51 protein-coding genes and 2 pseudogenes (2 of these 53 cut by a window edge) are annotated in these 56794 nt (G+C 64.2%); 18 read left to right on the plus strand and 35 right to left on the minus strand.

What is annotated here, in order from left to right:
- From FJV80_RS12670 to FJV80_RS12715, 10 genes are all read right to left on the minus strand, one after another.
- Nucleotides 1-1143, minus strand: the 5' portion of a protein-coding gene (locus FJV80_RS12670; protein ID WP_142876530.1) for an extracellular solute-binding protein. Its footprint begins 132 nt before the window's first position; only the first 1143 of its 1275 coding nucleotides appear in the window; it begins with the start codon at nucleotides 1141-1143; the stop codon falls past the left edge of the window.
- 114 nt (nucleotides 1144-1257) lie between these two features.
- Nucleotides 1258-2763, minus strand: a complete 1506-nt coding sequence (locus FJV80_RS12675; protein WP_142876531.1) for an alpha-N-arabinofuranosidase — start codon at nucleotides 2761-2763, stop codon at nucleotides 1258-1260.
- A 104-nt stretch (nucleotides 2764-2867) separates the two neighbouring features.
- Entirely contained in the window at nucleotides 2868-3794 is a 927-nt protein-coding gene (locus FJV80_RS12680; RefSeq protein WP_142876532.1) for a transcriptional regulator, read from the minus strand.
- Between the two features lie 147 nt (nucleotides 3795-3941).
- Entirely contained in the window at nucleotides 3942-4295 is a 354-nt protein-coding gene (locus FJV80_RS12685; protein ID WP_095793276.1) for a cupin domain-containing protein, read from the minus strand.
- 140 nt (nucleotides 4296-4435) lie between these two features.
- Nucleotides 4436-5329, minus strand: coding sequence for a sugar phosphate isomerase/epimerase (locus tag FJV80_RS12690; RefSeq protein WP_095793275.1), 894 nt, complete (start codon nucleotides 5327-5329; stop codon nucleotides 4436-4438).
- A 70-nt stretch (nucleotides 5330-5399) separates the two neighbouring features.
- Entirely contained in the window at nucleotides 5400-6338 is a 939-nt protein-coding gene (locus FJV80_RS12695; protein ID WP_095793192.1) for an ABC transporter substrate-binding protein, read from the minus strand.
- Between the two features lie 80 nt (nucleotides 6339-6418).
- A complete protein-coding gene (locus FJV80_RS12700; RefSeq protein ID WP_095787919.1) occupies nucleotides 6419-7411 on the minus strand; it encodes a ribose ABC transporter permease in 993 nt (330 codons plus the stop codon).
- Nucleotides 7408-8952, minus strand: coding sequence for a sugar ABC transporter ATP-binding protein (locus FJV80_RS12705; protein WP_095793191.1), 1545 nt, complete (start codon nucleotides 8950-8952; stop codon nucleotides 7408-7410). Before FJV80_RS12705 ends, FJV80_RS12700 begins: the two co-directional genes overlap by 4 nt.
- Nucleotides 8949-10328, minus strand: a complete 1380-nt coding sequence (locus tag FJV80_RS12710; RefSeq protein WP_142876533.1) for a carbohydrate kinase — start codon at nucleotides 10326-10328, stop codon at nucleotides 8949-8951. The genes FJV80_RS12705 and FJV80_RS12710 overlap by 4 nt, the downstream gene beginning before the upstream one ends.
- A complete protein-coding gene (locus FJV80_RS12715; protein ID WP_142876534.1) occupies nucleotides 10325-11107 on the minus strand; it encodes a DeoR/GlpR family DNA-binding transcription regulator in 783 nt (260 codons plus the stop codon). The genes FJV80_RS12710 and FJV80_RS12715 overlap by 4 nt, the downstream gene beginning before the upstream one ends.
- A gap of 182 nt (nucleotides 11108-11289) precedes the next feature.
- Between FJV80_RS12715 and FJV80_RS12720 the strand changes: the two genes are divergently transcribed.
- The 3 genes from FJV80_RS12720 to FJV80_RS12730 are packed head-to-tail and all read left to right on the plus strand — an operon-like array spanning nucleotide 11290 to nucleotide 14471.
- Nucleotides 11290-12333: a class II aldolase/adducin family protein gene (locus tag FJV80_RS12720; protein WP_142876535.1), complete on the plus strand. Its 1044-nt coding sequence runs from the start codon at nucleotides 11290-11292 to the stop codon at nucleotides 12331-12333.
- Nucleotides 12334-12348: 15 nt separating this feature from the next.
- A complete protein-coding gene (locus tag FJV80_RS12725) occupies nucleotides 12349-13623 on the plus strand; it encodes an FGGY-family carbohydrate kinase (protein ID WP_142876536.1) in 1275 nt (424 codons plus the stop codon).
- On the plus strand, nucleotides 13620-14471 hold the full coding sequence (locus tag FJV80_RS12730; protein ID WP_142876537.1) for a TIGR01459 family HAD-type hydrolase: 852 nt from the start codon (nucleotides 13620-13622) through the stop codon (nucleotides 14469-14471). The genes FJV80_RS12725 and FJV80_RS12730 overlap by 4 nt, the downstream gene beginning before the upstream one ends.
- On the opposite strand, the gene FJV80_RS12735 is transcribed toward FJV80_RS12730, so the two are convergent.
- Nucleotides 14458-15483, minus strand: coding sequence for a sugar-binding transcriptional regulator (locus FJV80_RS12735; protein ID WP_142876538.1), 1026 nt, complete (start codon nucleotides 15481-15483; stop codon nucleotides 14458-14460). The genes FJV80_RS12730 and FJV80_RS12735 overlap by 14 nt on opposite strands.
- A gap of 155 nt (nucleotides 15484-15638) precedes the next feature.
- Between FJV80_RS12735 and FJV80_RS12740 the strand changes: the two genes are divergently transcribed.
- Complete coding sequence (locus tag FJV80_RS12740) at nucleotides 15639-16433, plus strand: hypothetical protein (RefSeq protein WP_142876539.1); 795 nt, start codon at nucleotides 15639-15641, stop codon at nucleotides 16431-16433.
- A 145-nt stretch (nucleotides 16434-16578) separates the two neighbouring features.
- Here the strand turns inward: FJV80_RS12740 and ptsP are convergent, their stop codons facing one another.
- Genes ptsP through FJV80_RS12765 form a run of 5 tightly spaced genes read right to left on the minus strand, consistent with a single transcriptional unit; the run spans nucleotide 16579 to nucleotide 21296 of the window.
- Complete coding sequence (ptsP, locus tag FJV80_RS12745) at nucleotides 16579-18561, minus strand: phosphoenolpyruvate--protein phosphotransferase (protein WP_142876540.1); 1983 nt, start codon at nucleotides 18559-18561, stop codon at nucleotides 16579-16581.
- Between the two features lie 56 nt (nucleotides 18562-18617).
- On the minus strand, nucleotides 18618-18998 hold the full coding sequence (locus FJV80_RS12750; protein ID WP_095787928.1) for a PTS glucitol/sorbitol transporter subunit IIA: 381 nt from the start codon (nucleotides 18996-18998) through the stop codon (nucleotides 18618-18620).
- Nucleotides 18999-19024: 26 nt separating this feature from the next.
- Nucleotides 19025-20029, minus strand: a complete 1005-nt coding sequence (locus FJV80_RS12755; protein ID WP_010911816.1) for a PTS glucitol/sorbitol transporter subunit IIB — start codon at nucleotides 20027-20029, stop codon at nucleotides 19025-19027.
- Between the two features lie 16 nt (nucleotides 20030-20045).
- Complete coding sequence (locus tag FJV80_RS12760; protein WP_095772208.1) at nucleotides 20046-20807, minus strand: PTS glucitol/sorbitol transporter subunit IIC; 762 nt, start codon at nucleotides 20805-20807, stop codon at nucleotides 20046-20048.
- 51 nt (nucleotides 20808-20858) lie between these two features.
- The gene (locus FJV80_RS12765) at nucleotides 20859-21296 is read right to left on the minus strand and encodes a transcriptional regulator GutM (protein ID WP_095787930.1); all 438 of its coding nucleotides are present in this window, start codon (nucleotides 21294-21296) and stop codon (nucleotides 20859-20861) included.
- 191 nt (nucleotides 21297-21487) lie between these two features.
- On the opposite strand from FJV80_RS12765, the gene FJV80_RS12770 reads away from it, so the two are divergent.
- Both FJV80_RS12770 and FJV80_RS12775 read left to right on the plus strand, forming a co-directional pair.
- The gene (locus FJV80_RS12770) at nucleotides 21488-22129 is read left to right on the plus strand and encodes a hypothetical protein (protein WP_142876541.1); all 642 of its coding nucleotides are present in this window, start codon (nucleotides 21488-21490) and stop codon (nucleotides 22127-22129) included.
- A 105-nt stretch (nucleotides 22130-22234) separates the two neighbouring features.
- Complete coding sequence (locus tag FJV80_RS12775; protein WP_142876542.1) at nucleotides 22235-22909, plus strand: HAD family phosphatase; 675 nt, start codon at nucleotides 22235-22237, stop codon at nucleotides 22907-22909.
- A 1-nt stretch (nucleotide 22910) separates the two neighbouring features.
- Here FJV80_RS12775 and FJV80_RS12780 read toward each other — a convergent pair whose 3' ends face one another.
- The 13 genes and pseudogenes from FJV80_RS12780 to FJV80_RS12840 form a co-directional block, all read right to left on the minus strand.
- Nucleotides 22911-23963: a DUF930 domain-containing protein gene (locus tag FJV80_RS12780; protein WP_142876577.1), complete on the minus strand. Its 1053-nt coding sequence runs from the start codon at nucleotides 23961-23963 to the stop codon at nucleotides 22911-22913.
- Between the two features lie 282 nt (nucleotides 23964-24245).
- Nucleotides 24246-25460 (minus strand): DUF930 domain-containing protein, encoded by a 1215-nt coding sequence (locus FJV80_RS12790; protein WP_142876543.1) that lies wholly within the window; start codon nucleotides 25458-25460, stop codon nucleotides 24246-24248.
- 469 nt (nucleotides 25461-25929) lie between these two features.
- Nucleotides 25930-26149, minus strand: a pseudogene (locus tag FJV80_RS34515) (MBL fold metallo-hydrolase); the annotation flags it as partial.
- Nucleotides 26149-27225 (minus strand): ABC transporter ATP-binding protein, encoded by a 1077-nt coding sequence (locus tag FJV80_RS12800; RefSeq protein ID WP_095787934.1) that lies wholly within the window; start codon nucleotides 27223-27225, stop codon nucleotides 26149-26151. The pseudogene FJV80_RS34515 and the gene FJV80_RS12800, both read right to left, overlap by 1 nt.
- Nucleotides 27213-28916 carry an iron ABC transporter permease gene (locus tag FJV80_RS12805; protein ID WP_142876544.1) on the minus strand — a complete coding sequence of 568 codons (1704 nt, stop codon included), beginning with the start codon at nucleotides 28914-28916 and terminating at the stop codon, nucleotides 27213-27215. The genes FJV80_RS12800 and FJV80_RS12805 overlap by 13 nt, the downstream gene beginning before the upstream one ends.
- Nucleotides 28917-28975: 59 nt before the next feature.
- On the minus strand, nucleotides 28976-29962 hold the full coding sequence (locus tag FJV80_RS12810; protein ID WP_095772201.1) for an ABC transporter substrate-binding protein: 987 nt from the start codon (nucleotides 29960-29962) through the stop codon (nucleotides 28976-28978).
- 210 nt (nucleotides 29963-30172) lie between these two features.
- On the minus strand, nucleotides 30173-31543 hold the full coding sequence (locus FJV80_RS12815; RefSeq protein ID WP_142876545.1) for a pyruvate dehydrogenase complex dihydrolipoamide acetyltransferase: 1371 nt from the start codon (nucleotides 31541-31543) through the stop codon (nucleotides 30173-30175).
- A 3-nt stretch (nucleotides 31544-31546) separates the two neighbouring features.
- A complete protein-coding gene (locus FJV80_RS12820) occupies nucleotides 31547-32545 on the minus strand; it encodes an alpha-ketoacid dehydrogenase subunit beta (protein ID WP_019861532.1) in 999 nt (332 codons plus the stop codon).
- Complete coding sequence (locus FJV80_RS12825; protein WP_095793177.1) at nucleotides 32545-33573, minus strand: thiamine pyrophosphate-dependent dehydrogenase E1 component subunit alpha; 1029 nt, start codon at nucleotides 33571-33573, stop codon at nucleotides 32545-32547. Before FJV80_RS12825 ends, FJV80_RS12820 begins: the two co-directional genes overlap by 1 nt.
- A 2-nt stretch (nucleotides 33574-33575) precedes the next feature.
- Nucleotides 33576-34904 (minus strand): NAD(P)H-dependent oxidoreductase, encoded by a 1329-nt coding sequence (locus tag FJV80_RS12830; RefSeq protein WP_142876546.1) that lies wholly within the window; start codon nucleotides 34902-34904, stop codon nucleotides 33576-33578.
- Between the two features lie 219 nt (nucleotides 34905-35123).
- Nucleotides 35124-35423, minus strand: coding sequence for a hypothetical protein (locus tag FJV80_RS35000; RefSeq protein WP_246688956.1), 300 nt, complete (start codon nucleotides 35421-35423; stop codon nucleotides 35124-35126).
- 230 nt (nucleotides 35424-35653) lie between these two features.
- A pseudogene (locus FJV80_RS35695) lies at nucleotides 35654-35980 on the minus strand (metallophosphoesterase); the annotation flags it as partial.
- Complete coding sequence (locus tag FJV80_RS12840; RefSeq protein ID WP_142876547.1) at nucleotides 35919-36707, minus strand: 3-hydroxybutyrate dehydrogenase; 789 nt, start codon at nucleotides 36705-36707, stop codon at nucleotides 35919-35921. The pseudogene FJV80_RS35695 and the gene FJV80_RS12840, both read right to left, overlap by 62 nt.
- 246 nt (nucleotides 36708-36953) lie before the next feature.
- Between FJV80_RS12840 and FJV80_RS12845 the strand changes: the two genes are divergently transcribed.
- The 3 genes from FJV80_RS12845 (at nucleotide 36954) to FJV80_RS12855 (ending at nucleotide 40155) form a co-directional block, all read left to right on the plus strand.
- Complete coding sequence (locus FJV80_RS12845; RefSeq protein WP_142876548.1) at nucleotides 36954-37742, plus strand: acetoacetate decarboxylase; 789 nt, start codon at nucleotides 36954-36956, stop codon at nucleotides 37740-37742.
- The gene (locus tag FJV80_RS12850; protein ID WP_095772194.1) at nucleotides 37735-38895 is read left to right on the plus strand and encodes a patatin-like phospholipase family protein; all 1161 of its coding nucleotides are present in this window, start codon (nucleotides 37735-37737) and stop codon (nucleotides 38893-38895) included. The genes FJV80_RS12845 and FJV80_RS12850 overlap by 8 nt, the downstream gene beginning before the upstream one ends.
- A gap of 414 nt (nucleotides 38896-39309) precedes the next feature.
- Entirely contained in the window at nucleotides 39310-40155 is an 846-nt protein-coding gene (locus tag FJV80_RS12855; RefSeq protein ID WP_095793175.1) for an MFS transporter, read from the plus strand.
- Nucleotides 40156-40318: 163 nt separating this feature from the next.
- Here FJV80_RS12855 and FJV80_RS12860 read toward each other — a convergent pair whose 3' ends face one another.
- Together FJV80_RS12860 and FJV80_RS12865 are read right to left on the minus strand one after the other, a co-directional pair.
- Entirely contained in the window at nucleotides 40319-41929 is a 1611-nt protein-coding gene (locus tag FJV80_RS12860; RefSeq protein WP_095772192.1) for an inorganic phosphate transporter, read from the minus strand.
- 102 nt (nucleotides 41930-42031) lie between these two features.
- The gene (locus FJV80_RS12865) at nucleotides 42032-43246 is read right to left on the minus strand and encodes an ROK family transcriptional regulator (RefSeq protein ID WP_142876549.1); all 1215 of its coding nucleotides are present in this window, start codon (nucleotides 43244-43246) and stop codon (nucleotides 42032-42034) included.
- A gap of 220 nt (nucleotides 43247-43466) precedes the next feature.
- On the opposite strand from FJV80_RS12865, the gene FJV80_RS12870 reads away from it, so the two are divergent.
- The 6 genes from FJV80_RS12870 (at nucleotide 43467) to ugpC (ending at nucleotide 49637) form a co-directional block, all read left to right on the plus strand.
- On the plus strand, nucleotides 43467-44705 hold the full coding sequence (locus tag FJV80_RS12870; protein WP_095793273.1) for an extracellular solute-binding protein: 1239 nt from the start codon (nucleotides 43467-43469) through the stop codon (nucleotides 44703-44705).
- Nucleotides 44706-44890: 185 nt separating this feature from the next.
- A complete protein-coding gene (locus tag FJV80_RS12875; RefSeq protein WP_142876550.1) occupies nucleotides 44891-45775 on the plus strand; it encodes a sugar ABC transporter permease in 885 nt (294 codons plus the stop codon).
- Nucleotides 45775-46620 carry a carbohydrate ABC transporter permease gene (locus FJV80_RS12880; RefSeq protein WP_095787946.1) on the plus strand — a complete coding sequence of 282 codons (846 nt, stop codon included), beginning with the start codon at nucleotides 45775-45777 and terminating at the stop codon, nucleotides 46618-46620. The genes FJV80_RS12875 and FJV80_RS12880 overlap by 1 nt, the downstream gene beginning before the upstream one ends.
- Nucleotides 46617-47639 carry an SIS domain-containing protein gene (locus FJV80_RS12885; protein ID WP_142876551.1) on the plus strand — a complete coding sequence of 341 codons (1023 nt, stop codon included), beginning with the start codon at nucleotides 46617-46619 and terminating at the stop codon, nucleotides 47637-47639. Before FJV80_RS12880 ends, FJV80_RS12885 begins: the two co-directional genes overlap by 4 nt.
- Nucleotides 47639-48577 carry a PfkB family carbohydrate kinase gene (locus FJV80_RS12890; protein WP_095772187.1) on the plus strand — a complete coding sequence of 313 codons (939 nt, stop codon included), beginning with the start codon at nucleotides 47639-47641 and terminating at the stop codon, nucleotides 48575-48577. Before FJV80_RS12885 ends, FJV80_RS12890 begins: the two co-directional genes overlap by 1 nt.
- Nucleotides 48564-49637, plus strand: a complete 1074-nt coding sequence (gene ugpC / locus FJV80_RS12895) for a sn-glycerol-3-phosphate ABC transporter ATP-binding protein UgpC (protein WP_095787949.1) — start codon at nucleotides 48564-48566, stop codon at nucleotides 49635-49637. The genes FJV80_RS12890 and ugpC overlap by 14 nt, the downstream gene beginning before the upstream one ends.
- A 39-nt stretch (nucleotides 49638-49676) precedes the next feature.
- Here the strand turns inward: ugpC and FJV80_RS12900 are convergent, their stop codons facing one another.
- Nucleotides 49677-50246 (minus strand): TetR/AcrR family transcriptional regulator, encoded by a 570-nt coding sequence (locus tag FJV80_RS12900; protein ID WP_142876552.1) that lies wholly within the window; start codon nucleotides 50244-50246, stop codon nucleotides 49677-49679.
- Nucleotides 50247-50391: 145 nt separating this feature from the next.
- On the opposite strand from FJV80_RS12900, the gene FJV80_RS12905 reads away from it, so the two are divergent.
- Nucleotides 50392-51717: an efflux RND transporter periplasmic adaptor subunit gene (locus FJV80_RS12905; RefSeq protein ID WP_142876553.1), complete on the plus strand. Its 1326-nt coding sequence runs from the start codon at nucleotides 50392-50394 to the stop codon at nucleotides 51715-51717.
- Entirely contained in the window at nucleotides 51714-54797 is a 3084-nt protein-coding gene (locus FJV80_RS12910) for an efflux RND transporter permease subunit (RefSeq protein WP_142876554.1), read from the plus strand. The genes FJV80_RS12905 and FJV80_RS12910 overlap by 4 nt, the downstream gene beginning before the upstream one ends.
- A gap of 129 nt (nucleotides 54798-54926) precedes the next feature.
- On the opposite strand, the gene FJV80_RS12915 is transcribed toward FJV80_RS12910, so the two are convergent.
- Nucleotides 54927-55382: a L,D-transpeptidase gene (locus FJV80_RS12915; protein WP_069090292.1), complete on the minus strand. Its 456-nt coding sequence runs from the start codon at nucleotides 55380-55382 to the stop codon at nucleotides 54927-54929.
- Between the two features lie 220 nt (nucleotides 55383-55602).
- A complete protein-coding gene (locus FJV80_RS34520) occupies nucleotides 55603-55911 on the minus strand; it encodes a hypothetical protein (protein WP_179296394.1) in 309 nt (102 codons plus the stop codon).
- 200 nt (nucleotides 55912-56111) lie between these two features.
- Here FJV80_RS34520 and FJV80_RS12925 point away from each other — a divergent pair, with 200 nt between their 5' ends.
- Nucleotides 56112-56279, plus strand: a complete 168-nt coding sequence (locus FJV80_RS12925; RefSeq protein ID WP_019861555.1) for a hypothetical protein — start codon at nucleotides 56112-56114, stop codon at nucleotides 56277-56279.
- 67 nt (nucleotides 56280-56346) lie between these two features.
- Here FJV80_RS12925 and FJV80_RS12930 read toward each other — a convergent pair whose 3' ends face one another.
- Nucleotides 56347-56794, minus strand: partial view of a response regulator transcription factor gene (locus tag FJV80_RS12930; RefSeq protein WP_095772355.1) — the 3' portion only. Its footprint extends 254 nt past the window's final position; only the last 448 of its 702 coding nucleotides appear in the window; its start codon lies beyond the right edge, outside the window; it ends in the stop codon at nucleotides 56347-56349.

A 56794-nucleotide genomic window follows, 5' to 3' on the forward strand; every position in this document is an offset into this window, starting at 1 on the left:
CGGATCGAAGATCATGTTGGCCGTCAGCGTCGAGTAGGTCGCATTGGGCTGCATTGCCTTGTATTCGGCCGTCTCGGTGACTGGCTTGTACGCCGGGATGTGGCCTGCCGTCGCCCAGAACAGCGAGTGCTTGTCCATCCATGAGATCACCTCGAGAACGGCGGCACGCTTTTGCGGGCTGATCTCCTTGCCCTTGTTCTTCGGGATTGCGAACGAATGGCTGTCCGCATACGTGCATGGCTTGTCGAAGATCACCGGGATCTCGACGGCGCCCCAGTCGAACAGCTTGCCTTGCTTGGCGAGGTCGGTCATCGTGGGAACTTCCCAGACGCCGTTGATCATCATTGCGGCCTTGCCCGAGGTGAACAGGGCGACGGTTGCGGGATAGTCCGTGTAGGTCGACTGCAGCCCGGCCTTCGTCCACCCTTGCAGGACTGTCAACGCGTTCGCCAGCTTCTTGCCGTTGTCGCCGGCGAGGAACTCGTTGCCCGTCAGAAGCTCGCCGCCTTGCTGGCACACCAGCGAGTAAATGGTGCGGTACATGAAGTTGCCGTCGGCGGTGACGCTGCCCAGCGGGAACTCGACGCCGGCATCCTTCAGCTTCTGCAGTGTCGCGGTGAATTCCTCCTTGTTTTTCATGCCCATGGGACGGCCGTCGTCGCCGAGCACGCCTGCCTTCTTCAGAAGGGCGCGATTGTAATACAGGACGATCGGATGGGTATCGAGCGGCACTGCGTATTGCTTGCCGTCGACCGTCACGGCGCCCATCGTCGTCTGGGCGAAGTCCGAGGCCGAGAGGCCCATCTTGCTCATGTCGTCGGCGGTGATTTCTTGTAGAATGTCCTGGCTCACCGCTAGGGGGATGCGGCTGGCGTGGTAGGTCATGACGTCTGGCGCCTCACCGACCGCCGCCGAGGTCTGCACCTTCGCGTAGAAGGGCGTGCCCCACTCCAGCGTCGTGGCGTCGATCTTGATCTTGCCGGCGTGAGCGGTGTTGAAGTCGGCGATCATCTGCTTCATGCGCACACCGTCGCCGCCGCCGAGGAAATCCCACCACATGACGGTTTCTTCGGCCTGGGCCGCGACGGCCCAAATTCCTCCGGCCGCAACCACCGCTATGGCCATCATCCTGCGAAAGTTCATCTCAGCTTCCTCCCGAGTACGGCGGTTAGATCCGCCTTGAACGTTTCAATGCTACACCAAACCAATCCGCCTGCAACGGATTTTACGGTATGTATCTGATAGTCGGATATTGACTCAGAGCGTCACGCGCACCATCGAGTAGGAGTGCGGCGGCAAGTTCAGCGTCATTCCCTTGCTGCTGAGCGTTGCCCCGTTGCCTTTGACCGGTGATACGTTGTCCGGCGCCTCCTTCGTGTTGCAGGCCTCGAGATCGTCGTGACGGATGATCGTGTGCTCGATGGACTTGGCGGCGAACCGCTCGAGGGCGACGTCGGCCTCTATCGTCTCGGACCCATGCCGGTTGATTGCGAAGAAGGTCAGCGAGCCGGCGTTCGAATCGTGCACGCCTGCTATGTCGAGCCATGGCACCTTGTCGGCCGCGGCCGCGTCATAGGTAGGGACCTCGACCGCGAGTTGCAGCGCGGTGCCGCGGCCGTGCCTGGAGGCCAGCATGAAAGGCCAGTAGATCGTCTGCCTCCAGGCGCTGCCGCCGGGATCGGTCATGATCGGCGCGATAACGTTGACCAGCTGTGCAATGCAGGCGATGCGAACAACATCCGACCGGCGGATGAAGGTGTTGAGGATGCAACCGACCTGCAGCACGTCCTCGAAATTGTAGATGTCCTCCAGAAGCCTGGGTGCTTCCGGCCAGTCCCAACTGCGCATGCGCGCGGCGTCCTGCTTGCGCTGATGGTACCAGACGTTCCACTCGTCGAAGGAGATCTTCACGTCCCGCTTCGAGCGGGTCTTGGCCTTCACATAGTCGATGATGCCCGCGACCGTGCCAATGTAGCGGTCGAGCTTGGCCGGAAGAGCGAGATACTCGGCCGTATTCTTCTCGTAGTTCTCGAAATACATGTGGAGAGAGATGTAGTCGACCTGTTCGTAGGTCGCCTCCAGCACGGTCGCTTCCCACTGCGGATAGGTCGGCATATTGGAATGCGACGAGCCGCAGACGACCAGTTCCACCGTCGGGTCGAGGCCGCGCAGCGCCTTGGCGGTCTCGTTGGCGAGATGGCCGTATTCGCTCGCCGATTTGTGGCCGACCTGCCAGGGGCCATCCATTTCATTGCCGAGACACCAGAGGCGGCAGTTCCAGGGTTGCGCGCGTCCGTTCTTGGCCCTGAGGTCGGACCAGTAGCTGCCGCCCGGGTGGTTGACGTATTCAACGAAGGCCCGCGCCTCGTCGAGGCCGCGGGATCCGAGATTGACGGCAAGCATCATCTCGGTGCCGGCTTTTTCGGCCCAGTCGGCGAATTCGTGGATGCCGACCAGGTTCGGCTCCGTGGTGCGCCACGCAAGATCGAGCCGCCGCGGGCGGTTCTCCTTTGGGCCTATGCCGTCTTCCCAATTATAGGCGGACACGAAGTTGCCCCCTGGGTAGCGGCAAATCGGAGTGTCGAGCGCACGCACCAGCTCGATCACGTCCTTGCGCATCCCCTCCGCGTCCGCTTGCGGGTGTCCGGGCTCGTAGATGCCCGTGTAGACCGCCCGGCCAAGATGCTCGAGAAACGAGCCGTAAAGGCGTTTGTCGATATCCGCGACGGCATAGGCCGCGTTCGCCGTGACTCTGGCCTTCATGATCCCTCCCACTGCGGATTATCAATCCGACTTTCTGATCTATATCCGGGTCGCAGATCAGTTAAGGGTCGAGTTCATCCGCCCGTCAAGGGCCAAATATGCTCTCAGGCCTTCAGCAGGCGCAGGACGATGTCGTTGCTGTAATTGCCGAAGCCGCTGCCGAAGATGTTTATGCCGCCGGGGTGACGCGCATCATCCTTCACGCCGATTCGTATCCGGATCGAGCGGTGCCGCTCGAGCTCCAGGTCAGCCAGCGAGCATTTGGAAACCTTGGTGTTGTTGCGATAGGTGCCGTTGTTCGTGACGCGCCAGTGTGCGAGGTCGCCATACTGTGATCCGGCCAGCTTCCACCAGCCGGGCGTATGCTTGCCGCGCTTGTCGCCATAGTCGGCCGGCGCCGTCCAAGTATCTATCTCGTGTCCGTTGATCGCGACCGTGATGTCCGACGGCCAATCCTTCGATGTGCCCGGCACCTCGGACGAAAGCTCCATCGAGAGCTCCAGCCCGCCAACTTTGGCATTGGCAAGCGTCGCATTGTTGGGAAACTGGTATTCGACGAAGCCGCGCGTGAACCACAGCAGCCCGGCCCGCATACGGTCGGGATCAAGGAAGGTGTCGGGCACATCGAGAAGTCCGATGACGCCGTCCTTTGAACACAGGCCGCAGGGAGCGGAAACTTCGCATCTTGTATAGAGCCCAAGCGGCATCGCCACTTCTATGACGCCGAGATCCTGCGCCGGGGTGCGGTCCTTGAAGACGACAACCAGCTCGGAGAAGGTCGAATAGCAGACCTTCTGGCTTCCCTTGCGCGCCTTCTGTGATTTCGTCTCGATCAAACCGACATCGACAAGAACCTGGATGTTTGCCGAAATCGTCGATTGCGGAAGACCCAGTTCTTCGGCCACCTGATTGACGTTTTTCGGCCCCTTGCGGTGCAGCAGTTCGAGAATCCGGACCCGAACCTCGCTCGCCAGGCTCTTCAACAGGTCGAGCCGCTCAAGCGGATCGACAACCATGATTTCATTCGACATATGGCCCCGCACTGGTCACACGGGTTATGTATCAGCAGATCAGATACAAATAAAGCCACGGCGTTGTAAATCGAACCGCATGGTCCCCGCCACTTGCAGGTCGGCCCATTGCCGACCTGCCAGCTTGGCACAACCGAGGCGGCCGGCTCAGGCCACCCGGACGACGAAATGCTTGGTCACCGGCTCGATGATCTTCCAGGTTCCCTTGAAATCGGCTTCCACCACGAAAGCGTCGCCGGGGCCGACTTCGACCGGTGTGCCGCCGTCGGGGGTGATGATGATGCGGCCGGCGATCATGTGCACGAACTCATAGTCGGTGTAGGTCGCGTGATAGGTGCCGGGCGACGCCCGCCAGGTTCCCGACATCACCTTGCCGTCCTCCGTCGTGTGCTGGACAGCGGTTTGCATGGTCGGGTGGCCTTCGACCACGACCCAGCCAGGCAGGTCGCCGGCTTCTGCGTGTTCGACGGGGCCGAATTTGAGGATCGTCTTGTTCGTCATGCCGGGTTCCTTCTGCTTCATGTGTCGCGGAGGTCGGATAGCCGATGCATGGGACCGGGGCAATGCATGCACCCCGGGAACGAAAAGCGTTTACGCATCCAGGCATCACGCCTGCGGGGGGCCTGCCGCCCGCGGCCGCCCTACGCCTTGTGACGGGCCGAGACCAGTTCCGCCTTGCGCCGCGCCGTCTCCAGCCCGAGGCCGATGAAAGCGCGCGCGTGCTTGGCGAGCGCCATATTGTCGGTCCACAGATTGCGCCAGATGGCGGTCTTCTTCGACAGGTTCTCGTCGACGATCTCCGACGAGAAGGATTCGAAGCTGAGATCGTCCGCATAGCCGATGGCGGTCAGCGCATCGAATATCGCTGCAAAATCGATATTGCCGGTGCCGAGGAAGCCGCGATGGCTCTCGCCGATATGGACATAGCCGATCTTGCCCGCGGCGTTGCGGATGGCCAGCCCGACATCGGCTTCCTCGATGTTCATGTGGAACGTGTCGAGATGCAGGAAGATGTTGTCCGAGCCGGTATCCTCGATGAAGGCGAGACCTTGCGCGGCGGTGTTGAGCAGGTTGCTTTCGAAGCGGTTGACGATTTCGAGATTGAGCGTGACGCCGGCCGCCTTCGCCGTCTCGGCGACCTTGGCCAGCGTTGCGGCGCTGCGGGTCCACTGGTCGCGCGTCGGCGCTTCGACCTGCAGGCCATGGCTTGCCGACAGGATGCCGGCGACCTTGCGGCCGCCTAGATCGCGCGTCAGCGCGATGGTCTCGTTGAGGATCTCGACGCCCCGCGCGGCGACCGCCTTGTCGGCGCTCGATATGTCACCGCCACCAGGCAATCCGATGCTGATCGCCACGCCGAGGCCGAGATCGGCGATGCGTTTGGCAAGCCCACCAATGTCGACATTGGCCGGGTCGAGATAGGAGAACTCGATCAGATCGAAGCCGGCCTCCCTGGTGTTGGCCAGCGTGCGTTCAAGCTCGCTCTGTGCCGAGCTTGCCGACCAGACGAAAGAATGGATTCCGATGCGCGCCATGATCGTCTCCGGTTCGCGGTGATGAAGAAAGGCGGGGCCGGACAAGTCCGGCCCGCGCCTGTTGGAGTGATCAGCGGGCCGCGGTCCAGCCCTTGTAGTCCTTCAGGTTCTCGGCTGTGATCAGCTTCGGATCGAGAAGCACTGTGGCCTCAGCCGGCTTCTTGCCGGCAAGCAGCTCGGCCGCCATCGTCAGCGACTGGCCGGCCATCACATAGGGATCCTGCGAGGCCGAGGCCTTGATCATCGAGGAGCCGGACGAGAGCTCCTTTTCGATATCGGGCGCGCCGTCGACCGCGGTGAAGATGAATTCCGAGCGGTTGAGCTGCTTGGCGGCAAGCTGGGCGCCGATCGCCGTCGGATCGTTGATGGCGAACACCGCGTCGATCTTGTCGAAGCGGGTGAGCAGCGACTGGAACACTTTCAGGCCGCCGTCGCGCGAACCTTCGGCGTTCTGGTCGTCGGACAGGATCTTGATGTCGGCATGCTGCGAGAGCACGTTCTTGCAGCCCTTTACCCGCTCCAGGATCGACGACGATGCCGGACCGTTGAGGATGACGTAGTCGCCCTTGCCGCCGGTATGATCGACCAGGTACTGGCAGGCTTCCTCGCCGGCCTTGACGTTGTTGGTCATCACGGTGACGTCGGCGCCCGGCGCCGAAACGTCGAAGGCGGCGACGATGATGCCGGCGGCCTGTGCCTTCTTCACCGCCGGCGCGATCGCCTTGGCGTCCACCGCGTTGAGCATGATCACGTCGACGCCCGCGGCAATGAAGGAATCGACCTGCGAGACCTGCTTGTTGAGATCATAGTCGGCCGATACCGACGTCACCTCGACCTTCGGGTTGATCTTCTTGGCCGCGTCCTCGATGCCCTTGATGGTGGCGACGAAGAAGGGGTTGCCGAGCAGGCCGACCGAGATGCCGACCTTGTTGAGGTCCTTGGCCGATGCCGGCGCGATGGCGGCGGCCGCGAACGCGGCGCCGCAGAGCAGTTTGGCGATGGTCTTCATTACGCTTACTTCCTCCTGATGCACCGAGCCTCTCACGGTGCGTTACACAAGCCGGTCTTTGATGCCGGCGACCAGGTCACTCACGTTCTCGCCCCTGCCTGGAGCCGGTAGCGGTCGAGGGCGACCGCCACGATGATGACCAATCCCTTGATGATGTACTGCCAGATGTCCGAGACACCGGCCAAGATGAGCCCGTTGGAGAGCACCGCGATGATCAGGCCGCCGATCAGCGTGCCCCAGATCGAGCCGACGCCGCCGACGAAGCTGGTGCCGCCAAGGATGACGGCGGCGATGGCGTCGAGCTCGTAGGACTGGCCGAGCTGCAGGCCGTTGGCGGCGTAAAGCCTTGCCGCCGACATGGCGCCACCGAGCCCGGCGAGCAGGCCGGACACGCCATAGACGAAGAGCAGCACCAGCGGCACCTTGATGCCGGTCAGCCGCGCCGCCTCGGCATTGCCGCCGACGGCATAGATCCAGGTGCCGAGCACGGTGCGCTTGAGCACCAGCCAGGACAGCACGACGACCGACAGCGCGATGACGACCAGCCAGGGAATGCCGAACAGCGAGCCATTGCCGATGAAGTCGAAAGGCAGGTCCGAGTTGAACACCGTCGTGTCCTGCCCGAGCAGGCGGGCGATGCCGCGCACGGCCGTCAGCGAACCCAGCGTGACGATGAACGGCGGCAGCCTGATATAGGCGACGAGCAGCCCGTTCACGAGCCCGAAGCCGAGGCCGACGAGGATGGCCGCCGGCACGCCGAGCAGACCCCAGTCAGGCACCAACGACACCAGCACCGCCACCATCGCCGACGCGGCGAGGATGGAGCCGACCGACAGGTCGATGCCGCCGGTCAGGATGACGAAGGTCATGCCGGCGGCAAGCACGATGTTGATCGACGATTGCTGCGTGACGATGAGCAGATTGGTCTCGGTGAGGAAGCGGGGATTGATGAACTGGAAGCCGGCCGCCAGCAGCACCAGCACCGGCAGCATGCCGAGCGCCGCGAAGGTTGTGCGCAGCCGCCGGCTCCTGACCGCCGCCTGATCCACGCTCGTCGTCGTTCTGTCGGTCATTCCTGGGCCGCTCCCGTCGCAAGTTCCATGATCGCCTCCTGGCGCAGCGGCTCGCCTCCGGATGCCGTCACCTCGCCTGCTATGGAGCCGTCGCGCATCACCAGCACGCGGTCGGCGACGCCGATCACCTCGGGCAATTCGCTGGAGATCATCAGGATGGCGATGCCCCGGTTGGCGAGGTTGTCGATCAGCCGGTAGATTTCCGACTTGGCGCCGACATCGACGCCGCGCGTCGGCTCATCGAGGATGACGACCTTCGGCTCGGTCTCAAGCAGCCGGGCGAGCAGCACTTTCTGCTGGTTGCCGCCCGACAGCGAGCCGGCATTGGCCTGCGCCGAGCGGGTGCGGATCGACAGGTCCGCGATGGCTTTAGCCGCGCGCCTGTCGGCGGCGCCGAAGTCGCGCAATCCGCCGGTCCGCGCGTCCCTGGCCAGCACACCCATGCTGATGTTGTCGGAAATCGACATGTCGAGGAACAAGCCGAGTTCCTTGCGGTCCTCGGTCAGGTAGGCGATGCCGGCGTCGAGCGCTTCGCGCGGCGAGCCGATTGAGATCGGTTTGCCGTCGAGTTCCAGCGTGCCGGCGCTGCGCCTGTCGGCGCCGAAGATCAGCCGGGCGAGCTCGGTGCGGCCGGAGCCGACAAGACCTGCCAGAGCCAGCACCTCGCCCTTGTGCAGGTCGAACGAGCAGTTCTTCAGCAGACGTCCGTCGGACATGCCGCGCACCGAGAGTGCGATGGCGCGCTTCGCGTCCGGCGGACGATGATCCTTCTTGTAAAAGGCGGAGAGATCGCGGCCGACCATCATCGACACCAGCCGCGAGGCGTTGAGGTCGGCGCGCTCCAGTGTGCCGACATAGCCGCTGTCGCGCAGCACGCTGACACGGTCGGCGAGCTGGTAGACCTCTTCCATGCGATGGCTGATGTAGATGATGGCGATGCCATGCGCCTTCAGCGTCGCGATCACCTCAAACAGGCTGTCGGTCTCGCGCGACGTCAGCGACGTCGTCGGCTCGTCCATGACGATGATGCGCGCATTGGTCGACAGCGCGCGGGCGATCTCGACCAGCTGGCGCTCGCCGAGCGACAGGCTGGAGACCAGCGCACGCGCCGAGAAGGAGACGCCGAGCCGCGCGATGATTTCGTTCGCCCGCCGGTTGCACTGGTCGCGGTCGACAATGCCGAAGCGCCGCGGCTCGTTGCCGAGGAAGATGTTCTGCGCCACCGTCAGATTGGGCGCCAGAGACAGCTCCTGATAGATCACCGCGATGCCAGCGGCGCGAGCCTTGATCGGATCGCCGGTCGCGGCGGGCACGCCATCGATCAGGATCTCGCCGCCGGCATCCGGCCGATAGGCGCCCGACAGCACCTTCATCAGCGTCGACTTGCCGGCGCCGTTCTCACCCATCAGAGCATGCAGCTCGCCGGCTTGGACGGTGAGCGAAACATCCTGCAAGGCGCGGATCGCGCCGAAGGTCTTGGAGATGTGCCGCATCTCCAGCACCGGATGGCCGCTTGCCCGCTTTTGTGCCGCCGCGCTCATCGTGCACCACCCGCCGCCTTGATGGCGTCGCCCTGCCCGCCAACGCGATCGCGCCAGGCGTCGCGATAGCCGGCAAGGTCGGCGAAGCGTGCCGCATGCACCGGCTCCGGCGCCTCGGCGGCGAAGTCGCGTCCGACGCCCTCGAAGGCAAGTGCTGCCGCGCCCGTGGCGCTGCCCTCCAGCGTGGCGCCCTGCAGAAAGGCCTGGCCGGGACGCAGCTCAGCCAACACTCCGGCAAGCAGGCCGCCAGCGTTCAGCCCGCCATCGACGATGACGGTGTCTTGAGAATGGATGAGGTCAAGGCAGAGATCGACCATCAGCGCCACATAGAGCAGCGCCGCCGCGGCGCGTTCTGCGGCATCGGGCGTGCGCCCGACCAGGCGGCCGGGATGGTCCGGCATCGGCCCCCCCGGCGCGAAGCTCGGCAGCGCCATGATGCCGGCATCGATCGCTTGCTGGATCGAGCCATGCGGGATCGCGCCTTGCCAGTCGCCGCTGATGGCGGCGAATTCGCGCCCGCCCATGAAGCGGATGGTCGGCACCGGGCCGCCGTCGACATCGACATTGACCAGCATGTCGCGGTCACGGTCGAGAACGTCCAGCGGGCAGTCGGGATTGAGCACGACGACCCAGGTGCCGGTCGACACCACGGTCAGCGGGCCAAGCTCCTGGCGGCGATAGGCATGGAGCGCCGCATTGGAGTCGTGGACGCCATTGTGGATGGCGATTGGCCGTGCCGCTCCGCCAAGACGCCGCTCGCCGATGACCGCGCCGGCGCGCGCGAAGGCCGGCATCTGGCGGCGCCAGCCCTCGGCATCGACCAATGAGGAAAAGTCTTGGCTGCGCGGCGCCCACAAATGCGAATGACAACCGAGATAGGACACCTCCGAGACCGGCCTGCCACCGAGGCGCCAGCTCCAGTACTGGGGGTAGCCGAGGATCGATTTCGCCGCCGCGAACGCATCGGCATCGACGTCCTGCAGCCACAGCATGTGACGGCCATAGTTGAAGCCGAGCGGCAAGCGGGGCGAAAACGTCTCGGCAAAATCCGGAATGCGGCGATCGATCCGGGCAGCGATTTCGGCCGGCGGCTCCTGTTCGTAGTCGAGGATCGGATGCGTCAGCGCCGCGTCGTCCACGAGGGCGAAGGTGCAGCCATGGCCCGACACCATCACCCCTTCCACGCCATGGTTTTCGACCGCGTTCGTGACGGCAGCGAGCGCCCAGTCATGCAGGGCGGCCTCGTCGAGCACGCTGAAGCCGTCCTGGCGCATCCATTTCGGCTGGGTCCGGCGCTCGTCGAGGATGCGTCCATCCTGGCCGAAGACGAACAGCTTCGAATTGGTCTTGCCAAAATCGAGCACCGCCACTTTCACGGGACGGCTCCCGTGGTGGACGCGATCCGCAGCATGACGCCGGCATCCTCCAGCATGCGCGCATCGGCATCCGAAAGACCGTCATCGGTGATCAGCGTGCCGATGCGCGACAGCGGCAGAGCGACATTGCGCGCGTGGATCGACAGTTTTCGGCTGTCGGCCAGCACCACGATCTGGTCGGCGCACAGGCTGAGATCGACAATGGAGCGCACCAGCAGCGGATGCGATTCCAGCACGCCTTCCTGGTTGAGGCCTTGCGCGCCGAGAAAGAATTTCGACGCGTAGAAGGGCGTCGCCTGGACCGACGAATGGATGATGCCGGGTTCGCGATGCAGCTCGCCGCCGGCAACGGTCAGGCTGCAATGGCCATGGTCGCTCAGATAGGCCGCGAGCGGCATCGAATTGGTGTAGAGGCGGATGTTGCGCTCGGCGAGCTTGACGCCGAGATGGAAGCAGGTCGAGCCGCCATGGACGATGACCGCGTCGCCGTCGCGCACCATGGTCGCCGCGATGGCCGCGATCTGGCGCTTGGCCTCGACTGCGAGGTCACGGTTCTCGTCATAGGGCCGGGCATAGGCAACACCCGCATGCGATGCGCCGTCGAGCGCGGAAATGCCGCCATAGACCTTGCGCGCCTCGCCGGCCTCGTCGATCCGGTCGATGTCGCGCCTGACCGTCGCCGCCGAAACGCCAAGCCGCTCCTGCAGCTCGCGCACCGAGGCGAATGGGCGGTCCCGCAGCAGTTCGACGATCTGACGCTGGCGGCCGGAGTCGCTCAACTCTTTTCCTCCCAATGCCATTTTCCACGGCAATTGGTGCAACTTACTCAACATTAGTCAGATTGCAAGCTGGTTTTGATGATAGTAGATCACTGTTGACGTAAGTCGCTCGCATCTGCGATATCAGCGCCAACACCCGGTCCCGGCGGCGGATCCCGGGCAAGCGTTGAAGGAAAGGCGCCATGGCAACCCAAGCTGACGCGCAGGAACTGGCGGCCTTGCGGACGCTTTCAGCCCGTATCGGGCTCAACCCGCATATGACCCAGGCGGCGGGCGGCAACACGTCGCTCAAGGCCGGCGACACGCTGTGGATCAAGGCCTCCGGCACCTGGCTGAAGGATGCGCTCAGCGACGACATCATGGTTCCGGTGGCGATGGCGCCGCTGCTCAAGGCGGTCGAAGAGCGCGATCCCGCCGCCGACAAGCCGCAGGCCTTCGCCATCGACGAACTCAATCCGCGCGGCCTGCGCCCCTCGATCGAAACCACGGTGCATGCCTTGATGCCGCAACGCGTGGTTCTGCATGTCCACTGCGTCGACACGATTTCGCTTGCCGTGCAGGCCGACGGCGAGGCCGAGGTCGCCAGGCGGCTCGGCGGCGTCGAATGTGCCTATGTGCCCTATTGCCGGCCGGGTCTGCCGCTCGCCCGCGGCATTGCCGAGAAACTGCGGCCTGGTGTCGATGTGCTGATCCTTGGCAATCATGGGTTGGTCGTCGCCGCGCAAACCGTGACCGAGGCGGAGCGGCTGCTCCATCGCGTCCGCTCGCTGTTGGCACGGCCGGCGCGCGCGACCGCCGCGCCCGACATCGCGGCCCTGACAGCGCTTGCCGCCGACAGCGTCTATCGATTGCCGGTGGATCTGGAAGCCCACGCAGTTGCGCTCGATGCGCAAAGCCGCCGCATGGCGGAGGCCGGCAGCCTCTATCCCGACCATGTCATCTTCCTCGGCCAAGGTTCGGTGGTGGCCAAGCCAGGCGAGAACGCGGCTAGCGTCGCCGCGCGACTCGGCACGGCCCCTGTGGCGATCCTGTTTCCCGGCGCCGGCGTGCTGATGCGCGGCGACGCCAGTGCTGGCGCCGACGCCATGCAGCGCTGCCTCGCCGACGTGACGGCTCGCGTCGATGTCGCGGCGCGGTTGAATTATCTCACCGCTGCCGAGAACGACGAACTGGTCAATTGGGACGCCGAGCAGTATCGCCAGAAGCTCAATGCCACAGGCGGCTAGCAAAGGACTGAAGACATGATGCCTCTTGTCATCGGCATCGACATCGGCACATCGGGCGCGCGCGCCGTCGCCATGCGTCCGGATTTTTCCATTGCCGGCCAGTCGGCGGTCCGGCTCGACAAATTCGGCCAAAATCCCCGCTCCCCCGCGGCATGGTGGCAAGCGGTCCGGGCGGCTCTGACAGACCTGCTTTCGGGCATCGACCGCACTGCTGTCCGCGCCATCGCCGTCGACGGCACGTCGGGCACGCTGCTGCCCGTCGACGCCGCCGGGCAACCGCTGGCCGAGCCGCTGATGTACAACGACAAGGTCGACGACGCCGGCATCCTGGCAGCCATCGCCCGCGAGGCGCCTGAGGCGAGCGCCGCGCACGGCGCGACTTCAGGCCTGGCCAAGGCGTTACGGTTCCAGCATCTGCCCGGCATCGCGGCCGTGCTGCACCAGGCCGACTGGATCGCCGCAAACTTCTCCGGCCGCTACGACGTCAGTGACGAGAACAATGCGCTGAAGACGGGCTTTGATGTCGAGGCGCGCCGCTGGCCGGACTGGATCGCGTCCACCGGCATGCGCATGGACTTGCTGCCTCATGTGGTCGAGCCGGGCGATGTCACCGGCACGTTCACCGTGGCCGCGGCGGAACTGTTCGGCCTGCCGCGCGATGTGGTCGTGGTCGCCGGCACGACGGATGGCTGTGCCTCGTTCCTGGCGACGGGCGCCACGACGGCCGGCGACGGCGTCACGGCGCTGGGATCCTCGCTCACCATCAAGATCCTGTCCGGCCGGCCGATCTCGGCACCGCGCTTCGGCATCTACAGCCATCGCCTTGGCGACACCTGGCTGGCCGGCGGCGCGTCGAATTCCGGCGGCAAGGTGCTGGCCCAGCATTTTCCGCTGGCGCGGATCATCGAACTCAGCGCGGCAATCGATCCTACGACGCAAACCGGTCTCGACTACTATCCGCTTAGTACGACGGGTGAACGATTTCCGATCGCCGATCCCACTTTGCCGCCGCGTCTTTCGCCGCGACCGGAAAGCGACACCGACTATCTCAAGGCGATGTTCGAGGGCATGGCGGCGATCGAGGCGCTCGGCTACCGCAGGCTGGCCGAGCTCGGCGCGCCGGCGCTGACCTCGGTCAGGAGCGTCGGCGGCGGCGCCGCAAATCCGGCCTGGACCGCGATTCGGCGACGCAAGCTCGGCGTCGATTTCCTGCCCGCACTTTCCGACGAGGCGGCCGCCGGCACGGCGCGGCTGGCGCTAAAGGCTGCAAGCAAGGCAGGACTGGCATGAGCGCGAAAGCAATCGAACGCCTCGACGGTATCGGGCCGCTGGCCGAGCGCTACCAGGTGTTCCTGCTCGACCAGTTCGGCGTGCTGCATGACGGCCAGGCTCCTTATCCAGGCGCGGTAGAGGCATTGTCGGCGCTGAAGCGCGGCGGCAAGACGGTGGTGCTGATCTCCAATTCCGGCAAACGCGCCAAGCCCAATGAGGACCGCTTGCTGAAACTCGGCTTCGCCGCCGGCAGTTGGGACCATTTTGTCTCCTCCGGCGAGGTGGCGTGGCGATCCTTCAACGAGATGGCGGCATCGGGAGAGCTGCGTCGGGGGACAAAATGCCTGCTAATCAGCCGCGACAACGACCGCACGGCGGTCGAGGGCCTGCCCTTTGTGCTGACTGAGGCCGGCGAGGACGCCGACCTGGTACTGATTTCGGCCAGCGAGGGCGACCGCCACGACCTCGACCATTATCGCCGGCTGCTCGCCCCGGCGGCGGCGCGACAGGTGCCGTGCTTCTGCACCAACCCCGACAGGATCATGCTGACCGCGGTCGGACCGCGCTTCGGCGCCGGCGAGATTGCGGATCTCTACGAAAGCCTGGGCGGCAGCGTCACCCGCATCGGCAAGCCCTATCCGGCGATCTTCGACGCGGCCCTGGCGCTGGCCGGCGAACCTGACCGCGGCAGCGTCGTCTGCATCGGCGACAGCGTCGAGCATGACATAGCTGGCGGCAACGGCGCCGGCGTCGCCACGGCGCTGGTGCTCGGCGGCATTTTGGCGGACACGCCGGACCTTGCCGCCGTTTTCGACGAGCAACAGGCCTGGCCCGGCTACATCACGGCATCCTTCAGCTTGCGCTGACCGCCTCGAGCATGCGCTTGGCGCTTTCCTCGTCGGTGATCAGGATCGTCGGCGCAATCAGGTTCATCGCGCCGAGCAGCGCCTCGGTCTTCTCCTCGCCGCCGGAGGTGAGGATGCGGATTGGCGCCGCGCGCAGACGGTCGACTTCCACCGACATCACATGGCTGTTGACGGGATGGTCGACCAGATCGCCGTTGCGGTCGAAGAAATGGAACAGAAGGTCGCCGACAGCGCCACGCTTGAGCAGGGCCTCGCGGTCCGCTTCCCTGAGAAAACCGCCGCGAGAGAAGGTGGTGGCCGAGGCGATGCCGCCGACGCTCAACAGAACCGCATCGAGCACGTTGGCCATCTCGAAGACCTCCTGCAGGCCGCAGCGCTCGACCAGCGCGATCTTGGTCTCGACGCTGTCGACAACGGCCGGCGTCGGGATCAGATAGCCGTCGCCCTGGAAGATCTGGGCGAAGCGCCAGGCGAACTCGGCCGGGTTGTAGCGTCGCACGACGCCGACACCACCCAGCAGCGAAATGACCTTGAAATCGGAGAGCGACTTGGCGCTGATGAAGGGCAGGCTGGAGAACAGCGTCCGGCCCCAGCCGACGCCGACGCGCATGCCGGATTTCATCGTGTCGGACAGGAAAGCCCCGGTCTTGGCGCTGATTGCGGGGATCGGATCGGCATTGGGTGCAGTGAGCGGGGCGACCAGCGCCTGCTGCAGGCCGAAGGTCCGCTCCAGCGCGCGCTCCAGCCGCACGATCTCCGACAATTCGCTCTCGATGGTGATCTTCACTTCGTTGCGCGAGCGCGCCTCGGCCAGCATGCGCACGATGGTGACGCGGCCGACGCCAAGCACGTCGGCGATTTCGTTCTGCGTCATCTGCTCGACGAAATACATCCAGGCGGCGCGAATCCTGAGGCGGTCCGTCCGGCTTTCACCAGCGACCTGCTCGGTCGTCTCCGCTCCTGTCCGCCCTTCTTCGGCCCGCCCTTCTTCAGTTTGTCGTCGCCTGGCCAATCATCCCTCCCCCGCGGCGACGGACGAGCGCGCCGTCGCCGATTCTGCATGCTGGTCTAGTATCGCCTATTGATCTACCAATCGATAGGAACAATGTAGAGTCGGTGGCTGGCCCTGGCCGGCCGTCCTGCAAGGCACTTTCGAGGCAGACCGCGATGCTCCGACAAATCTCCGAAGACGTCCGAGTCAATTTGAAGGACCGGTTGCGGGAGGTCCGCGACATCATCCGGCAAAGCCGCCATGACGGCACCGGTGACGCCAGCGTGCTGCACGAAGCGACCAGCCATCTGCCGCCGTTTCCGGGCAAAGGCATCGAAGGCCTGCTCGGCCATGCCGCAAGCGCCGTCGACGACGCGCTGTCGATTGCCGAATCCTTTGTCCCGCACGAGCGCCCGATCAAGGTGGACGGCACGACCGTGAAAGGCCTCGGCACCTATTTTCCGGCCGGAAACGAAGAGCGGCAGTTGAGCGCCGAGCGCCTGTTCCGGCGCGACATGTACTATTTGACGAAGGCGGTGCTCGCCGAGCTGAAGATCGACAACGCCCGCATCCACGAAGCCGATTTCGCCGCCGCGCATGCCACGATGCGCAAGCGCCATGGTGATTTCCTGTCCGCGTTGACCGCGCCGGGCTCCGGGCTGCAGGCAATCGCGGCCACTTGTGCGGCGTTGCTGGTCGAGTTGCTCAGCCAGCGTCCGGTGCACTTTGGCGAAGCCGCGCCGGGAATCGCCGGGGAGCGCGCGCTCGACATAAGCTGCCTGGCGCCTGTGGTTCTGGCCTGCGGCTTGGCGACAACCGGCCGTGACGGCGCGCCTGAACCCGACATGCTGGAGATCGCGATCCTGGCTGCCGATATCCGTCACGATCGCATCGTACAGGCCTGCGCCAAGGCAAGCCCGGTCGATGAACTGACGCCAGTCTTCGCCACCTTGCTTGCGCATTTGCCGTAAGCTCCAGCAGCGCTTCCGGAAATCCAGAGCGTCTCACCGTTTCATCGAAACGGCGAACCGCTCTAACTCTTTGTTTTGACGCAATTCCCAAGGGAAAGCGCTACGCGCTTTCCCGGGAAAACCGCTCACACTTTTCCTGGAATGGCTAATCCCCGGCTGCCATGGCCGTGATCGTCTTCTTGGCGCGCTGGATGGAGGCCGGGCTCATCGAAAGCTCGGTCAGACCCATTTCGATGAAGGCCGGGATCAGATCCGGGCGTCCGGCCGCCTCACCACACATGCCCACCATGATGCCGGCGGCGACGCCGGCTTTGGCCGTCAGCTCGATCGCCGACATGACCGCCGGATTGGTGACGTCGTTGAGCCTGGCGACCGTCGGGTTGAGCCGGTCGGCGGCCATGATGTATTGGGTCAGGTCATTGGTGCCGATCGAGAAGAAGGCCACTTCCCTGGCCAGCGCCGGCGCGATCAGCACGGCCGCCGGGGTTTCGATCATCACGCCGAGATCGAATGTCGCATAAGGCACGCCTTCGGCCTTGAGTTCGGCGGCGCATTCATCGACCAGTGCGCGGGTGCGCGTGACTTCGGAAATATCGGACACCATCGGCAGCATCACCTTGATGTTGCCGTGCACGGCGGCCCGCTGCAGCGCCCGGAGCTGGCGCTTGAAGATATCGGGCCGGTCAAGACACATGCGGATGCCGCGCCAGCCGAGAAAGGGGTTCTCCTCGTCGGGAAACTCGATGCCGGCGATCGGCTTGTCGCCGCCGATGTCGAGCGTGCGCACGATGACCGGATAAGGCGCGAAGGCCTTGGCCAGCGCTGCATAGGTCTCGGCCTGCATGTCCTCCGAGGGAAGATGCATATGACGCATGAACAGGAGTTCGGTGCGGAACAGGCCGACGCCCATGGCGCCCGCCTCCTGCGCCGCCTCGATCTCCTCGAGCGAGCCGATATTGGCCGCGACCTCGATCACCTTGCCGTCGGGGCGTTTCGGCGTCACTGTCTTGAAGGCGGTCAGGCCGGCGCGTTCCTTCGCCGCCGCTTCGACGCGGCCGGCATAGTCTGCGCGCGTCGCCGCGTCCGGGTCGATGATCACGTGGCCGGTGTTGCCGTCGAGCGCCACGTCGCGCGCGGTGCGCAAGGCATTGACCTGGTCGCCAAGGCCCAGCACCGCCGGAATGCCGTGCGAGCGCGCGATGATGGCGATGTGCGAGGTGGCGCCGCCATGGCCGCAAATAACCCCGCCGATGCGCTTCAGCGGCGCCCGCGCCAGATCCCAGGCGCCGATGTCGTCGGCGATCAGAATGGCGCCTTCGGGAATGCTTTCGAGGCTGACGTCGTCCTGGCCCAGCAACACCAGGCAGATCTGCCGTCCGACGGCGTGGACATCGTCGGCCCGCGCATTGAGGTAGTGATCGTCGACCGCGCTGAAATCGGCGGCGATCGTGGAGGCTGCGGTGATGACGGCAGACACCGCGTCGTTGCCGCCCCTGATCGCCTTTTCGGCCTCGCCGGCCAGACTGTCGTCGGCGGCGATATCCCTGAGTGCCGCGACGATGCCGCGGTCTGCGGCAGACAAGCTGTCCTGCGCCAAGGTCCGGTCCATGCGCGCCTGGACGGCGGCGACGGCGGCACGGAACCTGTCAATCTCGCCGGCGATCTCTTCCGCCTGCAGCATGCGGCCCTGTCCGGCGATCTCGGGCGGGAAATGCGCGAAGGCCGGCCCGATGGCGACGCCCTCGCTTGCCGCGACCCCGCGCAGGCCGTTCGCTTGGCCTGTTGCAGCCGGCACGGATTGGGGTGCTGACAAGGATGCCGCCTGGCCGGCATCATTCGCCGGGCGCTGCGGCTCGGCTTCGTCGTCGAGACCCGCCTTGGGATTCTCGAGATAGCCGATCAGCGCTTCGATCGCCTCGATGGCGTCGGCGCCGTTCGCCCGCACGGTGACTTCCTGGTTTTCCTTGACCGCCAGCAGCATCAGCTTGACGGAGCTCTTGGCGCTGACCGCCTTGCCGTCCTTGACCAGCTCGACATCGGATTCGAAGCCCTTGGCGAGCTTGACGAACCGCGTGGCGGGACGGGCGTGCAAACCTTCATGCACTCTGACGATGGTCGAGCGTTCCATGGCAAATACTCTGCTTTTTTAAGCGCCAAAACCAGATGGATCGCGGCGCGAATGCTTCAGGCGGCGATGGTGATGATCGCGTCCGTCTTCAGGGCGGACACAAGCGCCTGGGCATCGACCTGCGATGCGCAGATCTCGCCAGGCCTCTCGGCCTCGGTGGCGCCGTTGAACGAGATGACGACATGGCCCATCTCGAGCACCTTGCTCCACGCGCTGGAGCCGACCGCGGTTATGACCGCGGAAACCGGACCAAGGGTGATCGAAGCGCCCTTTTGCGGCGCACCGTCGCTCGGTCCGACCTCCGTCTTGTGGAGCACCGAAACCTCGGCAAGCTCCGGCGGCGAGCCATCCGCAAACAGGATGACCACGCCCCCTTCGGCAAGATCCGCCACTTCGGGCCCGATGGAAGTGACCCGTGTTCTCAGCAGAACCGTCATGTGGCGAACCTCATTCTCTTATGTCCTTAGAATACGATCAGGCTGACGACCCATGCGATCAGCACGGATACGGGACCCATGATCTGGCGGCTGATGAGCACCGCAGGCACACCGATTTCAATCGTCTTCGGCTTGGCTTCACCGAGCGCCAGCCCGACGGGGACGAAGTCGCAGCCCACCTGGGTATTGTAGGCAAACAGCGCCGGCAGAGCCATCGCCGGCGAAATCGTGCCGTTGGCGATCTGCGGGCCGATGATGGCCACGCCGATGACCTGCGCGATGACGGCGCCCGGCCCGAGGATGGGAGACAGGAACGGCAGGCCGCAAATGGCCGAGATGATCAGCAGGCCGACGATGTTGTTGGCCAGCGGTCCCATCGGCTGGGCGAGCACGTCACCGATGCCGGTGTAGAGGATCAGGCCGATGAGCATGGTCACGAAGGCCATGAACGGCAGCACGTTGCGCACCACCTGGTCGATCGTGCGGCGGCCGGCATTGAAGAAGATGCCGACCACCCGGCCCATGACGCGTCCGATCGAGCTGATCAGGCCGATCAGACCGCCTTCGCTCGGCAGCGGCTGTGGCGCCGCCGCTGCTGTGTTATTGCCTGAACTCATCGATGCTGCTCCCCCCGCAGTGGTGACCGCCTCGGATCCGTCCGCCATTGTGACGTTGGCCGGCTTCACGCCCGAAACGTAGATGTCCTCGGTGATGAACTGGGCGAGCGGCCCAGCCTGGCCGACCGGCGTCAGATTGACGGTCGGGATGCGCTTGCGCGGATAGACGCCGCAGCGTGCGGTGCCGCCGCAATCGACGACGACCACTGCCATCTCACCTTCGATCGGCGGCGCCTTGAAGCCGTCGACCGCCGTGGCGCCGGTCATGTCGGCGATGAGTTGGGCGACGGGATGGATGCCGCCGCCGGTGACGGAGACGACCTTGTCGCGCTGCGCGGTCGGCTCGATGACGAGCGGGCCGCCCCAGCCTGTGTTGCCCCGGGAGATCTTTACGGCTTTGAATGTCCTGTCCATGATGTCCTCCCCGCCCTTACAGCTCGACGCCCTGGCGGCGTGCCATGATGGTGGTGATGCGCTCGGTGAGCATGCCCTTGAGCAGGATGACGACGAGGCCGACAATGGCGTACCAGATCGCCACCTTGACGTGGTAACCGGCGACGACAACGCCCTTCTTCTCAAGCTCGAGCAGAGCCACGAGAATGCCGCCCCAGACGAAATATTCGCCCGGATTGATGTGCGGGAACAGGCCAAGCGGCGGATGCACGTAGGACACGGCCGCGTCATAGAAGGCCGGCTTGTGCTTTTCCTCCAGGAACGATCCGAAAGTGTAGGCCATCGGGTTGGTGAGGAAGAACACCGCCAGCAGCGGCAGCAGCGTATAGCGGGTCAAGGCAATCCTGCCGGCGCCGCGCGCCAGGCCATGCACGCGCTCTTCGCCGACCAGTTCGGTGACGGCGTAGAAGGCGGTCATCAGCACCACCAACGTCGGAATGATGCCGGTGACGAAGCCGGCGAACACTTCGCCGCCCTTCTGGAAGATGCCGATGAAGTACTTGCCGATGGCGGTCAGCCAGCCGAGCTGCTCTTCCTGCTGGACTTCCTTCAGTTTTTCCTTGAACTGATCGACGGTTATGGGTCCGCTGTCCGCTTGGGCCAGGACAACGAGATGGTCGGAAGCATGCTCGACGGCGAGCTTGCCATGCAATGCGGCATCCGAGACCATGGTACCTGCGACATGCAGATTGTGCACGGCCATGTCGGCATGCTGCGCCAACAACGAAAATACAGACATTTCTCCTCCTTATGCCGCCCGCCGGTTATCCCAGTCGGTACGCGGCGTCCTCTAAGCCCTTGCTACGTTCAAGCCGGCCAGGCCCGGCTTCTTCCCCGGCTCCGACCGTGTTTTGTCGATCTGTTCGATCGCCCGTTTCACGGCCTCGGCCACACCGGGTTCCCCCTCCCCCATGATCGCAGGGTTGGACCGGAGTCGATCGAGGGGAACACCCTCGAATTCTTCATGTCTTTTGAACTTGGTGAAGACGGACCGGCCGCTCATCACCATCAGGCGGCGCACGATCAGGTCGGGCGTCACCACGACGAGCGCGATGGTGCCCTTGGCCAGCCGACCGCGAAAATTGCCGGCTCCGACGAAGCCGTCCTTGTACTGGTCGGTGACGCCCCGGAAGACATCCGAATAGTGCCGCATCTGCAGCCAGACGCCGAGCGACTGCAGCGCCCACACAATAACCAGCAGAAGCAGTCCCCACTGCCAAATCGCCATTCGGTTCTCCTCCCGAAGCCTCCGTTGAACCGCACCTTGGACCGGCACGCGACAACATCAAAGTGAGAACATTTGTTTCCGAGAATGTCAATATGTAAGATATTAGTCTCCGCTATGCCATCCACAGAGCCGTCTGCCGATTTCGGCGGCGGCATGGCTGTGCTAGCCTGTCGTCAAACGGGATGCATGAAATGGAACTGCCCTTCAGGGATGAACTGGCCCTTATGCCCGACCTGCGCCACCGGCTGCGGCAGCTGCGCTGGTTTCGCGCCACTTTCCGCGGCAGCGCCAAGGTGGTCTCGGAGACGTTCGGCGTGCGTTTCGAGATCGACGAGGCGAAGCTGACGCGGGCCTTTCTCGACTGGGTCGAGATCATGGAAGCGCAGAAGCGCTTCGCCGCGATCGACCGCGCCGACTTCATCGTCTTTGCCGCCGGCCTCGTGCTGCGCGAGCTGATCAAACAGGCGCCGGCCAGGGAGATCTCCGGCCTCGCGCAACTCATTGAAACGGATCAGAATGCCGGCACGCTGGACATCATCCGCTTCTGGCCGGAAGGCTTCCTCTACACCAACTACTGCGTCTCCGTGATTTCGGCGATCTATGAGCAGGAGTTCGGCAGCGCGCCCAGCATCGACAAATGCGCCGACGATCTGCGCACCTGGTGGTCCTATCGCGAGAATGTGACCGAGATGCCGGCCTATGCGGTGGCGTTCCTCGACCGCTTCCTCGGTGCGGAGCCGAACTGGATCACGCCCGACCGCGCACAATCCCGGCAAGCCATGCAACGGGCGCTCGGATCCGGCCGCGCAAGCGATGCGCTGCGCCAGCTTTGACTGCCCGCCGTTGCAGCCCCAAAACGCGCTGAAGACATCGCACTATTGAACATTTGACTTTTTGCCGATAGCGATGTGCGAAATTTGACGTGAGGAGACAAGCGCGTGGCGCGACCAAGGCCTATCATCTTCGATTGCGACGGTGTTCTCGTCGACAGCGAGCCGCTGGCCGCCAGGGCCTACGAACGCGTCTATGAAAAGCACGGCATGCCGGGCGTCCATGGCGGCATCATCGCCCAATGCGTCGGCATGAAGCAGTCCGACATCATCGCCAGGATCAGGGAATTGACCGGCCATCAGTTTCCCGCTGCCGCCGACGGCGACATCTGGGCCGAGACCAAGATCCTGTTTACCGAGGAATTGAAACCGACCCCGGGGATCGCGGCGTTTCTGGAGACGCTCGAGGGCGAACGCTGCGTCGCCTCGTCGTCCTCCGTCGAGCGCATCAACCACAGCCTGGCCGTCACCGGGCTGGCGCCGTTCTTCGGCGAGGCGATCTACAGCTCCTCCATGGTCAAGAACGGCAAACCGGCGCCCGACATCTTCCTGTTCGCCGCCGCCAGGATAGGCGCCGATCCGGCCGACTGCATCGTCATCGAGGATTCGCCCTTCGGCATCCAGGGCGCGGTTGCCGCCGGCATGACGGCGATCGGCTACACCGGCGGCGGCCACACCTATGCCGAGCACGCCGCGCGGCTGAAGGCGGCCGGTGCCGATTTCGTCTGCGCGCACTGGCAAGAAATTAGCCGGCAATTGTCCGGGATCGGCGTGCCGGCCTGATCTAGTAGGGGCTGGGTAATCTAAGACCTTCCCAGTCGCTCGGCGGGATTGGTACCCCCACGCGGAAGTTGAAGGACAAGACCCGCGTCGCATCGGTGTCGACCTCGCACCGAAAGCCCAGATGGTACCATGTGGTTGTCGTGCTGAAAGCGACATCCGGGGCGTCCAGAATATTGCCCACCTTCAGCGGAAGAGACGGCACCCATTTGGGAAAATAGGAAGCATCCAGCAGTTCCTGCTGCAACGCGCTGGCGCAGAGTTTGGCCACACGCTGACCGCGAGGCACTCCGCCCATCGAGGTCGTGGCCAGCGCATCGCCGGTGGCGCCCTGCGAGTAGAGCCTGCGAACACCCGGAAGGCCCGAATCGTTGCGAGATGCAGACTTCGAGACGCTTGAGGGGCTGGGCTTGGGCGCATTTGCGGGTTTGGGCTTTGGTGCTTCGGCTGATGTGGGAAGCTCGATCTCGCCGCCGCTATCGGCAGCCAAAGGCGCTGGTGCCCCGCCCTGTTGCTTGGCGTCGTCGAGCGCCGCCTGCTTGTCCGGCTCCTGTTTAGCTGCCTGTTGTTTATCCATCTCCGCGCTTGAAGCTGCCTGCCGCTCGGCGTCTGCCGGCGTGACAGGTTGGCTGTCTGCAGGCTTCGGCCCGACAGGCGGCTTCGGATCGTCATCCTTGGCCGGCGACGGCGAGCTGTCTTGGGCGCTGGTCCCGTCCAGCGATTTCCTCGGGCCGGTATCCTTGTCGCCGAACTGAAAGACAGGCCTCAGGACCTCGCCTGGCGGCGGCTTCTCGGACGGAAGTTGTTTTTCAATTTTCTGCTCAGGCGGCTTTTCAACCTTCGGTTCCGGTGGCTTTGGCGCAGGCGGAACAGGTTTCGGCTTTGGCTGATCGGGCGGAGGCACGATCGCGACATTGACTGGCTGCTCCTCGCGCGGCGGTTGGAGAGGCACGGGCAGGCCATACACAAGGAGCGCCGCGGCAAGCACGTGCAGGATCAGCGATGCGGGAATGCCCCACAACAGATACCGGCGCCGTTCTCGTGCCTCGTCCTTCATCCTGACCGATGTGGAATGAAATAGCGGCGGCTTCAAGCATAAGCACCGGATTTGCGCATATGGCCACGACAGCTTGTCGATTTGCATCACCACACCCAGGGCGGCCCGGCCAAGGCGCCCGGGCGGCTCAATGCGCCGCCGCCGGCATGACGGCGATCGGCTATACCGGCGGCGGGCACACCTGTGCCGGGCACACCGCGCGGCTGACGGCGGCCGGTGCCGATTTCGTCTGCGCGGACTGGCAAGAATTAGCCGGCAATTGTCCGGGCTCGGCGTGCCGGCCTAATTCAGCGGATACTTGGTGAATCCACGGCTAGCCCATTCGCCAGGCGGGACCAATGACCCCACACGAAAGTTGAAGGATAGGACCCTCGTCGCATCGGGATCGACTTCACATCGGAAATTTAGATTGTACCAGGTGTTTCTGGTGCTGAAGGCCGCTTGGCTAGGGTTGAGAACATTGCCTTTGTCCAGCGTAATGGTTGGCACCCATTTGACCGAATAGTCGGCGCTTTGCAGTTCCTGGCTCAGAACATTGCCGCAAAGGGTGGCCACGCGCTGACCGCGCGGCACATTCTCCATGGAGCTTGTGGCGAAGGCATTGCCGGTTGCTCCCTGCGAGTAAAGCTTTCTGACACCCGGAAGGCCGGAATAGATTGGCGATCCTGCAACGTCGTTGTTTGCGGGATTTGATCTTCCAGCATTCCCGATCGGCGCTTTGAAGGCCCTTGCGGGTTTGAACGTCAACGTCTTGGCCGGTTTGGGCTTTGCCTTTCCGGTTGAGGCTGGAGGCGCGGGCTTGCCACCAGTCTCGGCCGCCAATGGCTTTGGCATCACAACCGCTTGCTTTTCGGCGGGTTGCGGTGCGAGCCCCTGTTTGTCCGGCTGCTGTTTGTCAGCGTCCTCGGTCGCCTGCTTCTCCTCGCTTTGCACGGCTTTGGCGTCCGGCGCGGCCTCGGGCTTTTCCTCGCCTTGCGCGGGCTTTTCGTCCGGCGCAACTGTGGCCGGCTTCTCGTCAGGCTCGCTGGACTCTGCCTTCTGCTGTGGCGTTGCAGCCGGGGCGGGCTGGGTCGGCGCGGGTGTCGGCGTTATAGGCGGCTTCGCCGCCTCATCCTTGGCCGGTGACGGCGTGTTGGGTTTGGCGCTGCTTCCGTCGAGCGATTTCTCCGGCCCCGTATCTTTCTGGCCGTACTGGAAAACGCGCTTCAGAACATGGTCGTCTGGCGGTTTCGGTGGCTCCGGAGGCGGCTTTTGTTCAGGCGGCTTTTCAGCCTTATTTTCGGGTTTCGGCTCAGGTGGCTTTGGAGCAGGTTTCGGCTTAGGCTTCTCGGGCGGCGGCACAATCGCGACATTGACGGGCTGTTCCTGCTGTTGCGGCTGCTGCTCGGATCTCGGCACGCCAAAGAACAAGAACGCTGCGATCAAGGCATGCAGGATCAGCGATGCGGCCAAGGCCCATCGCCAATTGCGAAACCACTCTCGTATCTTGCCGTTCATTGCGCCCGATGTGGAATGAAATAGCGGCGGCTTCAAGCACAGGCATCGGATTGGCGCGGTTTAGCCGCTGACAGCTTGGTGATCGGGATGGTCGGACATAGGAAGCTCAGTCCAGAATCCCGCCCACAAACCGTTCGTCCAGCCGCGTTTCGCCAAACCAGTTCAGCCTGTTGATGCTGACGAAGCCGGTATCGATCGCCTCGTTCTCGTCGCCCGGCTCACTGGCGTGAGCGCGCCCGCGCGGCACCGTGATGACGGTACGATCGCCTTCGCTTTCCACGATCTCGGCCGTGCGGCCGATCTTGTCACGGCCGATGCGCGGCTGCCGGATTTCCGCCGGCAGCGCGGTCGGCAGGTTGACGCTCAACCAATGGCCATCTGTCGCCCAGTTGGCGCGCGATTGCCACAATGACGCGATCAGCGCGCCAAGCCATGGGTCGTCGCCGTCGGTGAACTCAGGATTCTTCACGCGCGACAACAGCCAGCTCAGCGCACCGACATGATCCTCGTGGGCGTGCGAGACGAAGAGCATCTATGTCGTCGACCGGACCGTCGAGCGCCGGATAATATTCCGCGCCGGAGGCGCCGACCTTGATGCCTATATCGAGCAGGATGCCGTCGCCGCCGCTGCCGACGGCAAGGCTGGTGCGGCCCTTTTCCCCGAAGCCGCCAAGCAGGTCCAGCATCATCACGAACCGGTCCCCGCCGGGATCAGCCAGCCGGATCTTATGCGCAGCCTTGCCTGGGCTCCGCTCCCGAGCGCAACCGGGTCTGGCTGCTCGAAATGCAAGGTGAGGTCAGGCCCCGCGGCGGGCGCGAATTCGATGCGCGCACCGCCACCCTGGTAGATCACCCGTTTGACGAAACCATCAAAGCCTGGCCCATCCGGCGAGACGTCGAGATCGGCCGACCGGCAGCAGATCTTGGCACCCGCACGCGGCCGCTCGCCGGGGCGGCAGCGGACCACCAGCTCGGTTCCCAGAACCCTGACCTTGCAATGGCCGCCGTCTTCGCCCGTCAGGACATCCGCCGGCAGCAGGATGCCTTGCGAGATGAAGGACGCTACCATCTCATTTGCCGGCTCATGATAGAGTTCGCGCGGCGTCGCCAGTTGCGCCAGGCGGCCATGATCCATCACCGCGATGCGATCGGCCAGCGCCATCGCCTCGGCCTGATCGTGGGTGATGTAGACGATGGTCGTGCCGGTGCGCTTATGAAAAGCAGCGAACTCATCCTCCATCGAGGCTCTCAGATGCACGTCGAGATTGGCGAGCGGTTCGTCGAACAGCACCAGCGACGGTGCGGCGACAAGACAGCGCGCCAGCGCCACGCGCTGGCGCTGGCCGCCGGAAAGATTGGCCGGCCTGCGCTCGCCCAGTCCCTGCAAATTGACCAGAGCCAGCGCGTCCTCGACCTTCTGGCGCGCGACGGTCTTGTCGAGCTTCGCCACCTTCAGCGAATAGCCGATATTCTCGGCCACCGTCATGTGCGGCCACAGCGCATAGTTCTGGAAGACGATGCCGACGCGCCGCTTTTCCGGCGCGACGCTGCCGACGCTGCTCGACACGACATCGCTGCCGATGCGGATTTCGCCCGAGCTCACTTTCTCGAATCCGGCGACGAGCCTGAGCAACGTCGTCTTGCCGCAGCCGGAAGGTCCGAGCACGGCGAGGAACTCGCCGTCGGCAACGTCGATCGAGACGTCCTTCACGGCGTCGAAGTTGGCGAAGCTCTTGGTCACATGGTCCAGGCTCAGTCGCGCCATGGCAACACTCCGCTGGGAAGGTAAGGGGCAAGCAGATTGGTCACCAGCATCAGCACGAAGGTGACCGCGACCGTGATGACCGACATCGCCGCCGCATAGTTGGAATCGCCGCCCTGTTCGAAGGAAAACATCACCACGCCGATCGTCTCCGAGCCTGACGACCACAGCAGCGCCGAGACGGTGAGTTCGCTGAGCGCCGTCATGAAGATCAGCAGACTACCGGCGATCGCCGCCGGCGCGACCAGTGGAAAGATGATGGTGCGCATGCGCGTGAACAGGCCGGCGCCCGCCACCTGCGCGGCCTCCTCCAGCGCCCGGTCGATCTGGTGATAGCCGCTGATGGTCGGCCGCAGCGCCAGCACCAGGAAGCGGGCGAGGTAGGCGTAGAGGATGATCCAGACCGTGTTGTAGAGTTGGATCCCGGTCAGTGGGATCGGCCTGAGGAAGAGCAGCAGCGAGGCGATCGCCAGCACCACGCCGGGCAAGGCATAGGGCAGTTCGACCGCCAGATTGAGCAGCCGCACCCAGCGCTGCTTGCCCCAGGCCATGAGATAGGCGACCGGCACGGCGACGATGACCGCGAAGAAGGCGGCGGCAACCGACAGCCAGAAACTGTTGAAGAAGGCGCGGTTGGCCGCATCATGCTCGAACAGCACGAAACGGTAATTGTCGAGCGTCGCCGTCTTGGCCGTGAGCGCGATGCCATAGCCCGGCACCAGCGAGGTCAGCACCAGCCCGAACAACGGCAGGAACAGCACCAGCACGATCAGCAGCCACAGGCCGGCCTGGACAATAGCCCGCCAGCGGCCGAGTTCGTAGGGTTCGGCCGGCAGCGATGTCGAAGAGATGCGGTAGTCGCGGCGGCGGCTCATCACCTCCTGGGCGAGAATCCCGGCCATGGCGATGACGCCGATCAGCACCGATAGGAACGCGGTCTCGCCGAGCATGCCCGGACCACCGCCGGCCAGCTTCTGATAGATAAGGGTCGGCAGCACCAGGTAGTTGGCGGGAATGCCGAGGAAAGCCGGAATGCCGAAATTGCCGACGCAGGACACGAAGGCCAATGCCGCCGCCGCCATGATCGACGGCGTCATCAGCGGCAGCACGATGGTGACCAGCACTGTGAACCAGTCGGCGCCACCGGCGCGTGCCGCCTCCACCAGTTCGCGCGGCAGCTTGCGCAGGCCCGCACGCACCAGCAGGAACACCAGCGGGCCATATTGGACGCCAAGCAGCAGGATGATGCCTGACGTCGAGTAAAGCGGGTTTTTCGTGCCGAGCGGCGGCGCGGCTCCGAACAGCTTGAGGAATGGGCTTGCCGGGCCGAACAGCTGCAGCCAGGCCAGCGCAGTCACCTGCGGCGCGATCATCAGCGGCATGACGTAGCACAGCACCAGTGCGCCGCGGCCGCGTATGTCGGTCAACGAGACCAGCACCGCCACCAGCGTTCCCGACAGCACCGCAAGCGAGGTGCCGCCGATGCCGACGACCAGCGTATGCCATGTCGCGATCCAGGTCGCCGGGCTTCTCAGCCCGGCCGCAATGGCCACGGTCGACAGCGTGCCGCCAGGTGCCACGATCTCCCTGACCAGGCGCAGCATGGGCAGCAGCGAAAGCAGCACGATGACGATGGCTGCCGCCGCCGTCAGGGCCATTTCCTGGCCCCGGCTTTCCCTGATGCGTGTTGGCATGGTTGTGTTTCCTGAGATCCGGGATGCCGCCGAAACGACATCCCGCCGCGATTGCCGGCTCAGCCGCCGAACAGTTCCTGGAACTTCGCCTTGTCGGCGTCGGTCTTGGCGACGATCGCCTTGGTGTCGAACGGCATCACCTTGACCTTGACGCCGTCCGGCAGCCATTCGGGACGGCCGACCGAGGCACGCGCCGGCAGATAGCCCATGGACAGCGCCAGCTTCTGGCCTTCATCCGACAGAATGAAGTCGACGAACTTCTTGGCGCCGTCGACATCCCTCGCGGTCTTCATGATGGCGACCGGTTCGGTCACCGCCGGCACGCCTTCGCTCGGGAACACGAACTCGACCGGCGAGCCCTTCTTCTTGGCGTTCATCGCCATGAAGTCGACGAGGATGCCATAGGGCTTCTCGCCTGATGCCACCGACTTCAGCACGGCACCGTTGCCGCGCACACTGACGGTGTTGTTGGTCTTAAGCTTCTGGAAGAAGTCCCAGCCATAGTTGCTATCGCCGGCAAAGCCGGAAAGCAGATAGGCGGCCGCACCCGAATAGAGCGGGCTCGGCATGACCAGGCCATCGGCATAGGCGGGTTTGGCGAGATCGGCCCAATGCTGCGGCTTTTCAGCAGCCGCAGTGTTGTAGACGATGCCGGTGGTGATCAGCTTGCTGCCGAAATAGGTCTTGTCGGCGTCATAGGCATCGGCTTCGATGCCATCGAGCTTGGCTTCGGGATAAGGCAGCAGCCGGTCGTCCTTCTTCAACAGCTCCATCGAGACCGCGTCGGCGATCAAAAGCACGTCGGGCTGCGGGCTGCCGGCGGCGAACTCGGCCGCCATCTTGGTGAGGATGTCGCTGGTCCCGGAACGATAGATGGTCACGTCGGTGCCGGGCTGCGCCTTCTTGAAGGCGTCCACGGTCTTGGCCGCGTCGGCTTCCGGCTGCGATGTGTAGAGCGTCAGTGTTTCGGCGTTTGCCACGCCGGCAAACAAAGTTGCCGCGAGCGCCAGCTGGCTGGCCAGCAGCTTGATGAGTAGCGTCTTCATGAGACCTCCTGTCTTGTCTGTGCATGACCGGTCCGGCCCCTGGCCGGCTCCCCGTCTCTTCCTCCCTGCACGGCGCATATGACTGGTGGATGACACTGCGCATGCGCAAACAGATCAGGCAACAGCCTAGCGCTGAATGCTCTCACGGCATGACGATACGGGCCCGCGGAACGGGCGTCCCACGAGCCTCAGGGCTGCTTTGACAGGCTTCTAGACCAGCATGCCCATCGGGTTCTCGATCAGCCGTTTGAAGGCGACCAGCAGTTCCGCGCCGAGCGCCCCGTCAACCGCGCGATGGTCGGTCGACAAGGTCACCGACATCACGGTGGCGATTTTGATCTCGCCATTCTTGACCACCGCCCGCTCCTCGCCGGCGCCGACCGCCAGGATCGTCGCATGCGGCGGGTTGATTACGGCGGCAAAATCCTTGATGCCGAACATGCCGAGATTGGAGACGGCCGTCGTGCCGCCCTGATACTCTTCCGGCTTCAGTTTGCGGCTGCGGGCGCGGCTGGCCAGATCCTTCATCTCGTTGGAGATGGTGGAGAGTGTCTTTTCGTCCGCATGCCGAATGATCGGCGTGATCAGGCCGCCGGGGATCGACACGGCGACGCCGACATCGGCATGCTTGTGCTTGACCATGGCGCTTTCGGTCCACGAGGCATTGGCATCCGGCACCGCCTTCAGCGCCATCGCCATCGCCTTGATGACCATGTCGTTGACCGACAGCTTGTAGGCAGGCACGTCACCCTTCTCGGTCTTTTTCATTGGTGCGGCCGCATTGATCTGCGTGCGCAATGCCAGCAACGCATCGAGTTCGCAGTCGAGCGTGAGGTAGAAATGCGGGATGGTGGACTTGGCCTCGACCAGGCGACGCGCAATGGTCTTGCGCATGTTGTCGTGCGGGACGAGTTCGTAGGAGCCGGGTTCAAACAGCTTCAGCACCTGGTCGTCCGACATCGCTTTCACCGCCGGAGCAGCGGCGGCAGGTGCACCGGCAGGAGCCTTGGCGGCGGGTGCTGTCTTGGCGCCGCCACCGGCAATCGCGGCATCGACATCGGCCTTCACCACGCGGCCGTATGGGCCGGTGCCGATGATGCTTGCAAGAGCAAGTCCTGCCTCACGAGCCAGACGTCGGGCAAGCGGTGTCGCGCGTGCGCCTGACGGCGATTGTCCAATCTCCCCCCTTGTGGGGGAGATGCCCGGCAGGGCAGAGGGGGGCGTGACCGAATGCGACGTTGGCGGGGTCCCTTCTGTCGGCTTCGCCGACATCTCCTCCACGGGTGGGGAGATTGGCCCTTTGTCCTGCTTTGCCGCAGTGACATCAGCCCCATAAGCCTCATTGTCGGCATAAATCCACGCAACCGGCGCGCCGACCGGAATGTCGATGCCTTCCTTGCCGGTGACGTCGCGCAGCACGCCGCTGGCCGGCGCGTCGATCTCCATCGCCGCCTTGTCGGTCTCGATCTCGAACAGCACATCGCCCTTCTTGACGCGCGCGCCTTCCTCGGCGAACCAGCGCGAGATCTGTCCGGTCGCCATGTCCATGTCGACCTTGGGAAGAATGACTTCGGTCGGCATGTCTCAGCGAACCCCTTTGACGAGGTCGCGCGCGGCGCTGATGATGTCGGGAACCTGTGGCACCGTGGCTTTTTCGAGCTCCGGATTGTAGGGGATCGGCGTCTCGGCACCGCCCAGCCGCACGATCGGCGCATCGAGATAGTCGAACGCCTCGCTCTCGGCGATCATCGCGCTGACCTCGGCGCCGATGCCCAGCGTCTTGACCGCTTCGTAGACGCACATCAGCCGCGACGTCTTCTTGACGCTGTCGATGACGGTCTGCTTGTCCATCGGCCGGATGGTGCGGAGGTCGACGACTTCGACGTCGATGCCTTCGGCTTCCAGCGTGGCGGCGGCATCGAGCGCCTTCTGCACCATGATCGAGGTGGCGACGATGGTGAGGTCGCGGCCTTCGCGGCGGATGTCGGCCTTGCCGATCGGGACCGTGTAATAGCCCTCGGGAACCGGACCCTTCATCTTGTAGAGCAGCTTGTGCTCGAAGATCATCACCGGATCGGGATCGGCGACGGCCGCCAGGAGCATGCCCTTGGCATCATAGGGCGTCGCCGGCTGGATGACCTTCAGCCCTGGCACATGGCCGAGCCAAGCTTCCAGGCTCTGGCTGTGCTGAGCGGCCGCACCTGTGCCCGAGCCCGCGGGAAAGCGCATCACCACGGGAACCGAAACCTCGCCGCCCAGCATGAAGCGCATCTTGGCCGCCTGGTTGACGATCTGCTCCATGGCGAGCGTGGCGAAATCGGAAAACTGGAACTCGAAGATCGGCCGCATGCCGGTGAGCGCCGCACCCACCGCAACGCCCGCGCCGCCCAGTTCCGAGATCGGCGTGTCGATCACCCGCTCGGTGCCATAGCGCTCGACCAGATCGCCGGTCACCTGGAAGGCGCCGCCATAGACGCCGATATCCTCGCCCATCAGGAAGACGCGTTCGTCCATGTCCATGGCGATCGCCATGGCTTCCTGGATCGCCTGGGCGTAGCTCAGTTCACGCACCATCGCGTCCATCACGCCTGCTCCGTATACACGTAATTTCCGGTCTCGCTGACGTCGGGCGACGGGCTCGCCTTGGCGAACTCGATGCCATCGGCGATCTCCTGCGCCACCTCACTGCGGATGGCTTCGATGCCCTTGTCGTCGATGAAGCCGAATTCCCGCAGTTCGTTCTCGAACAGCGTGATCGGGTCGCGGTTCGACATCCAGTCCTCGATCTCTTCCTTGGTGCGATAGCGGTTGCGGTCGCTCTTGGAATGGCCGCGATGGCGGTAGGTCTTGGACTCGATCAACGTCGGCCCCTCGCCGGCGCGGGCGCGCTCGACGGCCTTGTACGAGGCCTCGGCGACCTCCGAGAAAATGTTGCCGTTGACGATGACGCCGGGCATCGAATAGGCGGCAGCGCGGTCGGCGATGTTCTTGACCGCGGTCGAACGGGCGGTCGAAGTCGACATGCCGTAGCCATTGTTCTCGCAGACGAAGATGACCGGCAGCTTCCAGACCGCCGCCATGTTGAGCGCCTCGTGGAAGGCGCCTTCATTGTTGGCGCCGTCGCCGAAGAAGGAGACGACGACCTTGCCGGTCTTCATCATCTTGGAGGAGAGTGCCGCCCCGACGGCGATCGGAATGCCGCCGCCGACGATGCCGTTGGCGCCGAGATTGCCCTTGGCGACATCGGCGATGTGCATCGAACCGCCGCGGCCCTTGCAGTAGCCGGTGGTCTTGCCGAAGAACTCGGCGAACATGCGCTTGACCTCGGCGCCCTTGGCGATGCAGTGGCCATGGCCGCGATGCGTCGAGGTGATCTGGTCATCCTCGCCAAGCGGCATGCAGATGCCCATGGCGCTGGCTTCCTGGCCGATCGACAGGTGCATGGTGCCGTGGATCAGGCCGCGCGTGTAGCTCTCCTCCGCGCCCTCTTCGAAGCGGCGGATGAGGTACATCTTGTAGAGCACCTGCTTGAGCTGCTCGGCGCTGTACTGGCGATAGACGAAAGGCAGGTTGGCGCGACTGTCCGCGACGGCTTTGCTGGCTCCGGCCATGATCAGGCTCCCACGATTCCGTAGACGAGCTTGTCCTGGCGGGCGCGCAGTTCGGCGATCTTGGAGCCCGGGGCCGGGGCGGCATTGGCATAGGTGATAAGCTCGCCCTTCTTGATCGGCGCGGTGACCGAGCCGCCCTGCAGCAGCCCGCAGGGAATGGCCCTGGCGGCATGCGCTTCCGGCGCCGTCATGATCCAGGCGCGGTAGCAATATTCGCCGATCGCATCGAGCTTCTCGCCGGGCTGCATGTCTTTCTTGGCCACGGCGGCGACTTCGGCCACGGGCTTGGCCAGCGGCACCATGTCGGCTTTGCCGTAAAGCACGACGCGGGCGCAGGTCAGCGGCACTTCGAGCGAGGTCAGGTGATAGGGGCGGTGGAAGGTGAAATACGGGCCCTTGCCCATCTTCAAATCTTCCATGCGCTCCGAAATGCGCGGATGCGACATGTCGGCGACGACGAAGACGCCGGGCGCCACGCCCTTGCCGATCGAGTAGTCGACGACGCCGACCCTGGACAGCACGCCGCCATCCTTTTCAGGCACCAGTACTTTCGAGAGCTCGCCGAGAGTCGCGGCGGGGCCATGCATGCCGGCCTTGTCGGGCACCAGCCCGGTGGCATTGGCGATCGCCGCCATCTCGACCATGGTTTTCGAACCGTCGACGAATTCCACCAGCATGCGCACATTCATATGCCTGCGCCTGGCCTCCTCCTCGTAGGCCGGCGGCGTGGCGTCGATGTTGAGCGGATTGTTCTTGCCCTTGCCGGCGGCGACGATGGGATGGCCCATGGCCGAGACGAATTCGATCAGCTCCATGCAGGAGGACGGCTCGTCGCCGGCGCCCAGCGAATAGGTGACGCCCAGCCGGTCGGCCTCGCTCTTCAGATAGGCGCCGATGGTGACGTCGGCCTCGACATTCATCATCACCAGATGCTTGCCATGCTCCATGGCGCGCAGGCCGATCTCGGCGCCGACGGCGGGAACGCCGGTCGCGTCGATCACCACGTCGATCAGATCATTGTTGATGACCAGGCTGGCGTCATTGGTGACCGCCACCTTGCCGGCCTCCATGGCAGCCGTCATCGCCGAAGCGTTCGACACTTCACGCGCATGGCCGGTTTCCTGGAAGGCGATGTCCACCGCCTTGCTGGCGGCCGGCAGGTTCAGTTCCGAGATCGCGCCGATCTCGATGCCGGACATATGGGCGACGCGGGTGACGATGTCGGTTCCCATCTCGCCGGAGCCGATCAGGCCGATGCGGATGGGCTTGCCCGATTTGCCGCGCTCATCGAGATCGCGGGCAAGGCCCGTCAACGAAATATTGGAAGCCATACCGCTCATTCCTCCCACATTGCAGGCTTGTTCATTCGCTTGACGGGTATTGAACATCTGTATTTCTGTCAAGACTAATGTCCAAATCCGAATGCTTTTTGACGTCGCTGCGCAGACTGCGAACAAGTGTAAAAGCCCGCAGCCGCGACGGCGGCACAGGACTTGTCCACCGGCCATGGCGACTGTGTCGTCAGGACCGCTATCCAGGGATGGACGGCCTTACGGAGCCCGGTCAGCAGCGCCGACGGGAAAATCGTGAAAATGCACGATCGCCCCCTCCGCATCGATCAAGATCACGGCATAGGCGGGCGGCTCGTGCCCCAGGCTCCAGCTCTGCGAAAAATCGAGCGCGGTCTGGTGGTTGGTGCTGCGCAGCGTGCTGACCGGTATGCCGCGCCAGCTGCCGGCGATCTGCCGGTGGACATGGCCGGCGAAGATATGGCGGACATTGCCGTGGCGCGACAGCACGTCATGGAAGGCATCGGCGTCCGCAAGCCTGACCTCATCGAGCACCGGCATGTGTATCCGGAACGGCGGGTGATGCATGAACAGGAAGACCGGCCGGTTGCCCGCCTCTTGCAGCCGTTCGTCGAGCCAGTCGAGGCGCGCCGGGCAGAGCCTGCCCTCGACATGGCCGCTGTCTGCACGAACCCCTGCTCGGCGGCGGCATCGGGGAACATTTCGAGGAAAAGCGCCCGGTCGTCATGGTTGCCGAGCATCAGCCGGCAGGGCGGCGAAAATCGCGCCAGCCCGTCCCGCAACGCCGCATAGGCCGCACGCTCGCCGTCATTGGTTAGGTCGCCCGAGATCACCACCAGTTCGACATCGCCATGGTTCTTGCCGATGTCGGCCAGGCAGGCCTCCAGCCTTGCGAGCGGATCGGAACCGTAGAGCAGCCCACCCGGCGTCATCAGATGCGGGTCGGAGAGCTGGATGATTTTCATGGAACTGTCCGTACCCTTCCCGCCGGCGCCGCGGGGCGCCGGCCAGAACACGCAACGCTCGATTGCCCCTCTACTGTGCCGTCCAGCCGCCGTCCATCGGCAAGGTCGTGCCGGTGATCTGCCTGGCGGCATCCGAGCACAGGAACAGCGTCAGCGCGGCAAGTTCCTCGACGGTGACGAATTCTTTCGTCGGCTGTGCGGCGAGCAGCACGTCATGCTTGACCTGTTCCTCGGTCATGCCGCGCGCCTTCATCGTGTCGGGGATCTGCTTTTCGACCAGTGGCGTCCAGACATAGCCGGGCGCGATGGCGTTGACTGTGATGCCGTCCTGCGCGACTTCCAGCGCCACCGTCTTGGTCAGCCCTGCAATGCCATGCTTGGCCGACACATAGGCCGATTTGAACGGCGAGGCGACCAGCGCGTGCGCCGAAGCCGTGTTGATGATGCGGCCCCATTTGCGCGCCTTCATGCCCGGCACCGCAGCCTTGATGGCATAGAAGGCCGCCAGAAGATTGATGCGGATGATGGCTTCCCATTTGTCGTCGGGAAACTCCTCGATCGGCGCGACATGCTGGATGCCGGCATTGTTGACCAGGATATCGAGGCTGCCGAACGCCGCCTCGGCATCATGCACCATGGCGCTCACCGCCGCCCCATCCATCATGTTGGCGTCGGAGTAGCGGCACTTGACGCCGAAATCCCTCTCGATGCCCGAGCGCTCCTGCTCGATGGCCGTGGGGTCGCCAAGACCATTGATGGTGACGTTGGCGCCCTCGGCGGCGAAAGCGCGGGCAATGGCCAGGCCGATACCGCTGGTCGAGCCGGTGACGAGGGCATTCTTCGAAGACAGGGAACCCATGGTGATCTCGCGAGAGGTGGGAGGGGAATGACAGCATATAATTGTGCGTCGCAACATGACAATGACAGAGCCATGTGTCGATGCGATTACAGCCAGACGACAGCGCCGGCACGGCCTCGCCCCGCCGCGAAACCACGGTCGTTTGGCTGACACGGCACTGTCATGGTGCCGTGCAACATAATCGGTTGCGCATTCGCGCGGTCATTCCTGAACGAAATTCATCCGACAGAACCTTGGGGGTGCAGCTTGGAAATCGCCGATGTCGTGAAGCGCGCCCATGCGATGCCGCTGACCAACCCGTCCTTCCCGCCAGGTCCCTATCGGTTCTTCGACCGCGAATACATCATCATCACCTATCGCACGACACGCGAGGCGCTGGAGGCCGTCGTGCCGGCGCCGCTGGAGATCGACGAACCGCTGGTCAAGTATGAATTCATCCGCATGCCCGACTCCACCGGCTTCGGCGACTACACCGAGACCGGCCAGGTCATTCCGGTGAGGTACAAGGGCCAGCATGGCGGCTATGTCCATTCGATGTATCTCGACGACGACGCGCCGATCGCCGGCGGCCGCGAGCTGTGGGGCTTTCCGAAGAAACTGGCCAATCCCAAGATCATCCATGAAGGCGAGGTGATCGTCGGCACGCTGCATTATGGCAGCGTTCTGTGCGCCACCGGCACGATGGGCTACAAACACCGGGAAGCTGATCATGATTCCGTGCTCGCCGCGCTCGCCGCGCCCAATTTCCTGATCAAGATCATCCCGCATGTCGACGGCGGCCCGCGTATCTGCGAGCTGGTGCGCTATTACCTCACCGACATCACGCTGAAGGAGGCCTGGACGGCGCCAGCGGCGCTTGATCTCAGGCCCCACGTCATGGCCGACGTGGCCAAGCTGCCGGTGCTCGACATCGTCTCCGCCGTCCACTTCAAGGCCGATTTGACGCTTGGGTTGGGCGAGGTTGTCCACGACTATCTTGCCGATCACAGCCGGCTCGCAACCAGCACAACCCAGCCGGAGAAAATTCGTGCTTGAACGCTATCGAAACAAGGAAGCCGCGGCCACGATCGCGGAGATCTCGGCGCAATATGACCGCATCGCTTTGGTGTTCCAGGGCGGCGGCGCGCTCGGCGCCTACCAGGCCGGCGTCTATCAGGCGCTGGCCGATGCCGGCTGCGAGCCGAGCTGGCTGTCCGGCGTGTCGATCGGCGCCATCAACGCCTCGATCATCGCCGGCAACGAGTCCAGCCGCCGCCTGCAGCGGCTCGAACAGTTCTGGCAGACCATCTCGGGCCGCAAGATCTGGGCTTATACGCCGGAAGGCGACATCTACCGCGACATCCGCAACCGTACCTCGTCGTGGATGACCATGACCATGGGCCAGCCCGGCTTCTTCAAGCCGCGCAATCCCAACCCCTGGTTCGAGCATCCCGGCGCCGAGGGCGCCACCAGCTTCTACGACACCGCCGAGCTGAAGGACACGCTGGAGAGCCTGATCGATTTCGACATCCTCAACGACGGCAAGAAACGGCTGAGCGTCGGCGCGGTCAATGTGCGGACCGGCAACTTCGTCTATTTCGATACCGACAAGGTCCGCATCGGGCCCGAGCACATCATGGCCAGCGGCGCGCTGCCGCCGGCCTTTCCGTCGGTCCGCATAGAAGGCGAGTACTATTGGGACGGCGGCATCGTCTCCAACACGCCGCTGCAATATCTGCTCGACCAGGAAGAGGACCGTTCGTCGCTGGTGTTCCAGGTCGACCTGTTCAGCGCGCGCGGCGTGCTGCCGCGCAGCATGCCGGACGTGCTGTCGCGCCACAAGGACATCATGTATTCCAGCCGCACGCGCCAGAACACCGACAATTTCAAGCGCATTCATGGCCTGAAGATGCGCCTGCTCGAGGCGCTGAAGCGCGTGCCCAAGGAGCAGCTGACGCCGGCGGAAGAAGCGCTGATCGCGGACTATTCGGATGCCGGCCTGGTCAACATCGTGCACCTGATCTACCAGCACAAGGGCTATGAAGGTCACGCCAAGGACTACGAGTTCTCCGGCACCTCGATGCGCGAGCATTGGGACACGGGCCTGGAAGACACGCAACGCACCTTGCGCCATCGCAAATGGCTGACACTGCCGACCAATGCCGACGGCGTCACCATCCACGATCTGCACCGCGAAGACCCGACCTGACATTTGCGTCCAGGACAAGCGGAGCAATCTTACGGAATCCTTCGCCGGTTGATCAACCGGCGCGGCGCATCGTGCCTATCAGAAGCGCTGCCAGGCATGCGGGACAAGGATGCGATCCGCCTGGCCGTCACCATGAGTTCCGCGGCAGGTCGGCGAAACTACGGTGCGACCGCGTAGGCACGCCTTCGAGCAAGCCCGGCCGGACTGTGAAGTTCTTCTTCACAGCCTATCAAGATTGTCGCGGATATTGGCTCGCTGAAAGCGGGCGTACATTTGAGCAGGCAAATGCGCTAGCGCGTTTCACCGTTTCATGGAAACGGCGAACCGCTCTAACTCTTTGTTTTGACGCAATTCCAGACGGAAAACCGCTCACACTTTTCCTGGAATTGCCCTGGGCTTAATGGAGTACCGCTGATGACCGTCGAAGCTGTTTCCCCTGCTATCGTTCCGTCGCGTGACGCCTGGCGCGGCCTGCTCTGGTTTGCGCCGCTCACGTTGCTTTGGCTTCTGGTGATCTACAGATGGCCGGCGATCCCGGCCACCGGCATTCCGACCACGGCCCACCAGCTCGCGGCCCACGGGCTCATCGCGCTGGGATTGTGGCTCGGCCTCGAACACACGAGCCTGACGCCAGCTCAACGCCGCACGACCTGGCTGGCGATCATGATCCCGGACACGCTGTGGCTCGCCTTCGCCTGGAGCGCCGCGATCAACGGCTTCTTCCACGCGGACACCGCGTCTTTTCCGGTATTGCCATCGGCGATCTTCCTGCCGGTGATCATCGGGGCGCCGCTCCTGCTGCTCTCGAAGCGGATCGGGCTGGTGCTCGATGCGATGCCAGCGCGCTGGCTCGTGATGCTTCAGCTCTACCGCGTGTTCGGCACCTGGGCTATCGCGGCCTGGCTGCGTGGCACACTGCCTGGCGTTTTCGCAGCGCCGGCAGGCATCGGCGACATGCTGACCGGTTTGTTCGCGTTGCCGGCTGCGATCGCAGTGGCGACCGGCACAGACAAAGGCCGGAGGGCGGCAACTCTCTGGAACATCCTCGGGCTTGCCGACTTCGCTGTCGCGATCACCATGGGCATGATCACCTCGCCCGGCCCATTGCAGTTGATTGTCCCGGATGTGCAGAGCATCGGCGCAGGCGATTATCCGGGTGTGCTGACCCCTGCATTCGTGGTGCCAAGCTCGATCCTGCTGCACATGTTGTCGCTACGCCAGCTGCGCCGCCGTAACAGGGCGGACGTTGTGCGGCGGTGAGCCTCGGCTGGAGCCGGCCAACCATTCCATCGAAAGCTGAACCGTTCGAAGCGGCGCGCCCGCTTGGGAAGACGCACGCTCTGACTCTTCATTGGTCTTCGCAGGATAGGCCGAGAAAGAGAACGGCGCCGCAGGTGGCGCCGTTCTCTTGAGGGTCTGACGCTCAGAACACCTGGCGGAAGACGATGAACAGCACGAAGGCAAGCGCGATCGAGCACGGCAGGGTCAACACCCAGGCCAGCAGCAGGTTGCGCACCGTCGACCATTGCAGGCCTGAGCCATTGGCGGCCATCGTTCCGGCGACGCCCGACGACAGCACATGGGTGGTCGAAACCGGCAGGCCGAGCCGGTCGGCCATGCCGATGGTCACCATGGCGACGAGTTCGGCCGCCGCGCCCTGGCCATAGGTCAGGTGGCTCTTGCCGATCTTCTCGCCGACCGTGACGACGATGCGTTTCCAGCCGACCATGGTGCCGAGACCCAGCGCCAGCGCCACCGCGATCTTCACCCAGAGAGGGATGAACTTCGTCGCATTGTCGACGGCCTTGTGGTAGTCGGTCACCGCCTTGAGATCGGCGCCCTGCATCGGCAACAGCTGCTTCTTGTCGATCAGCTTGAGCGCCTCGCCGATCAGATAGATGTCGTTGCGGGCGTTGCTGACCAGATCGGTCGGCACGTTGTCGACCGACGCATAGGGCTGCAGTCCCGCCGTCGTGTTGTGGATGTAGGTCTGCAGCGCGACCGTTGTCTTGTCGCTCCAGCTGCGGGTGCGCACGGCATCCTGGACGGCTGCCTTGGCATCCTTGGCATCCGTGACGGTGACGCCGGGCTTCGCATATTTGCCCAGCGCCGTTTCGACATTGGCTGAAGCCGACTTGTAGGCTTCGAGATAGTTGATGTCGGGCGTGCGGTTCAGCGCATAGGCCGTCGGCACCACGCCGATCAGGATCAGCATGATCAGGCCCATGCCCTTCTGCCCGTCATTGGAGCCATGCGCGAAGCTGACGCCGGTGCAGGTGAAGATCAGCAGGCCGCGGATCCACCAAGGCGGCGGAGCATTGCCTTTCGGGGCTTCGTAGAGGGCCGGATTGCGAACCAGAAGCTTCATCGCATAGAGCAGGATCGCGGCGGCGAAGAAACCGATGATCGGCGACACCAGCAAGGTCACGCCGACATTGGTCGCCTGTGACCAGTCGACGCCGCTGGTGGCGCTGCCGGACGGCGCCATGAACTGGTTGGCGAGGCCTACGCCGATGATCGAGCCGACCATCGTGTGCGAGCTCGATGCCGGCAGGCCGAGGAACCAGGTGCCGAGGTTCCACAGGATCGCGGCGACGAGCAGCGCGAACACCATGGCAAAGCCGGAGGAGGAGCCGACCTGCAGGATCAGCTCGACCGGCAGCAGCGACAGGATGCCGAAGGCCACCGCGCCGCTGGAGGTGAGAACGCCGAGGAAGTTGAAGACCCCCGACCACATGACGGCGAATTCGGCCGGCAGGGAGCGCGTGTAGATGACGGTCGCCACAGCATTGGCGGTGTCGTGGAAGCCGTTGACGAATTCGAAGCCGAGCGCGATCAGCAAGGCGATGCCGAGCAGGATCCACGGCACGGTCTTGGCCACCGCCAGGTCCTGGCTCAGCGCGTAGCCGACATAGACCACGCCGACCAGAACCAGCACGCCGAAGGCCGGCAGGAACCACTTCGCGCCGCCCGAACTGTCCAGCGGATGATCCGGTCTCGGAATGCCCGCCTCACTAGACACTATGTCCACCATGTCCCACTCCTATTGCATTGCAGCAAAGAACTGGAAAAGACGCTATGTCCGCACGATGAACCCTGTGTGACGCCGAAATAAGGGTCTCCGCCTTGGGAGCTCCTATGCCGGAGCGGAACGCGTCTTCAGGATCGCCGAGAACAGCGGATCGAAGGCGCGGCTGATCGGCGCCGCGGCCGCACCGAGCGCGATCGACCAGGGGTCGGTGGTGCCGAGTTGCAGGCGAGGCAACATTCTTGCGGGCCGGTCGGCGATCGACGGCAGCAGCGGGTGCATTGCCTCGACAAGCCGGCGCGCCAGCGCTTCCGGCGCGCCACTGGTCAGGATCACGGTCCGCGGATCGAAGATCGTCTCGATGAGATGCACGCTCCAGCGCAGATCATGCGCTGCCCCGTCGATCCAGGCCATCATCTTGGCATCCTCGGCCAGCACCAGGGCGTTCATCTGTTCGTAGATATCACTGTCCGCCGGATTGAGGCCTAGATGCTGGTAGAGCGAGGCCAGCGAGGCGCGGTGCTCGAGCGGCGTCGAGCCCGGTCCCGCCGGCGCCAGCAGCGCCATGCCGATTTCGCCGGCATTGCCATGGCCGCCGCTGTAGAGTTCGCCATTGAGGATCAGCCCGGCGCCGATGCCGTAGCCGACATAGAGACAGACCGCGTGGTCGACGCCATGTGCCGCGCCGACGATACGTTCGGCAGTGGCGCAGGCGGCGGCATCGTTCTGCAGGCCGACATTCAGCCCCGTGCCTTTGGCCAGCGCCTCCAGCAGCGGAAACTTCTGCCAGGCCGGCATCATCCACTTGTCGTCCGAATCCTTCAGTCCGAAAGGACCGGGCATGGCAACACCGAGACCGACCAGCCGTTTTTCCGACTGGACCGAAATGCCGGCCAGGTCACGGCGCACACCGGCGATCAGCTTCAGGATGATCTCGACACCCTTCGACGGCTCATCGAAAGGCAGGTTCGCCTCGGCCCGCGCCAGCACGCTGCCCATCAGGTCGACGGCCACGGCGCGCGTCAGATGGCGGTCTATATGCAAGCCGATGGCGAAGGCGCCTTCAGGCACCAGCCTGTAGGGCGTCGACGGCTGCCCCCTGCCCTTGCGCACCGCGTCGAGCGCGACGACCAGGCCGTCGCTTTCGAGATCTTCGATGATGTTGGAGACCGCCTGCTTGGTGAGCTGCGTCGCCCGCGCCAGGTCGGCCCGCGACAGGGCGCCATTGAGACGCAGCGCCTCGATCATGACCCGGCGGTTGTGTGCGCTGGTGCCTTCCTGGTTGGTGCCGCTTTTGGCGCGGATCGGGCTGATGTCATCCACCGGCTTTTCCCCTCTTGACTCCATTAGAATATTGATCGACTAATTAAGTCAAGCGAGTTGACTTAATGCAAACTGAATGTCCCAGAACAAGATGGCCAAGGGCTTCCGCCTGTCGCCACCGGTCAGCCGGGTAAGCATCAGGTCACGCGACATGGATCCGGGAAGGCGAAGCGAAACGCCCGCATCGCCGGCCCGTCAACGCCGGAAATGGGAGAAGAAGATGCTTAAGACAATCACCAAGACACTGGTCGGCGCGGTCTTCGCCGGAGGACTGCTCGTCCCTCACGCTTTCGCCGAAACGACGCTCAATGCGCTGTTCATGGCGCAGGCCGCCTACAGCGAAGCCGACGTGCGCGCCATGACGGACGCCTTCACCAAGGCCAATCCTGACGTCAAGGTCAATCTCGAATTCGTTCCCTACGAAGGCCTGCACGACAAAACCGTGCTGGCCCAGGGTTCGGGCGGCGGCTACGACGTTGTGCTGTTCGACGTCATCTGGCCGGCCGAATACGCCACCAACAAGGTGCTGGTCGACGTTTCGTCGAAGATCACCGACGACATGAAGAAGGGCGTGCTGCCCGGCGCCTGGACCACGGTCCAGTACGACGGCAAATACTATGGCATGCCGTGGATTCTCGACACCAAATACCTGTTCTACAACAAGGATATCCTGGAAAAGGCCGGCATCAAGACGCCGCCGAAGACCTGGGAAGAGCTTGGCGCGCAGGCCAAGACCATCCAGGACAAGGGCCTGCTGAAGACGCCGATCGCCTGGAGCTGGTCGCAGGCCGAGGCCGCGATCTGCGACTACACCACGCTGGTCAGCGCCTATGGCGGCGACTTCCTCAAGGACGGCAAGCCGGACTTCCAGAATGGCGGCGGCCTCTCGGCGCTGAAATACATGGTCGACAGCTACAAGTCCGGCCTCACCAACCCGAATTCCAAGGAATTCCTGGAAGAGGACGTGCGCAAGGTCTTCGAAAACGGCGACGCCGCCTTCGCGCTCAACTGGACCTACATGTACAACATGGCCAACGATCCGAAGGACTCGAAGGTCGCGGGCAAGGTCGGCGTGGTGCCGGCGCCGGGTGTCACCGGCATCAGCGAGGTGTCGGCCGTCAACGGGTCGATGGGCCTCGGCGTCACCGCGGTCTCGAAGCATCCGGACGAAGCCTGGAAATACATCGAATACATGACCTCGCAGGCGACGCAGAACCAGTACGCCAAGCTGTCGCTGCCGATCTGGGCCTCGTCCTATGACGACCCGGCCGTCACCAAGGGCCAGGAAGAGCTGATCGCCGCCGCCAAGCTCGGCCTCGCCGCCATGTATCCGCGTCCGACCACGCCGAAATACCAGGAACTGTCGACCGCGCTGCAGCAGGCCATCCAGGAATCGCTGCTTGGCCAATCGTCGCCGGAAGACGCCCTGAAGACCGCCGCGCAAAACAGTGGCCTCTGAGGCATTGTTCTCCAGTTGCGGGCGGCACTACAGGGCCGCCCGTCCCTTGGACGCGCAAAGGACGCTGTAGCACTTCTGATCTTGCGCATGATCCTTTCCGGAAGTCGGTTCCGACTTCCGGGGTCATGCGCGAGTGCCGCCCGTGCTATGTCTGAAATTACCATGAATGAAGAGAGGCTGCTCTGATGTCGAGCACCTGGATGACGACCCGTGCCTGGTTGCTGATGCTGCCGCTGCTCGTGGTCATGGTCGCCGTCATCGGCTGGCCGCTGGTCGATACGGTCGGTCTTTCCTTCACCGACGCCAAGCTGGTCGGCACCGGCGGCAATTACGTCGGCTTCGACAATTACGCCAACATGCTGTCGAGCTCGAATTTCTCGCGCACGCTGGTCACCACGACGCTGTTCGCCGTCATTTCGGTGGCCGCCGAAATGGCGATCGGCGTTCTCGCCGCCTTGCTGCTCAATCAGCAGTTCCACGGCCGCGCCGTCCTGCGCGCCTTGATGATCCTGCCCTGGGCATTGCCGACCGTGGTCAACGCCACGCTGTGGCGGCTGATCTACAATCCCGAATATGGCGCGCTGAACGCCGCGCTGACGCAACTCAATCTCATCGACGCCTACCGCTCCTGGCTGGGTGAGCCGGGAACGGCGCTGACGGCGCTGATCGTCGCCGACTGCTGGAAGAACTTTCCCCTGGTGGCGCTGATCGCGCTCGCCGCTTTGCAGGCGGTGCCGCGCGACATCACCGCCGCCTCGCTTGTCGATGGCGCGGGACCGTTCAACCGCTTCCGCTTCGTCATCCTGCCCTATCTCGCCGGCCCGCTGATGGTGGCGCTGGTGCTGCGCACCATCGAGGCCTTCAAGGTCTTCGACATCATCTGGGTGATGACCCGCGGCGGCCCGGCAAACAGCACGCGCACGCTGTCGATCCTCGTTTACCAGGAAGCCTTCTCTTTCCAGCGCGCCGGCTCCGGCGCGTCGCTGGCGCTGATCGTCACCTTGCTCGTCACCGTGCTCGCCGTCGCCTATGCGGCATTGGTGAAGAAGACCGCCGGGAGTGCCGTCTGATGGAACGCAGAAGCCCCGCCTTCACCCTTTTCATCTATGCCTGCGCGCTGCTGCTCGCCGCCATCATCCTGGCGCCGATCGCCTGGCTGTTCATCATGAGCATTTCGCCGGCCGCCGATCTCGCCGCCAAGCCGCTGCGCTGGTGGCCGCAGGCTGCCGACTTCTCGCGCTACCAGACATTGCTGTCGACCGCCGAAAACAGCGCCGGCGCCGCCTTCACCTCGTCGCTGCGCAACAGCCTGGAGATCGCCGGCATGGCGACGCTGGCCGCGCTCGCCTTGGCCATCCCCGCCGGCTGGGCGGTCTCGCGCACGCCGGCGATCGGCTGGTCGCTGTCGATGGTCATCGCCACCTACATGCTGCCGCCGGTGGCGCTCGCCGTGCCGCTCTATATGGGCCTGTCGCATCTCGGCCTGCTCAACAATGTCTTCGGACTGGCGCTGGTCTATTTGACCATATTGGCGCCCTTCACCACCTGGCTGATGAAATCCGGCTTTGACTCCATCCCGCGCGAGATCGAGGCGGCGGCGATGATCGACGGCGCCGGCCTGTTCCAGACGCTACGCATCATCACGCTGCCGCTGGCGGCACCAGTGATGGCGACATCGGCGCTGTTTGCCGTGCTGCTCGCCTGGGACGAATTCTTCTATGCGCTGCTGTTCACCTCCGACCAGCGCGCCAAGACCTTGACTGTCGCCATCGCCGATTTGGCCGGCGGCCGTGTTTCCGACTACGGGCTGATTGCCACCGCCGGCGTGCTGGCCGCTTTGCCGCCGGTGCTGATCGGCCTCGTCATGCAGCGGGCGCTGATCTCGGGCCTGACCAGCGGCGGTGTGAAAGGATGACGATGACTGCAACAAGAATTCGACCGGCCGGACTGGTCGCCATCGACCGCGAAATGGCGCGCCAGGATGCGGATGCGCGTGCTTCGTTCGAGAACAACGCTGCGATGGCGGCTCAGGTCGCAGCCTCGATCGGGAAGACCGGCCGGCTGCTGCTGCTCGGCATGGGCGGCTCGCATGCCGTCGGGCGCGCCGTCGAACCGCTTTATCGCGCGCTCGGCATCGATGCGCTGGCACTGCCGCTCTCGGAACAGCTCGGCCAGCCGGTGCCGCTGGACGACAGGACGGTGCTCGTCACCTCGCAGTCCGGCGAGAGCGCGGAGGTCGTCAGGTGGTTTGCGGAAGCTGGAAGCACTGCTGATATTTTCGGTCTGACGCTCGAGGGCGGCTCCTTTCTCGCCCGCACCGCGCCTTGCCTGGTCGGCGCCGGCGGCACCGAACTGGCCTTCGCCGCCACCCGCAGCCTGACCGTGACCTTCGCCTTGCATCTGGCCATCCTGGCCGCGTTGGGTGAGGACCCAAGTGCCGCTCTTGGCGCACTGGATCAGAAGCAGGACAATGACATCACGCAAGCGCTCGCAGCGCTGGAGGAGGTGACGACCATCGTCACCTCCGGCCGCCGCCTGCAAGGCGTGGCCGAGGCGCTGGCGCTCGGCCTCACCGAACTGTCGCGGCTGCCCTGCTTCTCGCTCGAAGGCGGCCAGTTGCGGCACGGACCGATGGAGATGCTCGGCCCAAAAATCGGCGTCATCCTGTTTCGCGGCAACGATCCGACGGCGGAACTGGTGACGGCGATGGCCCTTTCCGTGGCCGACGCCGGCGCGCCGCTGATCATCTTCGACGCCTCCGGACAATCGCCGGTCGCGGGCGCTGTCACGCTCTCGTTCAAGCCGGCTTCGGGTCTCGCCGCGATCTTCGCCATGCTGCCGGTGGCACAGCGCCTGATGATCGCCTTCGCCGACAGCCGCGTCGACAATGCCGGCACGCCCGTGCGCTCGACCAAGATCACCAGGAGCGAGTGATGCGTCCGCTCGCGGTGATCGGCAATGTCAATGTCGACCTGATTGTCGGCCCGGTCGCGCCATGGCCGAAGGCAGGCACGGAAACCGTCGTCGATCACGACGATCTGCGCGTTGGTGGACAGGCCGGCAACACCGGGCTCGCCTGGCAGGCGCTGGGCATTGATTTCGAGATCGCCGCCAATGTCGGCGACGACCAGTTCGGCCGCTGGCTGCGTGAGGCGTTCGGCGCCCGCGCCGACAAATGGCCGGTGCGCCCGGAGAGCACGACGCTTTCGGTGGGCATGACCCATCCCGACGGCGAAAGGACGTTTTTCACCACGCGTGGCCACCTGCCTCGCTTCAGCCTTGCCGACGTATTTTCGGTGCTCGACGGCAAGCGCCTCACCGGCGGCTATGCGTTGCTGTGCGGCTCCTTCCTCACCGATGATCTGACCCGCGACTACGAAGCGTTCTTCGACTGGGCGAGCGGGCACGACATAGCTGTGGCGCTGGACACCGGCTGGCCGATTGAGGGCTGGACCCCGGCGAACTGCAAGGCGGCCCGCACCTGGCTCGCGCGTTGCGACCTTGCTTTGTTCAACGAGGTGGAGACCGTGACCCTGGCCGGCCTGCCCGATCCGGTCGAGGCCGCGCGGCAAATCCAGTCCAGCATGAAGAAGGGCGCGACCGCCGTCGCCAAGCGCGGCCCCGAAGGGGCGGTCGCCATCGGGCCGGGCGGAGCGCTGGTCACGGCGACCGCGCCGGACGTCAAGGTCATCGACACGATCGGCGCCGGCGATGTTTTCAATGCGGCCTTCCTGGCCGCACTGGCACAGGACCAGACGCTGACCGCCTCGCTTGCAGCCGCGACGCAGGTGGCGTCGCGCGCCATATCAACCTTGCCCCGTAACTACGGCGAACCGGTGCATCCAAGGGAAGCCACGCATGAGCGCGCTTGAAATCCGCAACGTCCGCAAGAATTACGGCAGCGTCGAAACGCTCAAAGGCATCGACATCGCGCTGCAGAGCGGCGAATTCCTGGTGCTGCTCGGCTCGTCGGGTTGCGGAAAGTCAACGCTTCTCAACATCATCGCCGGCCTCGCCGAAGCGACGAGCGGCGACGTGCTGATCGGCGGCCGCTCGATCCTTGGCGTTCACCCCAAGAACCGCGACATCGCCATGGTCTTCCAGTCCTACGCGCTGTATCCGAACCTGACCGTGCGCCGTAATATCGGCTTTGGTCTGGAAATGCGCGGCGTCGCCGCCGATGAGCGCGAAAAGGCGGTGGCCGAGGCGGCAAGACTGCTGCAGATCGAAGCCCTGCTCGACCGCAAGCCGAGCCAGCTTTCCGGCGGCCAGCGCCAGCGCGTCGCCATCGGCAGGGCACTGGTGCGCAAGCCGCAGGTCTTCCTCTTCGACGAGCCTTTGTCCAATCTCGACGCCAAGCTGCGCCTGGAGATGCGCACCGAGCTGAAGCGCCTGCACCAGATGCTGCAGACAACCGTCGTCTACGTCACCCACGACCAGATCGAGGCAATGACGCTGGCGAGCCGCATCGCGGTGATGCGCGACGGCAGGATCGAGCAACTCGGCACGCCCGAGGAGATCTACAACGAGCCGGCAACGCTCTATGTCGCCGGCTTTGTCGGCGCGCCGTCGATGAATATGCTGCAGGCGACGGTTCAAGGGACCATGCTGGCCATCGATGGCGCCAAGGCGAGCCTGCCCTTGCCCGCCCATTTCCGCGACACGGTGTTGGACGGAGCGCGGGTTGTGGTCGGCATCAGGCCCGAAGCATTGCGGGTCGCCGCGGATGCGACCGCGCCGTCACTGCCGGTGGAAATAGAAGTCGTCGAGTTGACCGGTCCCGAACTGGTCACCACCGCACGGATCGGCACACAGCGGCTGACGGCCTGCCTGCCGCCGGCGTGCCGCGTCGCGAAAGGTCAGGCGGCAAGCTTCGCCTTCAGCGAGGACGCGCTGCGGCTCTTCGACCCTGACACCGGCAAGGCCTTTTGAGTCTGCCCCGGAAACCCGGTGCCTGCCGGCGGAAAGCCGTCAAGATTGCGTCCCGGAAGCTTGGTGGGTATCGGGCGAATTGGCGATCTCCAGCAGCGACGCCACCAGCAGCTCCCGTTCGTCCTTCGACAGCACATCGGAATCGAAAAGGTTCATGCTGCGCAGCCCCTCGATGGCGAGGTAACAGACCAGCAGCGATTTGAGGTCTGATGTTTCGCCCTTCAGCCGTTCGAAAAGCTGCCGCTTGAATGTCTTTATCGGCGTCATGAAATCGGGATCCTCGGCGATCGCCGAAAAGATCCATGAGGCCGAGGGTCGCTTTTCCTCGCAATCATCGGCCGACAGCCTGATGTAGACGGCGAGCGGATTTTTACCATCGTCGTTGCTGTTGGCGGTCTCCAGCGCCTGCTCGAAATCACGCAGATAGCCTTCGACCAGCCCCTGCATCAATTTGGCCTTGGTTGGGAAATTGTAGAGCAACCCACCCTTCGACACGCCGGCGCGGCTGGCGACGGCATCCAGCGACAGGCTGCCGGGCCCGGATTCCCGGGCAACATCAGCCGCCGCCGCGAGTATCTTCTCGCGCGAGTTCCGTCGTTGGGCTCTCATGGCGCCTCCCTTCGCAAGCTTAGGCCCAATTGACAAGACCGTCCAGACGGTACAGTAAAGCCGCCACCATTTGAAATCGGGACCCGCAGTCGATATGTGTCCCGGTGTCCGCGCTTCGCGCCGGATTTCGACTGAGGGGACTTCCTTGTTCAAGCGCATACTCCGTTTCTTCGTCATCATTCTCGTTCTGGCCGTTCTGGTCGTTGTGGTCGGCGGCATCGTCGGGTTCAACTTCCTGCGCGACAACGGCATCAAGCAGTTTTTCGCCACGATGAAGCCGCCGGAGGCGACCGTTTCAACGACCATCGCCAAGCCGTCGAGCTGGACGCCGGGCGTCGAGGCGATCGGTACGGTGCGAGCCGTGCGCGGCGTCGACCTGACGGTCGAGACCACCGGCATCGTCAAGGACATCCTTTTCCATGCCAACCAGAAAGTGGCGGCCAATGCGGTGCTGCTGCAGCTCGACGATGCCGTCGAGCGCGCCGATCTCGACGCACAGAAGGCGCAGGCCGCGCTCGATCAGACATCGCTGGCCCGCGCGATCGAACTGACGAGGCGTGGCGTCGGTTCCGATTCGACGCTGGACACGGCACGTGCGGCGGCCTCGGCTTCGGCGTCCCAGGTCACCAAGCTGCAGGCCGTGCTCGACCAGAAGCAGCTGACGGCGCCTTTCGGCGGCACGGTCGGCATTCCGAAGATCGATGTCGGGCAGTATATGGCGCCCGGCACCGCCGTGGTGACACTGCAGGATCTTGACACGATGCGGGTCGATTTCTCGATCCCCGAACAGCAGCTGCCGCTGCTCAAGATCGGCCAGACGGTTCGGCTGGGCTTGAGCGGCGCGGACATGCCGTTTGCCGGCGAGATCCGGGGCATCGACCCCAAGATCGACCCGTCCAGCCGGCTGGTGAACATCCGGGCGGAAGTCGCCAATCCCGACGGCAAGCTGACCCCTGGCCAGTTCGTCCAGGTGCGTGTCGAACTGCCCGAGGAGCAGAACGTGCTGACGCTGCCGCAGACGGCGCTGACCACCAGCCTTTATGGCGACTACATCTTCGTGGTGCAGCCGGCCAAGCCCGCCGGCACGGCCCCGGCGCAGCCCGCCAAGCCGGAAGAAAAGCCAGCCGCGGCGGCTACCGACAAGCCGGCGGATGCCAAGCCAGCCGATGCCATGAAGCCTGCCGCCGATGCCGCAAAGCCGGCGGACAAGGCCGCTTCCGATGCCACCAAACCGGCTGCCGACCCGGCCAAGCCGGCGGCGGAGGGCGACAAGCCCGCGCTGGTGCTGTCGCAGGTCTTCGTCAAGCCCGGCCGCCGCAATCAGGGCATGGTCGAGATCGTCGAAGGGCTGAAGGCCGGCGACGAGGTCGTCACCGCAGGTCAGAACCGCCTCTTCAACGGCATGTCCGTCAATGTCGACAACACCATCGACCCGACCAAATCGGCGAACAAGCAGGCCGACCAGCAATGAGCTTTTCCGATCTCTTCATTCGCCGGCCCGTCCTGTCGACGGTCCTTGCCTGCATGATCCTGCTCCTGGGTTTCCAGGGCATCTTCAACCTGTCGATCCGCCAGTATCCGAAGGTTGACGAAACCGCGATCACGATCACGACGGCCTATCCGGGCGCCAGCGCCGACCTGATCCAGGGCTTCATTTCCGCCCCGATCGCGCGCGCCGTCGCCTCGACCGAGAACATCGACTACGTCACTTCGTCCAGCCGTCCGTCCTCCAGCACCGTGACGGTGCAGATGAAGCTCGGCTCCAACCCCGACGTGGCGCTGACCGAAGTGCTGTCCAAGGTCCAGGGCGTGCGCGGCACCTTGCCGGATGCATCCAAGGACCCTGTCATCGTCAAGGGCACCGGCCAGCAGTTCGCGATGATGTACATCTCGATGCAGAATCCGAACATGACGAAGGAGCAGCTGACGGAGTATATCGAGCGCGTCATCCGGCCCCGCATGTCGACGGTCGAAGGCGTCGCCGACGTCCAGATCTTCGGCGCCCAGCAATACTCGATGCGCGTCTGGATCGACCCCGTCCGGCTTGCCGCACGCGGTGTGACGGCGGCGGAAGTGCTGACGGCGATCAACAATTCCAACTTCCTGTCGGCGCCCGGCAACACCCAGAACGAATATGTCGTCTCGTCGATCACCGTGCGCTCGACGCTGCAGACGCCGGAAGCCTTCGCCGAACTGCCCTTGCGCTCGACCGACGGCAATGTGGTGCGGCTGCGCGACGTCGCCCGCGTCGAACTCGGCGCGGAAAATACCGACACCAGGGTCTCCTTCAACGGCAAGCCCGGCACCTTCCTCGCCATCTTCCCGACCCCCGCGGCCAACCCGCTGACCACCGCGGCGGCGCTCACCAAGCTCGTGCCGCAGATCCAGGAAACGCTGCCGAAAGGCATGACCATCGAGGTCGTCTACGACGCGACCGGGCAGATCAGTGCCTCGATCGAGGAGGTGTTCAAGACCATCGGCGAGGCTGTTGCCATCGTCGTCCTGGTCATCCTTCTGTTCCTCGGCTCGTTCCGTTCGGTGATGATGCCGATCATCACCATTCCGTTGTCGCTGATCGGCGTCTGCTTCCTGTTGTTTGCGGTGGGCTATTCGATCAACCTTCTGTCGCTGCTGGCCATGGTGCTGGCGATCGGTCTTGTGGTCGATGACGCCATCGTGGTGGTGGAGAACATCCACCGCCACATGGAAGAAGACCACATGACGCCCATGCAGGCCGCGTTCAGCGGCATGCGCGAGATCGCCTCGGCCATCGTCGCCATGACCATGACGCTGGCCGCCGTGTTCGCGCCGCTGGCTTTCACCGGCGGCCTGACCGGCGCGCTGTTCCGCGAATTTGCGGTGACGCTCGCCGGCTCGGTGGTGCTGTCGGGCGTCATCGCCGTGACCATCACCCCGATGATGTCGGCGCGCCTCCTGAAGGCCGGCACACCGGGCCGTTTCCAGCGCATTGTCGACGGCATTTTCGCGCGGGTCGAGCACGTCTATGAGCGTGCCGTCACCGGTTCGCTGAACTATCGTCCTTTGACGCTGATCATCGTGCTCGCGCTCGTCAGCGTGACCGGCTTCATGTTCACCAAGACCTCGAGCGAGCTGGCGCCGGAAGAGGATCAGGGCTTCCTGCTCTCGCTCGTGACCGGACCGACCTATGCGACATCGGATTACACCGAAACCTATGTGAACCAGATGCTCGGCCTGGTGAGGGATATTCCGGAAACGCGGGCGCAGTTCTCGGCGGTCGCCTTCGGCGGCACGACAAACAGCGCCTTCGTCGGCTTTGCCTTCAAGGATTGGGCGGAGCGCAAGCGCAATTCGAAGGAACTGCAGGCCGACATCACGGCTCGTATCGCCAAGGTGGCGGGCGTGCAGGCCTTCGTCTTCGCCCCGCCGACGCTGCCGGGCTCCGGTGGCGGCCTGCCGATCGCCCTGGTCGTGCGCTCGACCGGCGATACCGCGGAAGTGTACAAGGCCGCCGAGCAGATCAAGAACAAGGCACAGGCCTCCGGCCGTTTCATCGTCGTGCAGAACTCGATGTCCTACGATTCGCCGCAGGTGACGGTCACCATCGACCGCGACCGAGCCGCCGCGCTGAACTTGCCGATCGCCGATATCGGCCGGACGTTGACGCTGCTGGTCGGCGGCGCCGAAGTGGCGCAGTTCGACCGCGACTCCAACAGCTATGACATCATCCCCCAGGTGCCGCAGCAATTCCGCGACAACCCCGAAAAGCTCGGCGAGTATTTCGTGCGCAGCGTGACGGGCGAGATGGTGCCGCTGTCGGCCGTGGTGAAGATTTCGAACAATGCCTCGCCGGCGGCGATCGAACAGTTCAACCAGCTGAATTCGTCGACCATCTCGGCACTGCCGCTGCCCGGCGTCACCACGGGCGACGGGTTGAAGGTCCTCGAGGATATTGCCAGGGAGAGCCTGCCCGACACCTTCTTCATCGACTATTCCGGCCAGTCCCGGCAGGAGAAGGAACAGGGCAACACCATCCTGATCGCTTTCGCAGCGGCTGTCATCGTCATCTATCTGGTGCTGGCGGCGCAGTTTGAAAGCTTCCGCGACCCGCTGATCATCATGATGGCGGTGCCGCTGTCGATCTTCGGCGCGATCGTGCCGCTCAATCTCGGCCTCGGCACGCTCAACATCTACACGCAGGTGGGTCTGATCACCCTGATCGGCCTGATCACCAAGCACGGCATCCTGCTGGTCGAATTCGCCAACCAGCAGCGCGAGGCGCATGGCCTGCGGCGGCGCGACGCCATCATCGCCTCGGCCAAGGTGCGCCTGCGGCCGATCCTGATGACGACGGCGGCTATGGCGCTAGGCGTCGTACCGCTGATCACGTCGAGCGGCGCCGGTGCTGCTGCCCGTTATTCGATGGGCCTGGTCATCTTCACAGGCATCCTGGTCGGCACCATGTTCACGCTCTTCGTCGTGCCCATGTTCTACACCTTCATCGCCAGCAAGGATCTGCCGCATCTTGCGGAAAAGCCGGATCCGAGGCTGATGCCGGCGTTGCCGGAATGATGGAAGCCGAAGAAAAAAAGAGAGGCCGGAAAAATCCGGCCTCTTTTTTTGGCTGCGCTCGAGACCGCCGGAATGTTCCGGCAGGAGTCCTGAACAGGCGCGGCGATCCGCCGGCCTGCTCACAGCCTGCTACTTGACGATGACGATGCTGGTGTTGGCCGGCCCGAAGGTCTCGACCAGCTGATAGAAATCGGCCGCATTGTCCGGATGCAGCCGCACGCAGCCATGCGAAGCCGGCTGGCCGAGGCGCTTGATGGCATAGGTGGCGTGCACCGCGTAGCCGCCGCTGAAGAACACCGAGTGCGGCATCGGCGCGTTGTCATACTTCTTCGAGTACCACATCTCATGCATGCGCGTCGGCTTGAACGAACCGGTCGGCGTCACATGCGCCCTGTCACCGGTGGAAACCTTCCAGGCGAAGGTCGGCCGGCCATCGACCGAAACCTCCATGATCTGCTGCGAAAGCGAGACCCGCGCCACGATCTTGTTGGCGGCATGGGCTGCATTGGCGCCGAACAGAAGTGCTGCACCCGTGAGCGCGGCGGCGGTGATGTTGATGAGCTTGGCGGAAATGGTGGTGTGCATGATGTCCCCTCTCTCTGCCGGTCAGGCCGGCTCCAATTCGATGAGCGGCTTATCGTAGCGGCATGTTTCGGGGCGATTTCGCGAAATCCTCGTTTGTGTTTCGAATCTGTTTCCTCTGGTTAACAGGCCAAGCGGCCACAGCGACGACGATCGCACCCCGACGATGGCGGCGATGTGCAGCACATAGGTATTCCTCGCAAAACGAAAGTTCGAATTGCCTCTATATGAAAGATCTATAGGCAAACTCGAAACCAACCTGCAACAAAGCGCGGCTTCGGGCGGCATGATCCGGATACGGGCCGAACGCAAGGTTGACGCAACGAAAGCAGACGGCAACGACCATGGGAACGAAAACGAACACGCGGTCCTGGCTCTTCAGGATCAGCATCGCGGCAGCAGTCATAGGCGGTGTCGGCACGGTTGCCGGCGGGCCCGTGGCAAGGCTGGCGGCGATGAGTTCGAGCGAGATCTCTACCCTGCACGTCGCCCTGTTTTCCGCCTCGGTCTGGATTGTTTCCAGCCTGCGCATCACCCGGCTCAAGGCCCTCTGGCGGGTTGGCCTTCGGTTGCTGGCATTGCGCGGCCCCTCCGGCAACTTGCTGCCGAGAGGACCGAAGGCCCGCGCCGCAGCGGGGGGCTCCGTGAGCGGCGCGGGCACTTCGGGAGTTTCCTGAAGCGACCCGCGGCATACTCATTTTTGAAGAATTGGCATTCTGGGGAGTTGCAACGATGAAGACGAAATTCGCCGCCTCTGTGCTTTCCGCACTGCTCTATGCGCAGGGCCTGCTTGGCTTTGCCGCCCTGGCCACAGTGCTCCTCAAGGAGCGTGCCCACGCAAACGGACTCGTCGTGAGCAGCGACATGCCATCGGGTCCGTCGCTGCTGGTGGTGCGCTGAACCGCGGGAGCATCGGCAGGAGGAAAATCCGATGCTCAGCCAGCAAGATAGCCCGGATACGCCGCCGTCAGTCGGTGAACTGCTGCGGCGGATCGAACCGGTAGCCCGCGCCACGTATGGTGGTAATGGTCTCTGTGTCGAGCTTGCGGCGCAGCCGCACGATGCGCGAATCGATCGAACGATCGAACGCGTCGGCGTTCTCGGCCGGTGCCGCGGCGATGATGTCGTCACGCGTCAGCACCTTGCGGGGGCTCGCCAGGAACAGCCTGAGCAGCGCCACCTGGCCGGGCGAAAGCTGTTCCTCCGTACCGGACCGGTGCATGACGATGGCGGATCTCAAATCGACGGTCGCGTTCTCCAGCACGATCAGTTCCTGCGTGCCCCTGCCACGACGCGACAGCAGGCCGCCGACCCTGGCGGCAAGCTCCCTGACATTGAGCGGGCTTTCGACGACGTCGGCCGCACCCAGTTCGAGCGCCAGCACCTTGTCGACGAGATCGGCCGGCCGGCAGATC

It is taken from the genome of Mesorhizobium sp. WSM4310, assembly GCF_007003935.1.
Lineage (GTDB): Bacteria > Pseudomonadota > Alphaproteobacteria > Rhizobiales > Rhizobiaceae > Mesorhizobium.

What these genes read in the sequence shown, in the direction of transcription:
- FJV80_RS12675 (WP_142876531.1), bottom strand. Translation starts at nt 2,763, where the DNA reads ATGAAGGCCAGAGTCACGGCGAACGCGGCCTATGCCGTCGCGGATATC.
- FJV80_RS12680 (WP_142876532.1), bottom strand. Translation starts at nt 3,794, where the DNA reads ATGTCGAATGAAATCATGGTTGTCGATCCGCTTGAGCGGCTCGACCTG.
- FJV80_RS12685 (WP_095793276.1), bottom strand. Translation starts at nt 4,295, where the DNA reads ATGACGAACAAGACGATCCTCAAATTCGGCCCCGTCGAACACGCAGAA.
- FJV80_RS12690 (WP_095793275.1), bottom strand. Translation starts at nt 5,329, where the DNA reads ATGGCGCGCATCGGAATCCATTCTTTCGTCTGGTCGGCAAGCTCGGCA.
- FJV80_RS12695 (WP_095793192.1), bottom strand. Translation starts at nt 6,338, where the DNA reads ATGAAGACCATCGCCAAACTGCTCTGCGGCGCCGCGTTCGCGGCCGCC.
- FJV80_RS12700 (WP_095787919.1), bottom strand. Translation starts at nt 7,411, where the DNA reads ATGACCGACAGAACGACGACGAGCGTGGATCAGGCGGCGGTCAGGAGC.
- FJV80_RS12705 (WP_095793191.1), bottom strand. Translation starts at nt 8,952, where the DNA reads ATGAGCGCGGCGGCACAAAAGCGGGCAAGCGGCCATCCGGTGCTGGAG.
- FJV80_RS12720 (WP_142876535.1), top strand. Translation starts at nt 11,290, where the DNA reads ATGGCAACCCAAGCTGACGCGCAGGAACTGGCGGCCTTGCGGACGCTT.
- FJV80_RS12725 (WP_142876536.1), top strand. Translation starts at nt 12,349, where the DNA reads ATGATGCCTCTTGTCATCGGCATCGACATCGGCACATCGGGCGCGCGC.
- FJV80_RS12730 (WP_142876537.1), top strand. Translation starts at nt 13,620, where the DNA reads ATGAGCGCGAAAGCAATCGAACGCCTCGACGGTATCGGGCCGCTGGCC.
- FJV80_RS12740 (WP_142876539.1), top strand. Translation starts at nt 15,639, where the DNA reads ATGCTCCGACAAATCTCCGAAGACGTCCGAGTCAATTTGAAGGACCGG.
- ptsP (WP_142876540.1), bottom strand. Translation starts at nt 18,561, where the DNA reads ATGGAACGCTCGACCATCGTCAGAGTGCATGAAGGTTTGCACGCCCGT.
- FJV80_RS12750 (WP_095787928.1), bottom strand. Translation starts at nt 18,998, where the DNA reads ATGACGGTTCTGCTGAGAACACGGGTCACTTCCATCGGGCCCGAAGTG.
- FJV80_RS12755 (WP_010911816.1), bottom strand. Translation starts at nt 20,029, where the DNA reads ATGGACAGGACATTCAAAGCCGTAAAGATCTCCCGGGGCAACACAGGC.
- FJV80_RS12760 (WP_095772208.1), bottom strand. Translation starts at nt 20,807, where the DNA reads ATGTCTGTATTTTCGTTGTTGGCGCAGCATGCCGACATGGCCGTGCAC.
- FJV80_RS12765 (WP_095787930.1), bottom strand. Translation starts at nt 21,296, where the DNA reads ATGGCGATTTGGCAGTGGGGACTGCTTCTGCTGGTTATTGTGTGGGCG.
- FJV80_RS12770 (WP_142876541.1), top strand. Translation starts at nt 21,488, where the DNA reads ATGGAACTGCCCTTCAGGGATGAACTGGCCCTTATGCCCGACCTGCGC.
- FJV80_RS12780 (WP_142876577.1), bottom strand. Translation starts at nt 23,963, where the DNA reads ATGAAGGACGAGGCACGAGAACGGCGCCGGTATCTGTTGTGGGGCATT.
- FJV80_RS12790 (WP_142876543.1), bottom strand. Translation starts at nt 25,460, where the DNA reads ATGAACGGCAAGATACGAGAGTGGTTTCGCAATTGGCGATGGGCCTTG.
- FJV80_RS12800 (WP_095787934.1), bottom strand. Translation starts at nt 27,225, where the DNA reads ATGGCGCGACTGAGCCTGGACCATGTGACCAAGAGCTTCGCCAACTTC.
- FJV80_RS12805 (WP_142876544.1), bottom strand. Translation starts at nt 28,916, where the DNA reads ATGCCAACACGCATCAGGGAAAGCCGGGGCCAGGAAATGGCCCTGACG.
- FJV80_RS12810 (WP_095772201.1), bottom strand. Translation starts at nt 29,962, where the DNA reads ATGAAGACGCTACTCATCAAGCTGCTGGCCAGCCAGCTGGCGCTCGCG.
- FJV80_RS12815 (WP_142876545.1), bottom strand. Translation starts at nt 31,543, where the DNA reads ATGCCGACCGAAGTCATTCTTCCCAAGGTCGACATGGACATGGCGACC.
- FJV80_RS12820 (WP_019861532.1), bottom strand. Translation starts at nt 32,545, where the DNA reads ATGGACGCGATGGTGCGTGAACTGAGCTACGCCCAGGCGATCCAGGAA.
- FJV80_RS12825 (WP_095793177.1), bottom strand. Translation starts at nt 33,573, where the DNA reads ATGGCCGGAGCCAGCAAAGCCGTCGCGGACAGTCGCGCCAACCTGCCT.
- FJV80_RS12830 (WP_142876546.1), bottom strand. Translation starts at nt 34,904, where the DNA reads ATGGCTTCCAATATTTCGTTGACGGGCCTTGCCCGCGATCTCGATGAG.
- FJV80_RS35000 (WP_246688956.1), bottom strand. Translation starts at nt 35,423, where the DNA reads ATGCCGGTGCTCGATGAGGTCAGGCTTGCGGACGCCGATGCCTTCCAT.
- FJV80_RS12840 (WP_142876547.1), bottom strand. Translation starts at nt 36,707, where the DNA reads ATGGGTTCCCTGTCTTCGAAGAATGCCCTCGTCACCGGCTCGACCAGC.
- FJV80_RS12855 (WP_095793175.1), top strand. Translation starts at nt 39,310, where the DNA reads ATGACCGTCGAAGCTGTTTCCCCTGCTATCGTTCCGTCGCGTGACGCC.
- FJV80_RS12860 (WP_095772192.1), bottom strand. Translation starts at nt 41,929, where the DNA reads ATGGTGGACATAGTGTCTAGTGAGGCGGGCATTCCGAGACCGGATCAT.
- FJV80_RS12870 (WP_095793273.1), top strand. Translation starts at nt 43,467, where the DNA reads ATGCTTAAGACAATCACCAAGACACTGGTCGGCGCGGTCTTCGCCGGA.
- FJV80_RS12875 (WP_142876550.1), top strand. Translation starts at nt 44,891, where the DNA reads ATGTCGAGCACCTGGATGACGACCCGTGCCTGGTTGCTGATGCTGCCG.
- FJV80_RS12880 (WP_095787946.1), top strand. Translation starts at nt 45,775, where the DNA reads ATGGAACGCAGAAGCCCCGCCTTCACCCTTTTCATCTATGCCTGCGCG.
- FJV80_RS12885 (WP_142876551.1), top strand. Translation starts at nt 46,617, where the DNA reads ATGACGATGACTGCAACAAGAATTCGACCGGCCGGACTGGTCGCCATC.
- FJV80_RS12890 (WP_095772187.1), top strand. Translation starts at nt 47,639, where the DNA reads ATGCGTCCGCTCGCGGTGATCGGCAATGTCAATGTCGACCTGATTGTC.
- ugpC (WP_095787949.1), top strand. Translation starts at nt 48,564, where the DNA reads ATGAGCGCGCTTGAAATCCGCAACGTCCGCAAGAATTACGGCAGCGTC.
- FJV80_RS12900 (WP_142876552.1), bottom strand. Translation starts at nt 50,246, where the DNA reads ATGAGAGCCCAACGACGGAACTCGCGCGAGAAGATACTCGCGGCGGCG.
- FJV80_RS12910 (WP_142876554.1), top strand. Translation starts at nt 51,714, where the DNA reads ATGAGCTTTTCCGATCTCTTCATTCGCCGGCCCGTCCTGTCGACGGTC.
- FJV80_RS12915 (WP_069090292.1), bottom strand. Translation starts at nt 55,382, where the DNA reads ATGCACACCACCATTTCCGCCAAGCTCATCAACATCACCGCCGCCGCG.
- FJV80_RS34520 (WP_179296394.1), bottom strand. Translation starts at nt 55,911, where the DNA reads ATGCGCAGGCTGGAAACAATCCAGACCGAGGCGGAAAACAGGGCGACG.
- FJV80_RS12925 (WP_019861555.1), top strand. Translation starts at nt 56,112, where the DNA reads ATGAAGACGAAATTCGCCGCCTCTGTGCTTTCCGCACTGCTCTATGCG.